Here is a 57,671-nt window from a genome sequence, read left to right as displayed (position 1 = left end):
GATGACGAAGCGACGCTGTCGATTACCAAAGAAGCCACAATGGATACGACGGATACGATACTCGTCGCGCAGCGCCTTGGCCCGCTTGCACAAGAGTTTGCCGACCACGGATCTGTCGCACTCGACGATCTGGCATTTGAGACGGGCTCATCGCAGCTCGGAGCTGGTCCGTTTGAAACACTGCAAGCTCTGGCTCGCTTTTTGTCACAGACACCCGATGCCCGAATTATTTTGGTTGGTCACACCGATGCTGTTGGCTCACTGGATAGCAACATCGCCTTATCTCGAAAACGCGCTAATTCTGTACACGATAGATTGGTAAACCGTCATGGTGTGAACCCGCGCCAAATTACTGCTCAAGGCATCGGATACCTCGCGCCCCGCACGAGCAACATCACACCACAAGGGCGCGAGACAAACAGAAGGGTCGAAGCCGTTTTGGCCTCAACCCCCTAAAGTTTCATAATCAGGTCTGACTTAACTCCAGTTTTCTGGACCTTTGTCAGCGAAGGCATGCGCCAAGAAATCGATGAATGCGCGCACCTTGGGCTGTGTAAAACGTCCCGGAGGGTACACAGCGTAGACACCTTGAACCTCTGCTGGCAATTCAGGAATGGCTTCTTCGATCAAGCCTTTTTCCAAAGCATCAGCATATAAGAACGACGGCAAGTACGCGATGCCAAGACCGGAAATACAAGCGTTCAGCAAAGATTGACCATCATTCACGGTCAGCCAACCAGCTGTGCGCACTTGGCGTTTTTCACCGGAGGGCGCTGTCAATTTCCACACCGCAGAATTTGACTGGTTCGAATAGTGCAAAAGCTTGTGATCGTTCAGATCGTCAATTTTTTCAGGGCGACCGTATTTGTCAAAATACGCTGGGCTGCCCACCATACGTTTTGTGGTTTCCGTCAATTTACGAGCGCGCAGAGTGCTGTCTTCCAGCTCCCCAATGCGAACGGCCATATCAAAGCCTTCAGAAATCAGTTCGACGTAGCGATTGTTCAACACCATATTGACCGTGATGTCAGGGAATTCTGTCAAGAACTCACCGAGCACTGGCGAGAGATGATTGACCCCAAAATCAGTTGCCACAGAGATGCGCAACAGGCCAGACGGCGCAGATTGCATCGATGTGACCAAAGCGTCTGCTTCGCCTGCATCGTTTAAAACACGGCGGGCGCGATCATAGTAAGCCAGACCAATTTCTGTTGGGCTTACACGGCGCGTTGTACGGTTGAGCAGGCGCGCACCCAATCGGGCCTCAAGCGATGAGACGTGTTTCGAGACGGCAGATTTTGAAATCCCCATCTTCTTTGCCGCATCCGTGAAACCGCCTTGGTCTACGACAGTGGCAAAGGCTTCCATTTCGGTCAATCGATCCATTGGTGTGCTACCTAAATACTTGTGCTCGTTGCAGACCTGTATGCTGGTCAAATTGGGCAACAATGGGTCCGCCGCGGGACAATAGCGTGTTGATCTAGGAATCGTTGGAGATTTGGAAACGCAGGAATGCCATCAAAAAGTAATGCAACGTCGCCGATTTCCCTCGTAATAAAAACGACAAACAGGTGCTCGATGCACCTATAGCGTCGCAGCCAATCGTGCACCTTGATCAATGGCGCGTTTCGCATCCAATTCGGCCGCAACATCTGCGCCGCCAATCACATGCACTATTCGCCCAGCGCATTGCAGCTCATCCGCCAAAGATCGATTTGGCAGCTGGCCCGCGCATACCACAATGGTATCCGCCTTGATAAATTCACGCGCGCCCGCCTTGGTAATCCAAATACCGTCCGGTGTGATTTCATCGTAAGACACGCCGCCCAACATCCGCACGCCTTTCATCTGCAACGTAGAGCGATGAATCCAACCTGTGGTTTTACCTAGTCGTTTTCCGGGCTTTTCAGCTTTGCGTTGCAGCATCGTCACCTGTCGTCCGGGAGCCTCTGGCTGAGGGCCGTTCACAGACAGCCCACCACGATCCACCTGCGGGTCCGTGATGCCCCATTCATGCTTCCACCTATTGATATCCAATGTAGCGCTTTTATCCGTCGTCAAAAACTCGGACACATCGAACCCGATGCCACCCGCGCCGATCACCACAACATTTGCCCCGATTGAGACGTTGCCACGCAGCACATCACTGTAGGCGACAACACTGGAATGCGTGGTCTGGCCCGTGATCTGTGGGTCACGCGGCATGATGCCTGTGGCGATCACCACCTCATTGAATTCTGCAAGGTCTTGTGATGTCGCCTCATGCCCAAGCTTAACCGTGATGGAGGAGCGCTCAATCATGGTCTCATACCATTCAACCAGCCCATGGAACTCTTCTTTTCCTGGCACTTGACGCGCCAAATTGAGCTGCCCGCCCAAGACTGAGGCCTTATCAAACAAGGTCACTTTGTGTCCGCGCGCACTTGCTGTCATGGCGGCAGACAGACCGGCGGGCCCCGCGCCAACAACTGCAATCGTTTTGACGACACTGACAGGCTCATAGATCAATTCAGTTTCATGGCATGCGCGTGGATTCACCAAACATGACGTCAACTTGCCGCCAAAAGTGTGATCCAAACAGGCTTGATTGCAGGCAATACAGGGCGCGATTTCATCCGCTTTGCCTGCCGCAGCTTTGGTCACAAAATCAGGGTCGGCCAAAAACGGACGGGCCATCGACACCATATCTGCGCAGCCTTCGGCCAAAACGGCTTCGGCCACGTCAGGCATGTTGATGCGGTTCGACGTGATGACGGGAATGGACACCTCTCCCATAATTTTTTTAGTCACCCAAGAAAATGCACGGCGCGGCACCGAAGTTGCGATAGTCGGCACGCGTGCTTCGTGCCAGCCAATGCCTGTGTTTAAAATGGTCGCCCCTGCTGCCTCGATGGCTTTGGCCAGTATCACAACCTCGGACCACGTCGATCCATTGGGAATGAGATCGATCATCGACAAGCGGTAGATCAAAATAAACTCCGGCCCAACTGCGGCACGCACGCGTTTGACAACCTCGATCGCAAAGCGCATCCGGTTTTCGTATGACCCGCCCCAATCATCGCTCCGTTTGTTGGTGTGGGTCACGAGGAACTGATTGATCAGATACCCTTCTGAACCCATGATTTCGACGCCGTCATATCCAGCATTCTGAGCGCGCTGTGCAGCTTTAGCGAAATCTGCGATCTGTTTTTCTATCCCAACTGCGTCCAATTCGATCGGCTTGAACGGCGATATCGGAGATTTAATAGGTGAGGGTGCCACACAATTAGGACCGTAAGCATAGCGCCCAGCGTGCAAAATTTGCATCGCTATTTTGCCACCCGCCGCATGAACACGATCTGTGACGATCCGGTGGTTTGCGATGTCTTGGTCTGAAAACAATCCGGCAGCACCGGGATAGACCCCGCCTTCAGAATTGGGTGCCATTCCGCCGGTGACAATCAAACCTACGCCGCCCGCTGCCCTTGTCGCGTAAAAAGCAGCGACCGCATTCCAATCTTTGCGTTCCTCCAACCCAGTGTGCATCGATCCCATAAGGGTACGATTGCGCAACGTGGTGAAGCCCAGATCAAGTGGTGCCAAAAGATGCGGATACTGTGTCATGATGCGTGTCTCCCTGAGGCCCAAGTTGCACGCATGCGTCCGAAATTGTCACGCACAACGCGACGTCAAAGTCTTAGTGATCACAGCGGGCTTGGTTTAGCTATTGCCAGTTTCCAAGCAATGCCGGCGAAAGGCGCGTTTGAGCATATCAAGCTCGGCACGCAGCAAACCTAGTTCTGCGCGCACATCATCATCCAGCGCCTCACCTGCGATGATGGTAAAGCTTGCCAGTTGATCTCCAGTGTCCAGATTGGAAATTAAGAAAACCTGCACCCCATCACTGATCAATTCAGCAGGGACGGCGACGCGGAAAAACCAAACGCCTGCGCGATCAGGGTCCTCGTCGAGCACATGATCCCCAACGGGTTGGTCTAAATAAGTCACTTCAAGTGTTGGCAGAACCTCAACGTCTTCAGGTACGTGCAATTCACCTTCCCAAATACCGCCATGCAGTCGCGTTTTGATCAATTCAATTTTGCTCATGATCGTGTCCTTATAACTCTGCGCGTGGGCGACGCGAAAGCGTGAGATCGCGCAACACGATCTGATTCATTTCGGGGTCTTCAAAAATGAAATCTATCCATACTTTTTCAACCCGCTTTTCATTCAGCTTTGTGTAAGCCAGATCAAATTCGGCGAACACATCGTCAGTGGTTAATGGGACTTCACGTACCACTTGTTCCAAATTTGGCCCGTGTTTGACGTTCAGACGCGCAAAAATTTCGATCGGAGTTTCCAGATCAACCGCACAATCAAGACGCAGGACATGCCGCTTGCTCAAGCCATCGCAAACATCGTTGGGCAAATCGATCGCCAAGGATAAAAAGCTGCCATCGAAGCGAAACACATCAAGGCGCAGCCCAAAGGGTGCAAGGTCCATGTCGGAAATATTGCGAACCTGCCTATAGGTCAGCTCGGACTCACGGCAATCGTGAAACAAAGTCCCCTCGTTGCCGATACGCGCTTTCGTTAAAACCGATGACGCCCCCAAAGGTGTAATGGGCCCGCGCCATATTTCAGGCCGATAAGACCAATCCGTATACAGCGGCAATTGCATCGCATTTGAACCGACAAAAGGCAGCGCTAGACGCCCCTCAGCTTCAAAAATAAATTTATCCAATTGCACCCGCAAATCACGCGCTTGGCCGCGCACTGAACGCAGCTCACCCAATCCAATGGATGCGACTTTGTTTGCCCGCTTGGACCACCGTTTCAAAGCAGCCGCATTCAACAGCCGTTCGATGTAATTTCCAATGCGCGAACTCATATGTCTAATAAGGCCTTATATTCGTGTTCTCGAAAAATCGTCATGCTCGTTCCGTAATCCTTGCGTCGTCATTGCTGTCACTGATGCTTAGGGTCGTTTCCGCCATAAAGCGCACCTAAGATTCAGATCAAACTGACACATAAAGGTTTCATCTCAACAAACGCGACAAAATACTAGGGTTTGGTTCGCATTTGGCAACAATCGCGCACTATTGCGCTAAATTTTCAACCTGCAAGAGGTGCGTAAGCTGGATCACAAGCGTTTTAGCGTTTGAATTTCTTGCGGTAACGCCCTCGAACGGCGCGGCTGACAGCGTCACCAAGCGGTTATTGATAACGGTAAAGGCGCGCCAATCTTCCTGCGCAAGCCCTTCAATGTTGGTCGGCGCCGAATCATAGATGTGTAAAATCAAGGTGTCATTGCCCACTTTTTCCATCGTCGCTGACACTGTGGCTGCGTCACTGTCGCGCGACAGAACAGTGCGGCCTTGCTCGGTGCCAAAGAACTGCTCCAACGCCCGTGGTGTCACGCTACCCGCACTTTCAAGCGGCGCCGAGATTGTCACGGTGAGCAAAACAGATCGCGATTGATCGACTTTGCGGTTTTTGCTGCTCAGCGCCGCACAATCTGCCATCAACACAAAACTCGCTTTAGAGGTATCTTTGAGCGAGGCTCCGTCGACGCAAAACCCGTCGGGAGCGGTGACGATAAAATTTGAAGACAGCAAGCGCCATGAAGATTGGCCCTTGGGTATGGTGTCGCCGAACTTCGATAGCGTCATCTGGCATCCGCTAAAAGCAATACATAGACACAAGGCCAAAGTTGTTCTTTTCATCACCATACAATGCCACTCTCTCACACACATTATTCAGATACAGATCACGCCACCCGCCTGCAAGAGGCATGAAACATTTGGACATCCAAGCCCTTTGCGCGGCGTAATACGGCTGCTATGTGCAAGCAAAAGTATGTCTAGGGGAGAGTGATGAGGTACAGCGCTTACGCAGATATGGTGGCATCAGCCCTTAAACAACGTGCTTACTGGCGTATCATAGTGGTACTTTTAGCTACGTTTTTTGTCGTTTCCCTACTCACACCTTTGTTGATGGGAATAATCGGCAAAATTGCTCCCGAATTGTCTGCGATAAGGACCACTCCGTCCGGAATCGCAATCGGCACTTCACCGGGGGGAATGTTTCTTGTACTGGCCAGCTTCGCGGTCCTGATTGTGGCAACGGTCGTATTTGCGAAAAAACTTTCCAAGCGTAGTCTGCGAGACCTCACAGGCCCCGCTTTGCTATTGCGCAGTCAATTTGCTACGACGTTCAAATGGATGCTCGGTCTGATGGCAGTAATGATGTTGGTGCCCGCGCCACATTCATCCTTTGAGTTACAAAACCAATTGGCGTTGGGTCTGTGGCTCGTTTGGCTGCCACTTGGCTTGATCGGGTTGGCCATACAAGTCACTGCCGAAGAATTGTTTTTTCGCGGATACTTACAAACACAATTGGTCGGCGCTACAGGATCCTATGCAAAAGGAATTACTCTGAGTGCTCTCGTTTTTGGCTTCGGACATTTATCAGGCGATGTTGAAGGGCTCTCTGCTCTATTTCCCGTCATCTGGGCCACATTTTTTGCGCTTGTTGCGGGCGACCTCACGGCGCGCAGTGGCACTCTTGGTCCAGCCATTGCTGTGCATTTCATTAATAATATGGCGGTGATATTTATTGCGCCGACTGCGGGGGCTTTATCTGGCTTTGGGCTGTGGACGCGTGACCTTGATCTCAGTGCGGCGTATTCAGATCCGGTTTTAATTTGCTTTGAAGGCCTGATTTTGCTGATTACTTGGCTCATGGCACGCATTGCGCTCAAGCGCTGATTGCAATTCCCATCATTGCCGCTTATTTGAGGGATAACACAGACTTCGGCCAAAGGCTCATGCATGAACTGGATTTCCAACTACGTCCGCCCGAAAATCAATTCTCTCTTTTCGCGCCAAGAGACGCCCGACAATCTTTGGACGAATTGCAAAGAGTGCGGGACCATGTTGTTTCACCGCGAGTTGGCTGACAATTTGAACGTCTGCACCAACTGCGACCACCATATGCACATCACCCCCCGCAAACGGTTTGGGGCCTTGTTTGATGGTGGTATTTTTACTGAAATCGCAGTCCCGGCCGTTGTCGAAGACCCCCTGAAGTTCCGCGATCAGAAGAAATATCCCGACCGCATAAAGGCCGCACAAAAATCAACGGGCGAAAAAGACGCAATGCTTGTGGCGGAAGGCGACATTGGTCGCACGCCCATCGTGGCTGCCGCGCAAGACTTTTCCTTTATGGGCGGCTCCATGGGCATGTATGTCGGCAACGCGTTCATAGCAGGTGTCGAGCGCGCGATTGAGCTCAAACGCCCCTTCGTGATGTTCTCGGCTGCAGGCGGCGCGCGCATGCAAGAAGGAATTTTGTCCCTGATGCAAATGCCACGCACAACCGTCGCGATTGAAATGCTTAAAGAGGCGAACCTGCCTTACATCGTTGTGTTGACGCACCCGACCACCGGCGGTGTGACTGCGTCTTACGCGATGCTTGGTGATGTACAAATTGCCGAACCAAACGCATTGATCTGTTTTGCTGGTCCGCGAGTGATCGAGCAAACTATCCACGAGAAACTGCCCGAAGGGTTCCAGCGTGCTGAATACCTTTTGGATCACGGCATGCTAGACCGCGTAACCCATCGCACCAAGATGAAAGAAGAGTTGGTCACCATTCTGCGTATGCTCGGCGGTCTGCCCCCTGCTGTTGTAGCGGATCTACCTCCTCCAACCGAAGTTTCGGAATTGGCGGCATCTGACGCGGGTGACGCAAAAGCTGACTAATTGAGAACGGGCGGCCATTAGGGGCCGCCCTTTTCATCAGCGACCAGTACGCTGCAATTGCAGAACATTCCCAACAGTTCAATCTTAGGTTCAACTATGCGTTCCGATATCATCCTCGACCGCCTGATGTCTTTACACCCCAAGGTGATCGACCTTGTACTGGATCGCGTTTGGCGCCTGCTTGAGGCACTTGATAATCCGCAGATCAAACTGCCGCCCGTCATTCACATCGCAGGCACCAATGGCAAAGGCTCGACACAAGCGATGATCCGTGCGGGGCTTGAGGGAGCGGGCAAATCGGTTCACGCCTACACCTCGCCCCATTTGGCACGGTTTCATGAACGCATTCGTCTTGCGGGGGACTTGATTTCCGAAAACGCGTTGCAAGACATCTTGGAAGAATGCGAGCGCGCAAATGGCGGCGAAGCGATCACCTATTTCGAAATTACAACAGTCGCGGGGCTTTTGGCCTTTTCGCGCACACCAGCCGATTACACTTTGCTTGAGGTCGGCCTTGGCGGGCGTTTGGACGCGACCAATGTCATCGACACGCCAGCGCTGACTGTTATCACGCCGATTTCCATCGATCACACCCAGTTTTTGGGGGACACGATTGAAGCGATCGCCAGCGAAAAAGCCGGCATCATCAAACGCGGCGTGCCTTGCGTCGTTGGCCCGCAACCAGAGGCCGCGATGGACGTTATTGAGCGTCAAGCCATGCGCCTTAGCGCGCCCTTGCTGGCGTATGGGCAACACTGGCACGTCTCTGAGGAACATGGCCGGCTGATTTTCCAAGACGAAACAGGCCTGCGCGATCTGCCTTTGCCAAACCTGATCGGCAAACACCAAGTCGAAAACGCAGGCATGGCCCTCGCCGCGCTGCGCTATCTTGAGATGGGCGATACAGCACTCGAGGCCGCCGTCACAGGCGCGCAGTGGCCTGCGCGGATGCAGCGCCTCAAAGCCGGTCCGCTGATTGACGCCGCAAAAGACGGAGAAATCTGGCTTGATGGCGGACATAACCCTGCCGCAGGCCTGGCCCTTGCCGAAGCCATGGATCGCTTGCAGCCTCGCACGACTTATTTGATCTGCGGCATGCTGAACACCAAAGACATCGGGGGTTACTTACGCCCGCTCGCACGCCATACTGAACAGCTTATCGCTGTGTCTATCCCGGGTGAAGCCGCAACACTAAGCGCTGAAGATACAGCAAAAGTCGCCCAAGATGTTGGCATGAAAACCGCACAAGGCAAAAGCGTTTTAGCCGCGGTTCAATCTATCGTGGCAACGGATTGCGATGCACGGATTTTGATCTGCGGGTCGCTTTATCTTGCGGGTGCGGTTTTGCGCGAAAACGCTTGAGGTAAGCAGCGCAACCTTAAACAACTTTTTCTGTCGCCCAGTCTTTGTCTTGCATTTCACGCAATCGCGAGGCCGTGCGCTCGAATTCAAACACGCCTGCGCCTTCGATATAAAGGCTTTCAGGCTCGTCCACCGCGCTGGCGACTACGCGCACTTTTGCCTCATAAAGCGCATCGATCAAGGTCACGAACCGCTTTACCTCGTTAAAGTTGCCACGCCCTAAACGCGGGATATCTTCAATGATCAACAGTTTCACAGCATCCGCAATCGCCAAGTAATCTGCGGGGCCGTACATTTGCCCACACAGATCCCAAAACGTCGCGCGCGCAATACCGTTATGGAACTTGGGCAGTTTCACGTCGCGACCTTTGACCTTAATCGTCAACCCTTCAGATGCGCCGCCAGTCAGGTCCGTCCAAATCTCATCAATCGTCGTGCGTGTGTCGTCATTGATCGGACTGAAGTAGACAGGCGTGCCGGTCAAACGACCTTGGCGATAATCGACGGGGGAATGCAGATGATGCACTTCCAATTTATCTTTGATGATGTCGATAAACGGTAAAAAGAGCTGTCGATTCAGGCCGTTTTTATACAGATCATCCGGCACACGATTTGACGTGGTCACCACAGTCACACCGCGCGCAAACAGCCCTTCAAACAGTCGCCCCACAATCATCGCATCGGCGATGTCGGTGATCTGCATTTCATCAAAACACAGCAAACGCACGTCTTCGGCAACTTTATCGACAACAGGCACAATCGTGTCCGCGATACCTTTTTTACGGGCTTCAAAAATCTGCGTCTGCACTTCTTGCATGAAGGCATGAAAATGCACGCGGCGTGACGGCACAGGGGAATGCTCGTGGAACAGATCCATCAACATCGACTTGCCACGTCCAACGCCGCCCCAAATGTACAGACCCTTTATGGGATCAGGTTTCTTTCTCCCGCCTATCAAAGACAGCAAACCACGTTTGCTAACCGGTGCCGCGGCCAGTTCTGATTGCAATCGATCAAACAGCGGCAAAATTGCTTCTTGTGCGGGATCAGCGCGCAGGGTGCCACCTGCAACGCGGGCTTTATATATTTGGGTCAAACTATCCATGGCACATCCATAAAGCCCGCAAACTCATATGAAAAGATGATGTACGTCATGCCGATCATTTGTTTGACCTTATCAACAGGAATGACGATAGATTGAGCTCAAAGGAGACATCCATGTCCAGCACGCGCGCCCCCCTGTTCACACCCGTTCTTTTGGCGGGCTGTGTTGTCATCCTGATCAGCTTTTCGATCCGCGCTTCATTTGGTGTTTTCCAAATCCCGATTGCCACTGAATTCAATTGGCCGCGCGCTGAATTTTCCTTGGCCATCGCGATTCAGAACCTGTTTTGGGGCATCGGCCAGCCATTGTTTGGGGCCTTGGCCGAGCGCATTGGCGACCGCAAAGCGATCATACTTGGTGCGATTGTCTATGCAGCCGGTTTGGTTTTGTCGTCTTTCGCGATTACGCCCGAAGCGCATCAACTGTTTGAAACCCTGATCGGTTTTGGCATTGCAGGCACTGGTTTCGGCGTGATTTTAGCCGTAGTCGGCCGCGCGTCCTCTGCCGAGAACCGGTCTATGTCATTGGCGATTGCCACTGCTGCAGGGTCTGCTGGCCAAGTTTTTGGCGCGCCGCTTGCGGATTGGCTCTTGAGCTTTATGGGCTGGCAAGATGTGTTTCTATTGTTTGCCGTTGCCATTCTGATCTCGCTCTTGGTACTGCCATTTATGCGCTCGCCGCAGATGGCCACCAAAACCGAACTGGACGATAGCCTTGGCCAAATTTTGAAGAAAGCCTTCAAAGACCCAAGCTATACGTTGATCTTTTTGGGCTTCTTTTCTTGTGGCTACCAACTGGCTTTTATCACAGCGCATTTTCCAGCGCTTGTGACTGAAATGTGTGGTGCGGTTGATCCCACAGGGTTGCTTGCCAGTATTGGCATTGGGTCGACATCCACGCTTGGGGCGATTTCTATTTCGGTCATTGGTGCTGCTAATATTGCGGGCACTTTGTTCGCGGGCTACTTGGGCAATCGCCTGCCTAAAAAATACCTACTGACGGGCATTTACACACTACGCGCGATTGCATCAATCATGTTTATCGCCTTGCCGATCACCCCTGCGTCTGTGCTGATTTTCTCACTCGCCATGGGGGCTTTGTGGTTGGCCACTGTGCCGCTAACATCAGGCTTGGTCGCGCACATTTACGGGCTGCGCTACATGGGAACGCTGTACGGCATCGTGTTTTTCTCGCATCAACTTGGCGCGTTTTTAGGCGTGTGGTTGGGCGGGCGGCTTTATGACATCTACGGCGATTACACCGCCGTTTGGTGGGTCGGCATCGGCGTCGGCGTATTTTCCGCTGTGATCCATTTGCCGATCAAAGAGGTGCCTTTGGGCCAACGCCTTGCCAAGATGGCGCGTTAAAGACCGGCCTCTTCCATCGTCAAAAGGCCTTCATCCACCAAGCGTTTTGCCCAACCTTGCGGGCCATTAAACAGATGGGTATGCCAACCACGGCGCGCGGCCATGTCGATGTTTTCTTGGCGATCATCCGCAAAGAGCAACTGATCAGGTTGGGCCTGTTCGCCCGCCTCTAGCATCTCATAAATAAGACGATGAGGCTTCACGCAGCCCATGCGACCAGACACATAGGTTTTGTCGAATTCAGTCAAAAACGGATATTTGGTTTCTGCAAATTCAAAACTTTCAATTCCGAAATTTGTCAGTGCGATGACGCGAATGTCCTTGGCGCGCAGGGCACACAACAAAGCCACCGAGTGCGGGATCGCAGGCGCTGCCATTTTGATCCAGTCGAAATACCACATCAGAATTTCGGTTTTAAACGCGGGGTAGTCATCTGCCGCTTTTTCAATGGTGGCACGAAATGGCGCGCCGCGATCAACGTCGTCGTTCATGACGTGCAAATCGACCGCTGCGAACATTTCTTTACGGCGCTCCGCCCCAATCACGCTGTCATAGTGGCGCTCTGGCTGCCATTCGATCAGCACGTTTCCAATGTCAAAAACAACGGTCTCAACAGTCATAGGATGTCCCTTTTTGCCGCCTGAACGGCGCGGTCTAAAGCGTCTAAAAATCGTGAGCGATCTGCTTTGGAAAACGGTTTGCCGCCGCCTTGGCGAAATGGATCCGCAGCCCGCAAATCGGCCATCAAGTCGCGTGTGGCCAGCACATTGCCGATGTTGGCTTTGGTCAGCGGCTCGCCATTGTGTTTGATCACGCGAGCGCCCGATTCAACGACTTTCGCGGCCAATGGAATATCACCGGTGACGACGACATCGCCAACACCCGCACGATCTGCGATCCACATGTCGGCCACATCAGGCCCATCGGGCACGAAAATCATTTCGACATAAGGATTTGGCGAGGGACGCAAGCCACCGTTGCAAACCAAAAGGCATTGAATTTTATGGCGAGTCGCCACCTTTTCCGCCTCGTCTTTCACAGGGCAGGCATCGGCATCAATGTAGATTTTGGACGTCTTTTGCACAGGGCTATCGGGCGTAACAGTCACAGAGTTCTCCTTTGCCCCGACTTTACCCGCCCCCGATCAAAGCACCAGCAGCAAAGACCAACCCGCCCCCCAAAACGACTTGAAAAACGGCCCGCATGAAGGGGGTTTCCATGTATTTATTTTGAATCCAAGCAATGGCCCACAGCTCGACAAACACAACGAAGAAGGCGGTGATCGTCGCAGTCCAAAAGTCTGGAATGAGATAAGGCAGCGTATGCCCCAACCCGCCTATGGTCGTCATCACGCCAGCCGCAATGCCGCGTTTGATCGGCGAGCCGCGTCCTGAAAGCTGACCATCATCAGAGGCGGCTTCGGTGAAGCCCATCGAAATGCCAGCCCCTACAGAGGCTGCCAAGCCAACAAGGAACGTCGTATGGGTGCTTTGCGTGGCAAAAGCGGTGGCAAAAATAGGCGCGAGCGTCGATACAGACCCGTCCATCAGCCCAGCCAAGCCAGGCTGCACCCAGGTCAAAACAAACTTGCGATGGGCATCACTATCTTCATTTGAACGTTTGTCACCGCCAAGATGCGCGGCCTCAAGTTCTGCCGCCTTTTCGTCATGGCCAGCCTCTGCTGCTGCCAAACGCCCCAAAAGATCACGCGTGGCTGCATCTTGGGTCATGGTAGCCGCTTTGCGGTAGAATGCTTCCGCGGCTTGCTCCATCCCGCGCGCCTCAGACCTGATACGATCCAAAGACAGGTTTTCGATCAGCCAAACAGGTTTGCGGGCATAAAAGCCGGACACATGTTCACGGCGGATCATGGGAATGACATCACCAAACCGTTTTTGATGTAGCTCGATCAGCGCGGATCTATGGCCATCTTCTTCAACAGCCATCTCGTCAAAAATCGCAGCGCTGCTTGGAAACTCATCACGCAGTTTGTGCGCATAAGTCCTGTAAATGCGAGCGTCATCTTCCTCAGATGAAATAGCAAGAGCAAGGATGTCTTGCTCTGACAGATCAGAAAACCGTTTTCGCTGTGCAAATCCTGGGATCATGTGATCGGACCTTTTTGAAACAATTCAAGCGCATGTATGTCGCAAATGATCTTGGCCACTTTTGGGCCGGTGGGTCCAGTGCGCGGTTTGCCGCTGGGCTTGATATCAAATTCAAATCATCGCGCGCCCTCTACCAATATCAGATTGGATCAGGGCGCGCGAATTGTAAAGCTTGCTAAAATCGGCGCCGTTTTTACATCCGATATTCTGAGTGACAACCTTTACAAGTGCCACCGACAGCGCCCAATGCAGCACCTACAGATGCGGCATCGGTGATGGTGATCGCGGCAGCCGCAGCGTTTAGGCCGTTCGCTTTAGAAACGAAGTCATCCCAGTTGGACCAAATTTCTGGTTTAGCTTCGCTCATTGGGTCAGTTTCTTGAGCTTCAAACAACACGGGAACTGCTGCAGCTTGTGCTTCGATTGTATCAACAGCAGCTTGAGCGACGGCTGCATCAAACTCAACAGCCCCTTTTGCCATAGTGCCGAGCGTTTTCATCGAACCGCTGATGGCTTTCATGGCATCCATGCGCGCGGCGACAGCTTCATTTTCAACGTCAGCATGTGCGATTGCGCCGATGGAAAGACTGATAAAAACGGCAGATGCCGTAAGGATTTTTTTCATAGTGGATCTCCTGTAAACTCTTTGAATTAGACTGGGGGATCATCCTGTGTGAATGAACCACAAATGGCATGGTTCAAACCCTACTCGAATTATTTTGAAAAAAAACTCACAAATGCGCTAGACACCAAAGTCGGTGGAGTTGGGCGTGAAATCGCTCGCCACAAACATTTGTAACGTGAATGTATGTGGGTCAGCATCGCTACTTCAGGGAAGCAGAAAAATGAAAAGCCGAAGCAGGATTGCCTGCCTCGACTTTACAATAACTTAGAGCGAGATCCCCGAGGTCGCGAACTGGGTGGGGGCTGTTAAACCGCGGCCCCGGGGTAAGCGTTCTCGCTCTGTGTTTAGTTTTGCCCTTAAAAGCAGGCTAAAAGAGGAAGCGAACAAGGAAAGCCACGGTTCTTTTTGTGGCAATACTGGGGCAACTATTTTGGTAAAATTACCCAAGCACTAGGCAATCCCTTGATTTGTTAGTCTTTTGCGCTCAATCTTGAACAATGACGATGCCAACCCCCTTTCCGAACTCAAAAAATACATACGATAAAGTTGCCTTCGACCGACATGAGCTCGGCGCGATTCTTGGCCTGTACGGACAAATGGTTGCTGCCGGAGAATGGCGCGATTACGGGATGTCCTTTTTAAAAGACGTCGCGGTGTTCTCTGTCTTTCGGCGTACCGCGGAACATCCGATGTATCGCATCGAAAAGCGACCCAAGCTACGCGGCCGCCAAGGCATGTATTCTGTCATTGGTATGGATGGGCAGATTTTGAAGCGCGGGCACGACCTGCGCAATGTGCTGCGCGTGTTTGATCGCAAGCTGATCCGTTCAGTGGATTGACAGCTTTAGGTTACAGGCGACGATGCGCCGTGACTGGCCCGTTTCCTTGTGCTTGAATGCGCGCAATCGCTTTCAAAATCGGTTCATAGGCGACTGCCATATAATGCTCGCTGGCATGGATAAGTGTCTCATCATCCACACAAAGCGCAACATGCCCGCTCCAAAACAAAAGATCGCCACGCTGGTAGGCGCCAGTGGCATCCTGCCCTAAGTCCATTTGCTGGTCGCTGTCGCCGGGACAGGACAAACCGCAGGCTGTAAAACCCGCTTGCACCAAACCGGAACAATCGATGCCAAAACTGGAATTGCCGCCCCATATATACGGTGTTCCGAAAAAGATCTGCGCCACGGTCACGGGGTCTGAAAAAGGTCGTTCAATGAGGCGTACATGCGCTTTGGGCACAAATCGTCCTGTATCCGTTTCAACAAACTTATGCCGCTCATCCACAACGCAAAGACGCGACCCAAAGGACAGACTTTCACACGCCTCGGTTTTAAAATTGGCGTCAGGATATAAATGAGTGGCCCGAGCAGAAATCCAATGTGTCGGCGTAAAAGGAAACCCGAGATCGCCTTCGGCCACATAGCCCACATATTCATCGCGTGCCGCACGCCCAAAAGCCCAACCGTTATGACGCTCAAGCACATCAAACTGCTCGCCCATCACCAGCTGACGGTCGCGCGCGCCATTTGGGGCATTGCGCAAATCTGCAACAGGCTTGGTGATTGATGTCGCCTCTGCCAAGACCTCTGTTTGACCATTCAGCGCGTAGCCCTTAAGCGCCACACGATCATTGGCGGGCGTTAGACGTCGATCAGTCATGATTCAAAAGATCTGGCAAAGCGGCCAAAAGCGCACGCGCGCCCATGCCGACGCCGCCTTTGGGCCGCCCCGGCAATGGCGAAGGGCACCAACCGTAGACATCGAAATGCATATAGCGCGGCGTTTTGGTCACAAAACGACGCAAGAACAATGCTGCTGTGATGCAGCCCGCCATACCACCCGCTGGCGCATTGTCGAGATCGGCAATGCCCGGCTCGATCATTTTCTCGTAGGGTTCCCAATAGGGCAATTGCCACACAGGATCGCTTGAAACCTCAGCCCCTTTCGCCACTGCCGCCGCGTCTTGTGCTTGTGTCGCAAAGAAGGGCGACAAATCAGGCCCGACAGCCACACGTGCGGCACCAGTCAGAGTGGCCATCGAAATAATCAAATCAGTGTCTTCTTCATCCGCCAAAGCCAAAGCGTCAGCTAGAACAAGACGGCCTTCGGCATCGGTGTTGTTGATTTCAACGGTCAAACCTTTGCGGGATGTCAAAATATCCTGCGGACGAAAGGCATTTCCAGATACAGAGTTTTCAACAGCGGGGATCAACACGCGCAACTGAATGGGCACATCAAGCGCCATGATCATATGCGCCAAACCCAAAACAGTGGCAGCACCACCCATGTCTTTTTTCATCAAACCCATGGATGATCCGGGCTTGAGATTAAGCCCGCCAGTGTCAAAGCACACGCCTTTGCCAACCAGCGTCAGTTTTGGCCCTTTACTGCCCCAACGCATATCAATCAAACGCGGCCCGCGCGGCGAAGCTCGGCCGACGGCGTGAATCATCGGAAAGTTTTGATCTAAGAGCGCATCGCTTTGAATGGTCGCGATTTGCGCACCAAAGTTTGTCGCCAGCGCGTTCGCAGCCTCTTCAAGTTCTGCTGGCCCCATATCAGACGCAGGTGTATTGATCAGATCACGCGTCAAAAACTCGCCTTGTGCGATGGCTTTTAGCCGCGCAGCATCTACACCTTTGGGGGCTACCAGTTGTGCGCTTGGGTGTGATTTTTTTGCATATCTGTCAAATACATAACCATCCAAAAGCCAACCTAAAACTTGTTCATCAAGTGCCGCGCCAGCAAGCGTTGTCGTCAATTGATACGTCGCCGTTGGCAGCTTGCCACGTATTGACGCGAGACCGAAACGTGTGCGTTTGAGATCAATTTCAGTCCCAAGTCCTGCAACAACCGCGGCGATACCATCGGCGGATGGAATAACGCAGACAGACCCCGCGGCCCCCGTGAATTCATTTGCCCTCAACCATAAAGCTTCTTGGTCGGGCCGCGTTGAAATGAATGCATCAGTCTCGCTACTGGCAACAAGATGCAGCGGAATTGAAGTGGATGTGGGTTCGGCAAAAAAAAGTGACATTGGACAAGCTCTTGTGAGTGTTTCAACTCAGCCTAGCCTATCCAACGCCACCTGCAAGCTTGATCGCCAACAGGCGATCCAAAACCTCGTTCAGCACGCCCGCCTAAACGGAAGCACCTTGTAAATCCCAGACGGCCAGAAGGGAGTTTTCCCCAATGCGCATCAGCCGATCAACGGTAGCAGCCAAAGCTGTTCCGTCATCCATCGCCGCCAGATTGTTCACATCCGCCGCGACATTAGCGAAAGTTTCCATTCCGATCTGTTCGGAGATAGCGATCATGGATCGCGCGGCCCTTTGCATGTCTTCCAACTGCCCCTTCTTATAGCAGTTGTCGACTTTGGCCAAACGCACGGCCAACTCTTCCATGGCACGCGATACGACGCCGTCGGCACTTGATGTACCCAACTGTGCGTAAAGCTGTTCTAGCCGCACTTTGTTTACATGCACGACCCCTTCAGGTCGCAGTTTTTTCACCACCATTATAACACCCCAATGTTATGCACGCCCCCACGCGCTATGTCCCTACACTGACGCAAAGGCCTCAAGAAAAGGTTTAACCCAAGTGGTTTTTCTCTCGAATTCCACTCAAAATCTCATTACATTTGAACGAAGACCAAGGCCCACCTTCAGGAGGACGCACGCCGATGCAGTATGTCAAACACCTACCAACTTATATGGTTCAGCGTTACCTTGGCTGGAAAGCCACGACATACACCGAGAACAAAGCTTGGTATCGCCGTCTGGCGGATGAGGGCCAACGCCCACGTGCGATGATCATTTCATGCTGCGACTCGCGGGTTCACGTGACATCCATTTTTGGCGCAGACCAGGGCGAATTTTTCATTCACCGGAATATCGCCAATCTAGTGCCCCCCTTCACGCAAGATGGCGATCATCATGGGACGTCGGCTGCAGTCGAGTATGCGGTGAGCGCGCTTAAGGTCGCTCATGTGGTTGTCTTGGGGCACTCCAACTGCGGCGGCATCAAAGGGTGCCACGACATGTGCGCCGGTCTTGCCCCTGAACTTGAAGAAAAGTCTTCTTTCGTCGGACGCTGGATGAACATCATGCGTCCTGGCTATGACCGTATTTCATCTTTGCCCGAAGCTGACCGGACGCGCGCTCTAGAAAAAGAGGCCGTGCTTGTATCGCTCGAAAATTTAATGAGCTTTCCGTTTGTACAAAGCGCAGTTGAAGACGGCAGCCTGACGCTGCACGGGCTTTGGAATGACATCGGCGACGGATCATTGCACCAGTATGACACTGCTACGAAGTCCTTTATCGCAATCTAACTCACTTACGCTGCAAGGCGCATGACTTCAGAAATTGCATACTCTTCCGTGAGCACAAAAACATCTTGAGGCGTTTTTGCCGTCGTGTCGTTGGCGACTATGTCTGAATGCGGCGCGAGGATTATAGCAGGGGTTTGAACGGCCTGCGAGCGCACAAACATTGGCCTAGACACATGTGTCACTGCGCGGCGTTGTGAGCCCGCGTGAGTATCTGGTGTCGCGTTTTCATCTTCTGGAAAGAACATCGAAGCCCCTTGCGTGCTGAGGCTTAAAGCGATGATGCGGTTTTTGCGAGCCTTGGTGATAAAATCAATCATATCGTTTCCTTTAACTTTCTGTCATGACCGTTGAGCCATAAATGTATCCGAGTGCTACGCGGCAATTGCTAGACGCGCGCCAAGGTCTGGGCGAAAATCGCCGCTGTCATGGTGACGACAAAGAACGACGACGTTCGCATTGCGTGCCTCAGAGGTCAGATTATGGTTGGCATGGCGTGACGCCGTTTTCTTCGCAAGAGCATCCCAAGCTAGGACGATTGCGCCACCGAAATCGTGAGCGTTCTTGATGGCCTGATTGGCGTTTGTGTTCGTATCGATCATGTTTCCATCCTCTATGTTCCGAGCCCCCGGAACCCTTGAATACATGTGACCACAAACACCGATAAACGCGTATTAAACCTTTGATCGAATTTGAAACAATCGTGAGTTTTCGGCATTTTAGAACTTTTGAAACAGGCATTAATAAAACAAAAACAATGATTTAAACGATACGTTTACGAAAGTTAAAATTTGGTACATTCGCTGAGACATGGTTAAATTTGATTCAGGGTCATGACCGACTGACGTCAGTAATGTGGCAGACCTGCGACGCAACAAAGGCGACCCGTAAAAAACACGAATCGGCGGCTCTCCAAAACTGAGTGCCGCCGAAAATTGTTGCTGAGATCACTGTGGTCGTTTGCAGACTAACGCAGGGTTTGCCCCTCAGGCCAACGCAAATTTTCTTCCACCGTGATACTTTTGGCCTCACCAACAAGCAGATCAAAGCGCCAGCTCAACACGCCACGACGATCATCCACACCCTGTTCCGTGGGCATAGGCGAGGCTTTCCAATCAACGACAAGATCTTCTTGTTCGGACACAGAAACGCGGTCCAGCACCTCGACCGGCCAAGCGCGACCAGTCAGGTTTTCAACATCAAGGCGCACACTGCTGCTGGTCTCATTGGATTTAGAGATAAAGCCACGGTCGCCTTCATTGCGATCCAACACAACGCGAGAGACTTTTACGCCATCAACGCGCCCAAATGGCATTTCAAATTCGGCACCGTCAACAACAGTCTTTAGATTATGCGTCCCGATATAGACGCCATCGCGAAACAGCTTGGCAGGCCCTTGCAGCAAGGCTTCTCCGCTGTCGTTGGTCAATTCGCCAACTAAGTAGCCCGCGTCATTATAGAGCGGAACAGCGCGAACGGTGAGATCAGGCATCAGCGCGATAGCATCCATAGCCAGTTCGGTATGCGCCTCATCTGAGGACAGCAACGTAACGTCGCGTGGGTAGCTATATGTCTGACTAAGACCATAGGATTGGAGCATCGCAGCCTCTTCGATCATAACGGGTGCGGGCTCAATCGCCGGAGCTGACAACGACATAGCCATATCTGCCTGCATTTCCATTTTTTGCACCGCGCGAGGCTGAACAAGGTCCATGATACGGCGAATGTATTCACGCAATTCATGCGACGCGACATCCTGAAATGGCGTATCAGTAGAAACACTCAAATCGACATCGTGCCAATGCTCACCGGTGTTCTGAAACACCGCCAAAGTCCGTTCCAAGTTCAAAGTGTTTTCGACAGTATCCAGCGCAGCGTCATAGGTGGGCTGCCAGCTGGCCATTTCAGTCAAGTAAGTCAGGGACACATCTACGTCGCCAGCAACTTCAAGCATCAGATCAAATGTCACTCGCAATCGATCACGATCATCGAAGGACACAATTTTTACCAACTCCGCTTCCGCGGCTTCTAAGTCCAATGCCAGTTCATCAACAATTTCAGATACAGCCCGAGAACGAATTTTGGCGTCTTGTGCTGCCAAGCGAGCCTCAAGCGATTGTGCCCGAACCATTTGAGAAAATTCGGCAACGTCTGCAGCAGTTACATTTTCAGGGGCTTTAAGCCCGCTGATGAACTGCAACGCGTCGCTCGCGGCTGTGACTTCTAGGTCTATAGCTTCTACGTCTTGCATGGCTTTCGCGAGTTTGTTTTTGATCTCAACCAAGACCGCATACTCTGGAAGGTCGCTGACGCTTGCTAAATAATCTCGTTCATCCAAAGTCTCAGTTTCGACCGACACAGAACCAAGTGCGCCGTTGCTCACCTGCGTTTGCAAGCTTTCGGATTCAAGCCTGCCATAGTTTACTGGAATATCGAGAAAGGTGATTTGGTGCTGGCCAGCTGGCAGCGTAAGCGTGGCCTCGCGGGTCACACTTGCCCCCTGCACATAGATGGTGGCCTCAGACACAGTGCTGTGTGCCTCGAACAAATCAGCGAATGCTGTCACAGGCAAAAGCACTGTTGCGGCAGTCAGTGTGAAAATCGTTGAAATGGACTTGGGGGTCATATTTTTCCTCCGATGGGTTGGAGGAACTCTTGTATGACAGTAACTTAATCACAAGTCATGAGATCGTTTGGCGTCGCTTAAGGGCGGTTCATTGCCGACCCTTTGGTGAGATAAAGCTTATGAAATGTGTTTGGTCTCGGGCCCAACACGCGCTGGGAATTTTTCTTGGAATGTCTTGCACAGGTCTTCACGGGTCATGCAGGCGTCCACGCGTTCTTGGTCCTCGGCCCAATTCCCCAACCGCGTTGTGTCCTCATCATCTGCTGATGCGCGGGTTGCGGCAGCGTTCGCCCATAAGTTCAATTTCACACGAAACATATCGCACCTTCTTTATTTGGTCCTAAGTCTTAACAGACCATACCACCGCTGCATTTTCGCCGCGCGGTTAGATAAAGTTTTAGGTTAATGCGAACTTCACCATCATTTTTAAATTTTATCGTTTTATAACAGTATGCTATGATTTAAAATTTAACACACTAGAAATCTGGTCGAAACACCTAGAAGCGTTGATAGCACTATCAGATTGATCAAAGCGCGCGAAACAAGGCCGAATCGGTACGAAAAAAGGGCGCAATCAAGCGCCCTTTTGTTAAGAGTTTAGTCATCACGATGGCCGTGATCAGCCTTTTTTGAGCACGCGACGTCCAAGCAACTCAGCGATTTGAACCGCGTTCAAAGCAGCCCCTTTGCGCAGGTTGTCAGAGACACACCATAGGTTCAGGCCGTTTTCAACTGTGACGTCTTGGCGGATACGCGAGATAAATGTGGCGTAATCGCCAACACACTCAACAGGCGTGACATAGCCACCAGGCTCACGCTTATCGACCACCAAAATACCTGGCGCCTCACGCAAGATATCGCGCGCTTCATCTTCGTCCAAGAACTCTTCAGTTTCGATGTTGATCGATTCAGAGTGACCAACGAACACAGGCACACGCACACAAGTCGCGGTGACTTTGATAGACGGATCGATGATCTTTTTCGTTTCGACGACCATTTTCCATTCTTCTTTGGTGTCGCCGGAATCCAAGAACACATCGATTTGCGGGATCACGTTGAAGGCGATTTGCTTTGGGTACACCCGCGCTGGTTTTTCTTGACCAGGAACGTACATGCCTTTGGTTTGATCCCACAGCTCGTCAATCGCGTCTTTGCCAGAGCCAGACACAGATTGGTATGTCGACACGACAACGCGCTTGATTTTCGCGCGGTCATGAAGTGGTTTCAACGCCACAACCATCTGCGCGGTCGAACAGTTCGGGTTCGCGATGATGTTTTTGTTGGAATACATTGTGATCGCGTCAGGGTTCACTTCGGGCACGATCAACGGAATTTCCGGATCGTAGCGATACAAAGATGAGTTATCGATCACAACACAACCAGCCGCAGCCGATTTTGGCGCGTATTCTTTGGTCGCTTCAGATCCCACAGCAAACAAAGCCATGTCCCAACCGGTAAAATCAAAGGTCGCAAGGTCCTTGGTCTTCAGGGTCTTGTCGCCGAAAGACACTTCCGTACCCATAGATTTACGGGACGCCAATACAGCGATCTCATCTACAGGAAACTGGCGTTCATCCAGAATGTTAAGCATTTCGCGACCCACATTGCCTGTGGCACCGACGACGACGACTTTATAACCCATCAGGGGTACTCCTTATGTCCAATGACAGCACTGGGAGATAGCAATTTGTACAGCTTTGTAAAGGCAGAATCCTTGATGACCCCTATTCCATAGAGTGAAGCGTGATCCTTGGGTCTGATTTGATCAAAGTGTGCACGAAATCGCTCTCTGACGTGAAATCGTGAGGCACGCTTGTCGCATCCCGCCGTCCTGATAAAGACAGGCTGGAAAAGAAATCAAAGCCAAAGAGATGGATTTCTGACGCATTTGACTGTGCCGCAAAGTCGATCAACATCGCGCCCGTTGTCGGTTGTGCGCCCAACTGAGTTTTCAAAGCCTCATAGCAGGTTCTGGGAAACAGGCTGAAACCCGCGGTCTGCCCCATCCAATACTTCAGCCGCTTACGCTTGTGGGACATCCAAATCAGCCGCGACGCCCCAAGGGCTTGAAATCGACCACGCGGCAAAGCCGTTGCCAGCGCCAACCAATCAGTGCGTACGCCGTGACTTTGGACGCTTGGCATAGGCGCGCGATTGATACGGATCACCAGATCACACTCATCGATTTGAGCGCCAAGACTGGCCTGCGCTAATGCACGCGCATTGCCGACAATCGCAATGCGTTTTCCATTCATATCCTGTGCAAGCTCACCAATAGACGATGCCGACTGTCCAAGCACAGCATCATCATTGCGCCACCCAGCAAGTCGGAACAGGCATTTATCTAAAAGCGTCATGACAACAGTCGTTTATAGATATCGATCAAAGACTGGGCTTCTCGCTCAATGGAAAAATGCTTTTCAACATGTTTCCGCGCGGACTGTGCTGCCGGTTTTGAGCTACCTTCTAGCCAGCGTCGGCACGCCTCCACCATGGGTAGAACCTCACCAATGGCGATAATTTCACCAGTCTCAGGGCCTACAATTTCCGAGAAAGCGCCAACATCCGTGGCCACAACAGGAACGCCGCAGGCCATCGCCTCAAGTGGCGTCAGCCCGAACCCTTCCCAGCGCTGAGGTGCAACATAGAGATCTAGCACTCGATACCAATCCGCGATTTGGTCCACAGGAACCTCGTCAGGAAACACCACTCGATGGGTCAAACCGGCGTCCGCGATCTTAGACTTTAGGCCTGCTAAAAAATCTTGGTCCTTTGGCAAAGCGCGCCCCAAAACCACGGCAACAAGCGTGTCGTTGGTTTTCGCAAGCTCCAAAAAGGCGTCGACAAAAACATCCGTTCCTTTTTGCGCGCGGATACGACCAAAGCAGCCCATGATCGCCACGTCAGGCAAGCCCAAATCAGCACGCAGCGCACTGCGGGCGTCATGATTAATGGGTGTAAAGTCCTTCAGATCAATTCCATGCAACACAACATCAGCAGGCCGCTCAAGATAAGAAGCCGTCTTAGCAGATGTCGCAACCACACCATCCATTTTCGAAATCAACCACTTGGTATAACCCGAATGCTGGCGCTGTGAAGCCGATGTAAACAAAAGCTTCAAAGGCTGACGAAGCACATATTTTAACGCCAGCCCCGCAAGCATTTCGACATTGCGGCGTGCATGCCAAACCCTTGGCTGACGTTTCAGAAAAGGAATACGCCACAACGAGATATACGGGAGTGTCTCTGGCAAACCCGGCCCTGTCGCAACTATCCCAATAAATTGCGCTTGCACAGGTACCAACCGCGCAATCGTGGCCGTCACTCCCGACAAGCGTTTTTTAAAATTCGGAGCAATCACCTGTATATCGGCGCCGCGATGTCTCATAACTGATCCTTAAGTGTCCGGTTCTTTGCTCATCAGGTATATCAGGCTGCCGACGGTCAATGATATGATAAAGAGGCCAAAAACCGTTTTATAGCCGACAAGGCTTTCGGCACTTCGCTGCATCGCGCCAGAGAACACACCAGCACTCACAATTTGAAAGACACCCGCACCGCCGATGGAAAATAAATTGATCAACGTCACGCCACGTCCGGTAAGGTGATCAGGCAATAGTGTACGTCCGTGATTCATGATTTGACCGTAAGCTGAACAGAAAAATCCGACACCAGCAAGCAAAGCAGAAATCTGCCAAACACTTTGCGATCCTGCGCCAGTCCAAAGCAAGACGAGACAAACTAACGCGGCCGAAGTTCCAATCAATACGATGCGTTTTCGACTGCGGATAATCCGATCCATCGGGCCAAAAGCTAGCGCACCAGCAATCATCGACAAAGCCATAAAAAGTGTTACCCGACCAATGCCCTCGGACGTTAGGCCATAAACATCGGACAAATAGCCTCCGGCCCAACTGCCGCGCAATCCAGCAGCCGGCGCATAAGCAACGGCTGCCATCACCAAAACGGGATACAGCGGCCAGATCGTTACGAGATCACGCAAGCTGCTTTGATTGGCGGCATTTGAATGATCAACGGCTGGGGGATCTTGTACGAACCGAGACAAAGCTAAGGATATGAGCACCGTGGCGCCAGCCAAGACCAAACATGTCACTCGCCACCCAATCAGTGACATCGACCATGACAGCGGCACCGTTGCGGCAAGATTGCCAAGCGAACCCAAACCGACCACGAGACCCGCTAAGGTACCAAAGCGGTTAGAGGGCGCGCTTCTCGCGAAAATATAGAAGGACAGCATAAGCACCGGCGAACACCCAACGCCTATCAGCCCCATTGCTGCGTAGATACCCCATGGTCCTTGGGCCATGGCAAAGAGTAAAGCGCCGCCTCCGCCTCCTAAGGCCAGCATTATTGATGCAGTCTTACGTGGTGAGCGATGGTCCAAAAGCCAACCGACAGGAATTTGCATGGCCGCAAAAATGAGAAACCAAATCCCTAATGCTGTTGACACTTGATCTGCTTCCAAGCCTATCTCAGCTTTCAAAACCGGCGCAAAAACAGCAAGACATGCGCGATAAAATTGGCTGAGACTATATGCGATTATGAGCCAGACCAGACCTTTGACCATTTTGGAATCCTTTGTTCTTCTCGTTCGGTTGCCTGAACCAAAGCATCCTGTCCACAGAGAATCTGTTTCGCTATCTGTGCTGGAATCTTGATCTGGGGTCCCGTATTTAGGGGGAAATTTTGGCGTTTAATATCAAATTAACCAAGTATGGGCGGCAAATGGCCAAAATTGTGCTATCTGTGCCACTACTGGCCCCTCACACAACGTTCCCAACAGCAGTTTGGGGTTTATATGTGCAAAAGAATATGCCACATCTTTGTGGAGCTTGACCAAGTGGTCTAGTGAATACCTCTTGATGGAGATTTGGTTATGAAAAAAGTTATCCTTGCAGCAACTATCGTTGCAGCTTCCGCGTCCGCTTCTTTGGCTGGCGCTTACTCCGATCCAGTTATCGAAGTAGCACCTGTTGTTGTTGAAGAGTCTTCTTCTTCTTCCATGGGTTCTCTCGGTGGCAGCGCTGCATTGCTTTTGCTCGGTGCAGCAGCAGTCGCAGTGGCTTTGAACTCTAACTAAGTTCAGGCACTCGCCTAAGAAATTTTAAAAACGGCGGCCTTTTGGGCTGCCGTTTTTTTGTTGTCTGAATTGCAGTTTCACTAACGAAGAAGGGCCCACAAACTGTGAGCCCTTATGTTCGATCATCACGCAAATTGACGTATTGATTTAGAAGCGCAGCTGCCGAAATACGATCTTGCCGACATCAGGCCCAGCCCACTGGATGGATTGAACCATGCGCCCAGAAGCATCAACCCAATATGTATTTGTAAACTCAGTGCCACCTTCAGATTTACAGGTTTCAGTCATCACACGCGTCGGCGCTGATATTTCGCCGGACGACACATGATCGGTAGCACCCGCAGCGACGTCACACGTTACGATAAAGCGTCCGGTTTGATCTAGACCGTTCAAAAATCGATACGTCTTTTGTACCTGTCCTGATCTACGACCCGACACAAGCCGATCTGCACCGCCTTGCTCAATGGACATCACATCGCCGCCAAAGCCGCGTGTCGCTGCCAGCAATCCGACCTTCAAAGTAATAGATTTTTTGTCAGGGGAAATCCAAGTCACATTCTGACCATTTATCCCTTGAACCGTCGATACCGCGAAGCCGCCACTTTTTTCCATCAAAATAAACTGCAAAGGCGCATCGGGAGCGGCCCGCAACGCATAGTCGATCATCGCGACTGGATCCGCGGCCTCGACCTGCTCGGGTTTTTCGCCCAGCAAGCGAGACTTCGCGAGAACGGCCAATTCCTTGACTGTATCCGCGCCACGGCGGGCCTGAGGGTCATTGCCGCAGGCCGTAAGAGACAGCAAGGTAATACAGGCAACCATCAGCTTGGTGACACTTTTCAATGGCATACTCATCTCCAAAATTTACCCCAACGCGATTCGATGTCTGCGCCCTGCATCCCGCGGACACGGTCATACAAACGACCGTCAACACTCACCTTAGCACCGCCATCACGGGTCAATGACTGGATAACGAAGTCATTTGTCTCAATCGTCGGCGTGCCCACAAACCAAGCAGAGGGCACTGTGATAAGAATGCCCTTATCGAAGGATCCTTCACCAAAGTCTTCGAATGGAACATCTGTGAGGGTCGCATAGGCGCCGACGCGCCAGCCATTGTTAAACTCACGATCGACGGAAAATGTCGCGCCCCAATCGCCAGCAAGATACCTTCCCACATCGAGTTGCCCATGAAAGCCCCCGTTGAAGGCGTAGTATGCCGACACATGACCCGTCACAACATCATAGTCGCGAAAGCCAAAGGTATCTTCATAATCGCGCTGGGCGGCGTAGTTGAGTTCTACCCCCAAAGCAAGGGGGCTGCTGGGCTTTTTCCAAAGCACTTCGCCTGAGACACCACCGTACATAGTTTCAAGATACCCAACAGTCAGGCGGCCAAACACATTTTTGGCAGGCCGGCTGTACCAATTGGCTGTCAGTTTTTCGAGTTGCACGCGGTTATCGTACTCACGCGCGCTTGTGCGTACATGTTCTATATTTGAGTCGTTAGTGTCATCGTCTTCATCTGAAATATTGCCAGATACCCGCACCGACACAGATGTATCCAGTGAAAAACCGGGTGCCATCTCATAATTAATTTGCCCCCGAAGCCCATAGTCAAGCCGTACAGGGCTGTACGGGTCGAAAACAGATACGGCTACATAAGGTGCTACGGACCAAAGTGTATTTGGAAAAGTGCCTTCATGTGCGACCAAGGGGGCACCCTCTAAGCTGAGGGGATCGGCAAATGTCGCAACATCCAGAATGTTGCGGGCAGGCGAAAACTCATATGCCTCCAATTTGGAGCGCGGCAAAACGGTTGAGTGAATAGGTACGCCATCAAGCGTTTCCGTTAGAACAAATGTTTCAACAGAAGGCGGGAACGCCCGCGTCATAATCCGTGCCAAGCGTCCCAAAGCTTGCGAATGCGCATCATAACGTTCGTTGCGAAACTGAACTTCTGTTCGCGTTGTTGTTAAAGACATCGCTTCAAGCACCAGACCCTCTTCAGCCATGGCTTTTGCCAAAGCGGACCGAATACCACTTGCGTCACCAACTTCTTCAACCCATGCGCCAGACCAACCAATAGGATCTGCTGAACGGCTTGGACGAGGGCGGATGGGCAGAGGCGCCGTTTCTAGCCCTCCCGAAACTTTCGGATTTTTTGGATTAAGCCCCGTTGAAAACTGCAGTCCAACCGCGTCGCCATGCAAGAAGAAAGCGGTGACCGAAGTGTTCTTGCCAAGCTTGTAATCAAGCCCAACGTTGATTGGAGAATTGTAAGTGAACACATCGTATTCGACCTCAGTGGTATAAGCATCCGAAGAATATTCGGCCAAGACTGTCAACTTATCGTTCAGCTGATAGCTCAGACCGCCGAAGACTGCGATATCACCCTGAAACCATTGACCAAAATTGAGCGTCCCGCCTGTATCCGTGAAGGACGTATCACGTTCGCCGAATGAGAACCCAAGCGGCTGATAGCTGGCCAAACGCCCCCAACCCAAGCCACCGGAGACACGCAGTTTGTCACCAAACGATTTGGTTGCGACGATATACTCGCCACTGAGCAATCCAGTCCCCATAAAATCTTGCAGACCAACGGAGACAGCCGGGCGGTACTTGCCTTCATTCGATAATAAGTAGCTGACGTCAAACGAGCGGTCCCAATAGGTGTCATAGTCATCATCATAATCTTTGATACCTGAATACCGAAAGCTGCCAGACAAGCGCGGCGTGACCTGAAAAGTCATCGTGGTGCGGCTTATATTGCCGAACTTCGAATAGCTAAGACTAAGCTGCCCATCCGGCGCCACCTCGGCAGACGGCATTTCAATGATACCTTGGCGACCCATCACATTTAAACGCGTCGTTGATAGGTCTTGCGCTGAGCTGGCAGATACAAAGCACATCGAGGCAGCGCCAAGGCCGATCACATTTTTTCGAAAATTCAAAGACACTGTTCCACCCGTTCCTTAAGTTGGCACCATCCTATCAAAATTCAGCCAAACACCCACTCGAATGTGCCGCACATGGCCACGAGGCGCTCCCTAGCCGTGAATCAATTTGCGTGCGTGTCTTTTGAGCAGCAATAAACCTAAAGCAATGCCACCCCAAGACACCCCGAAAACGTAAATCGGGGACAAATACGCCGCATCATAGGTCGCATAGAACCCAACGCGCATCATGCCTACGACGTGCAAAAATGGGTTAAACCACAAAATATTCTGGGCGACTTGGGGCAAGGTTTCAAACAAGAACAGCACGCCAGACGCCAAGAACAAAGGACGGGTTACGATGGCCCACACTTGTTCCCAAAGCCCGAAAGCATTGACAAGATAGCAGTTCAAAATACCGATGCCTGCACCAAGAGAAATAGCCATCGCCAACGACAAGCCGATGGCCTCAACCCGAAGCAACGAATGCAAATCAAAAACAATATGCAAAGCTATGAGAACGATGATTGATATGGTCAAATTCGTCACTAAGGACAAAATAATTCGCGCAACGATGGTATCAAAAATCGTAACCGCAGGGTAAAATAAGAGCGGCTTTGAAAAGTGAATTGAGCGCGTCACTTTCACTGAAATGTCGTTAGCCAATGTGAAAGGTAGAAATCCTGTGGCAAAGAAGAGTGGGAAGTTGGTGCCCAGCGACGGAGAGCGAAAGACCATTTGAAATGCGATAGACAACACGGCGATGGCGGCGACAGGCTCAGCGACTGCCCAGAAATATCCGCCTGGAGATTTTCCATATGTGCTCCCCATTTCTCGCAGCACAAGTGCAGCAATTGTACGCAAGCTTTTGTATTTTCGAGCTTTGAGCTGTTGCAAGCTTCGATCCTTAGGTGCCGCACAAAGGTGGACGAGATGATTTTGCGCTGGGTTTATAATCCAGTTCATACTAAAACTTAATCGATCCGTCTCCAAGAGCGGATCAGTCATTTAGCTTCACCAAGGCCGCTTTCACTTGGGATAGGGATAACATCGCGATGAACGATACCGAGAACGCTGGGCCTCGCAAGCCGCAGATGGCGACGATTCCCAAAAAACGTCTCGAGCATCTGCGCCGCATGGCTCAACAAGCAGCGACCGTCGAAATCAGACCCTCTGCCGATCTGTCTTTTCGCCGGCCAAGGCATGTCGGTCTCATTATCGTGTTTTGTGCCCTTGTTGCATTTCCGACAATCACATCAGCCCTTTATCTTTTTGCGATTGCAGATGATCAATATCATTCGACCGTAGGGTTCTCCATTCAGAAAAAAGACGAAACTTCGCCAGTTGAATTGCTGGGGGGCATAACAAGTCTTGCTGGATCTGCCACCTCTGACGCTGACATTTTGTACGAATACATTCGCAGCCAAGAAATGGTAGAGGCCATCGACGCGCGACTCGATCTGCGGTCGATTTACAGCAAGCCAACCTTCGATCCTGTTTTTGCTTTTGCACCTGAAAAGATGATCGAAGATCTTATAGATTACTGGCAACGAGTTGTTCGTATCTATTATGACAGCTCAACTGGACTAATTGAACTTGAAGTCTTGGCATTCACACCAGAGGACGCAACGGCGGTGACGCAAGCCATTTTTGAAGAGAGCAGTCGCCTGATCAATGAAATCTCGGATGTCGCGCGTGAAGACATAACGCGCTATGCGGATGAAGAGCTCGATATAGCCGTCGAACGATTGAAGGTCGCACGCCAAGCCCTGACTGAATTTCGCTCACGCACACAGATCGTCGACCCAAGCGCCGACATCCAAGGACAAATGGGCCTGTTGAACACTCTGCAGGCCCAGCTCGCTGAATCGCTCATAGACATGGACATACTGGCAGACAACACCAGAGTTGGAGACACCCGGCTGGACCAAGCCAAAACGCGCATTGAAGTGATCCGTGCGCGGATTGCTGAGGAGCGCAACAAGCTTGGCGTCGGTGATACGTCGGGGCGCGAAGGCAGCTATGCAACGCTTGTCTCCGAATATGAGCGATTGATTGTTGATCGCGAGTTCGCCGAAGCTTCATATACGGCAGCGCTTATGGGCTACGATGCAGCGGTATCCGACGCGCGTCAGCAAAATCGCTACCTCGCCGCCTACATCAAACCCACCAAAGCACAGTCATCTCAGTACCCTCGAAGGTATGCGATCGTGGCGCTTATTGGACTGTTCTCGTTCCTAATGTGGTCAATCGTAACACTCGTCTACTATTCAATTCGCGACCGCCGATAGTATGATCACGCTAGAGAACCTCACAAAAATATACAGCACAGACGGCAACAAGAAGTGTGTGGCGAACAACATCAACGCGGTATTTCCGACCGGTCGTTGTGTTGGCTTATTAGGGCGCAACGGTGCGGGTAAGTCTACACTGCTCAGGATGATTTCTGGTACTGCTGATCCGACATCAGGCCGCGTGCGCACACAAGGGTCGATGAGTTGGCCAGTTGGCTTCGCTGGCAGTTTTCATCCTGATATGACTGGATTTCAGAACACGCGGTTTTTGGCGCGTGTTTATGGCGTTGATACCGACATGCTTGTCGAATTTGTCGAAGACTTTGCTGAGCTAGGCGATCACTTTAATTTGCCTTGTAGAACTTATTCATCAGGCATGAGAAGCCGCCTCGCCTTTGGTGTATCCATGGGCATTCACTTTGACACGTATTTGGTGGATGAGGTTACCGCAGTCGGGGACAGCGCCTTTCGCAAGAAAAGTGAGGCGGTGTTCACCCATCGCCTGCAAAACAGTGGCGCCGTCGTGGTGGCACATGGCATAGGATTATTACGTCGTATTTGCGATATGGGGGCCGTGTTGGAAAACGGCAATCTGACACTTTATGACGATATCGAACAGGCTATTTCAGTTCACAAAGAGAATTCAGGAACTCTTGGCATCGATCACGTAGATGACGACGACTAAAGCAGCCCTGAATTAGATTTCATCTTCTTGATATTGTTGCTCTTCTAGACATTGCGGTTCGTGATATCCATCGACACGTTCACGCACAACTTTACGCATATGTGCGGCATTGGCTGTTTTGATAGCGACATTCAATTCACGTAACATGCCAGCGACCTCCGACGGCCCGAGCATAGCCTCTTCGGCCCGTAGAATTTTTGGATTGGGCGTCGCGCATAAATTGCCATGATCTAATAGAAGTTCTTCATAAAGCTTTTCGCCCGGACGCAAACCCGTCACCACAATTTCGATATCACCTACACAAGACCCCGGCTTCTTAACCATGCGTCCAGACAGTTCAATCATGCGATGCGCAATATCCATTATTTTCTGAGGCTTACCCATGTCGAGGACAAAAACATCGCCACCTTCGGCGTAAGCGCCAGCCAGCAAAACCAAACGCGCCGCTTCGGAAATCGTCATAAAGAATCGCGAGACCTCTTGGTGTGTGACGGTCACGGGACCACCGGCCTCTATCTGTGTTTGAAACAACGGGAGAACCGACCCGGATGACCCCAACACATTGCCAAAACGCACCATAGAAAACTTCATATCCGGTTCGCGCGATTGTTGATCCTGCACGACCAGTTCGGCCATTCGCTTTGTCGCGCCCATAATGTTTGTTGGCCGCACGGCTTTATCTGTCGAGACAAGAATAAACCGTTCAATCTTGGCTTCTGCTGCGGCTTCCGCGACGACCTTAGTGCCAATGACGTTGTTTTTCGCGCCCTCAAGTTCGTTTTCTTCAACGATTGGAACATGCTTATACGCGGCGGCATGGAAAATAATTTCGACATTTTCCTCTGCCAAGATATGTCGCACTCTCACAGGGTCTGTCACTGAGCCCAAGCGCGCCGTGAACTGAACGTTACGTTGCGCGGCGAGTTCACGCAGTTCAAAATCGATTTGATACAGGTTGAATTCACTCTGGTCGAAGAGCACTATTTTTGCAGGACGACAATTGAGAATTTGGCGGCACAGCTCAGAACCAATTGACCCGCCCGCACCCGTTACCATCACAACACGTCCAGCATATGTTTTAGCAATCTCAGGAGTTTCCAAGTCAACGGCATCGCGCCCTAAGATTTCAGCGGCACCCACAGTACGGAATAAGGCCTCATTGCCCCTCCCTGCCATCATGTCAACAAAAGGCGGCAGGACCCTAACCTTCACGCCGATACGCTCGAGCTGCTCAATAACCGCGGCGCGTCGTTCTTTGGCACTTTCAGGCAGCGCAATCAAAACCATTTCAACTTTATGATGCGCCAAGTTGGCTTTCATCCGCTTCTGGCTAAAAACGGGAATTCCGCCAATTGCCATGCCCTGAAGGTGCAAGTTGTCGTCAAAAAACAATACAGGTCGCATAAGGTGGGACTGGCGCAACGCCGAGGCCAATTGAATGCCCGAACCGCCCGCCCCATAAATGGCGACGGGTTGCCGGTTCGAAGTGCTGTCGCGCACATGGGACAAAACCGCAATTGCTGCGACACGCACGCCAACACTTCCGGCAAAAAATGCGCCTCCGAAAATGACTGTTTTTGCAAATAGCCCCGTGGCCCCTTGCTGGATAGCGCACACAAAAAAAATCGGGCACAAACAACATGCCGCAATCGCGATTTTGGACACGTCCTTGGAATTGAACATCACAAGCTTGATGCGATGAAGTCTTAATAACATCACCAACGTCGCGCCCATGAACGCTATTTCAGGAAAAAAAACGGCAGCAAAAGGCGGTGCTAAAAGCGTGGCAAGTTCACCTTGCAATCCAAACGTCAGAACGACAGCGATGATGATCAAAAGCGTGTCCGAGACCACCATTATGCGACGCACCACGTCCCTTGGTAACGTCGTTAAGCCCTGTATCAGCATAAACTCTCACACATCTTTCAAATCTTTGCCCATTTATAACATTTATATATGTGCAAAATATTTATCGTAGATGAAGCAAATCCAGACAAAACGCAAGTTTCGGCACAACTCATAGCCAATGGGTCGTTTTTTGATCACACAAGTTGAAGCTGCTTCACGAACATAACTGGTCCCCTCAAAGCTTTCGTAATTTTGGCCAAATGGTTTCAAGCATAATGCGCAAATCAAAACATATTGATTGGTGCTCTTGGTAGACCAAGTCCAAGCGTGCCTTGCGGGGGATACATGCCCGCGCATAGACCCTATCCGTTTCTGCGGCGGTTTCGCAGCGCGCCAGAAGCATTTCTTCGTGGGCGTGATACCGAACAGACGCCAGCCCCGTTATACCTGGCCGCGAGATCAATACCCGCGCGTAGACTTGTGGAAAGCGTTCTACATATTCACGCAAAGGCGGGCGCGGCCCCACAAACGAAATGTCTCCGCGTAGCACATTCCACAGTTGCGGCAGTTCATCCAAACGCGCTCTGCGCAAAAAGCCACCGAACGGAGTTACTCTAGCGGATTTGTCACCTCCAGACACGCCGCAATCGTACTCTACGACTTTCATCGTGCGAAATTTTATCAGCTTAAACCCTTGAGTTGGGGTCTTCATACGTTCCGAAAAGTAGAGAACGGGACGGCCTTCTTTTATCAAAAGAACAACAGCCAATCCAATAATCGCCCCACCAAGAATGATTGACAAAATCAACGCCAAGACAACATCAAATAGTCGTTTCGCAAGCGTCATAATGCCCCCAACGCGCTGCGCCACTGCGCAACAAGCGCGGTCGCGGTGCCATCTCGTACATTGATACCGGACAACGATGCAAGGCGCCCACAGTCTAACACAATGTCTTGCACAGGCGACGCGGGAACCGAACGTCGTTCCCAGTCAATTCGCGCCGCATCCAAAAGCGCATTCATCGACACAGCTATAGGCGCTGCAACATTGACTACTTGCGGCAATGGCTGAGGCTGCAATGCCAAACATCGCAGGACATCCGCCAAACTTTTGGGACCTATATATGACCGGCGGGGCCCATCACCGTCTGGATAGACATCAAGCCGCCTTGGCATGTCCCCTGATCGCCAACCTTCAGCCGACCCAAGCAAGGCATCCGCGCCAGCCACATTGCCGATACGCAATATGCAAACTTCGATACCATAATCCGCCGCGCGCGCGACAGCCATGGCTTCCATATCTCGCTTAACCTCGCCGTAGGCATTTACCGGATTTAGAGAGCTATTCTCATCAAATGGAACCCCTTGCCCAGCGCCATAGACAGCAGATGACGACGCTATGACAACCCGTGGGATTTTGGCAAGGACAGCGGCATGCAAAGCTTGATCCACCAACGACACGTTGGTCGCCAGATATTCCACATCAGCTTTGTTGCCGGCGCCAGTCCCGCCTAAGAAAACAAACAGCCCATCCACTCCACCGACAGATTTAGAATACTGTAAAAATGGCTCTAACTCAGCTAAATTGGGCCAAATGAGTGTATTTTGCATGGTGCGTTGTGGTGTTCGGAATTGCCAATCGATACACAGCTCTGTGTCTTTTGCGTCCGACCAAACGGCCCGTAAAAGCCGCCCAATGCGTCCAGAAGCCCCCAAGAACACAAATCGTTTGGAGTGATCGTTAGCTCGCGACATACTGCCAGACACCTGTTTAAACCTTGACTTCAATAGCCCGCGCGCACCAAGGGCCGCGCCATGACTATCAAACAGACTTAGACACAAAACCAGCGCAAGGCTAGGGTATATGGCGCATCAGCGTTCGCCCGGCGGATACCCAAGCACGACGCTGACACGCCTCAATCATGCAATTTTACCAAGCGTTATACTGTAGGTACTTGCCGGACATTTCAACTTTGACGCGGTCACCTTTTGGGTTTGCTTCACGCTTTACCGACATTTCAAAATCAATTGCGGACATAATGCCATCGCCGAACTCTTCGTGAATGAGTGCTTTGAGTGTGGGCCCGTAGACGCCAACAATTTCGTAAAAGCGGTAGATGCAGGGGTCGGTCGGAATGGCTTGTTCCCAGATTTTTGTTGGGCTCTCTTCCAAAACGGACGCCGCGTCTTCCGTGAGCCCCAAAAACTTGACCAATTCAGCGGCTTTATCAGCAGGAAATGCGTTCATACCCATGCAAGCGGAATGTGTGAACACAGGGCTCATACCGATGGCATCGGCGATGCCGTCCCAAGTGAGGCCCGCTTTCTTTTTGGCTTCGATAATTTGTACTGTTACGTCTTCTTTCATCAGCATGAGATGCTCCTTTGTGATGGGCCTATTGAAAGGCCAGAGTGGCGAGGACAAGGCATAACAAGGCCAAGCCTCCAGATAGGGTTTTCCAAAATCGCTCGGGATTGCGCTCGGCCAATGGGATATGGCGACGCGCAGTATAGCGTAACGAAGGCGAACGCAGATTGGCGGCAAATTCAGACAACGCATCGTGGCGGCGCGCAGGATCGGGGTGAACCGCCTTAGCCAAGGCATCATCCAACCACGCTGGCATCGGATGGGCGTCATCGCGGGCATTGCGGTATCGCAGCCGCGTTCTATCACGTGGGCTTCGCACTTTGCCAACTTGCGTGCCGTAAGGCAAAACACCGGTCAGCATTTCGTAGGCAATCACTCCCAAAGAAAACAAATCCGACCGCCAGCTTACTTGTTCACCAGAGAAGTATTCAGGCGCTGTGTATTGCAGGGTGCCCAAGATGCCATCTTCTTCGCGCATCGGCGCGGCCTCTTGCACGCCAGCAACATAGGTCGACCCGAAATCAATGATCTTGGCCACACCATCCGTATCAAGCATGATATTTTCAGGACGCAAATCTTGATGCAACATTTCGCGCCGGTGAAAGGCGCGCAATCCACGGATCACTTGTTCCAAGATGTCGCGTACTTGCTCGAAACTGGGCTTAGGGTTGTCTTGCATCCATTGACGCAATGTCTGACCTTCGATGAAGTCAGTCACCACATATAGACCCGAACGCGGTCCAAGTGATGCGGGCGCACCTAAAACATGGACGTTGTCTAAACGGCGTGCAATCCAGTCTTCCATCAAAAAACGACGCAACCCATCAGCATCGTCTTTCAAATCCGACGCTGGAATTTTCAAGGCAACAGTTTCGCCGTCGGGCGCTTTGGCTAGAAAAATATGGGACCGATGATTTGCGTGCAACTCGCGTAAAATTTTGTAACCATCCAGCATGCTGCCTTCGCGCGGCAAAGCCGGAATGGGCAAGGTTCGAGCCTGTTGATCGAACTGGGTTTCATCTGACGTGGGCACGGCATCAATCCGCACGATTTGAACCGTCAGATTGTCTGTGCTGCCTGCCTCCAAGGCGTCGTTCAGGATATGTTGTGCGGCATCATCCAATGTCGGAGCCTCAGCAATACGCTGTGCGACTGTGCGTGCGATCCAGTGTTCGTGCACCCCGTCGGTGGTCAAAAGAAACACATCTCCACGCGATACTGGCTCTGCGCGATACTCAATATCAACGCTGCTTGCAGCACCAATCGCGCGCGACAGCACCGTTTCACCAGCCCCCAAGGACACATGGTGATCATTGGTAAGGGGCTCTAGACTCAGACCCGAAAGTCGCCAAATGCGGCTATCTCCAACATGAAACAGATGCGCGGTTCTGGCTTTGAGCACCAGCGCCGCAAGGGTACAAACGTGGCCGCGATCCGCATCGACCAAACCCGCGAAACTGCTTTGGGCATACAGCCACGCATTGGCCGCCGAAATCACTCGTGACGCAGCGGTTTTGACAGTCCAAGCGTCAGGCGTGCTGTAGTAATCTGCCAGTAGGCTTTTGACGATTGTCTCGGAAGCCACAGCAGACACTTCAGATGTCGATATGCCGTCAGCCAGCGCAATCGTGATGCCTTTAAATGAAAGCGCGCGCTCGTCTGGAACGAGCGCGCCGTAAAAGTCTTGGTTGTGCGCTTTGTGTCCGGCCGAAGTTGCCTGACCAATACTGACAGAAAGGGAAGAGGCAGTTGTTTGTGTATCGCGCACGAAAACCAGCTTTCAAGAAATGAACCCAGCCCGTTTGGGCTGGGTTGGTATCTATAATTCAGCAGGTGTGCCGACAGACCCCGTTACAGAACGCTTAGGAGACGTCTTGAAGTGCGTCGCATAGATCACGCCACCAACAAAGGTCAGGCCACCCACGAGGTTGCCAAGAACCACTGGGATCTCATTGTAGATGAAGTAGTCAGCCCAAGTGAATTGCCCGCCGAGCATGATGCCTGATGGGAACAAGAACATGTTTACGATTGAGTGCTCAAAACCAAGGTAGAAGAATACGATGATCGGCATCCACATTGCCATGATTTTACCTGAAACACTGCTGGACATCATCGCTGCTACAACGCCTGTAGAAACCATCCAGTTACACATCACGGCACGAATAAAAACCGTCAACAAACCGGCACCGCCAGCAGCCGCATAGCCCAAAGTCCGCGCTTCACCGATTTGACCGATCCGTTGGCCAACGGCGTTTGGTTCTTGGCTAAAGCCCATGGTAAAAATGATCGCCATAAACACAGCAGTGGTCAATGCGCCCGCAAAGTTGCCGCAGAACACAAGCCCCCAATTGCGAAATACGCCTTTCCAAGTCATCCCTGGACGTTTGGCAATCACAGCCAAAGGCGCGAGGGTGAAAACACCGGTCAAAAGATCGAAACCCAAAAGGTAGAGCATGCAGAACCCAACAGGGAACAGTAGGGAGGCGACAAGAAAGTTGCCCGTGTTAACGGCGATAGTCACCGCGAAAGCTGCGGCAAGCGCTAGGATCGCGCCCGCCATATAAGATCGGATCAACGTGTCTTTGGTGGACATCAAAATTTTAGATTCGCCGGCTTCGATCATCTTCGCCGCGAACTCGGCTGGTTGTACATATGCCATGAGGTTCTTCCTTCGGTTGGATTAAGCGTTTTGAAGTTGTTTTTCTTGGAGACAGAGGGAGATATTCCCCCCTTCAACTTTCACTGGGAACACACTCGTCTTGCCTGTGTCTGCGCCCTGAGCTTCTCCTGTTTCCAAAGAGATGACCCAGTTTGTCAGCGGGCAAGACACCGTGGTGCCATGAACGATACCCGCGCTGAGCGGACCGTCTTTAAACGGGCAACGATCCTCAAGCGCGTAGACTGCGTCTTGTGAGGTGCGAAACACCGCGATGGTTTTTGAGTTTGTGATCACTCGGCGCGCGCCTTGGCGCGGAATATCGTCGAGCGTGCCGATAGCGATCCATTGGTTGTCCTGAACAGTCATTATTCTGCTGCCTCCAGTGAAGAAAGGTCTGCCAATGGTGAGAACTCGTGCGCTTCTGCGCCCTGAACACGTTCAGCCCATGGGTCAATTTGCGCGAATGTTTGAGAGTACAAGAAGCGCTCGTAATAGGTTTTGCGTTGCTCTGCATCATCGTAGATCACAGATTTCACGTGGTCGTAGCTTAGGCGATCGGCCCATTTGTAGATGCGTTCAAGGTAGAAACCTGTTTCGCGGTAGTACTGTGTCAGCGCCCCGCAATATTCGAGAACTTCTTCTTCTGTCTCAACATTGCCAAGCTTGGTGGTGCCTTGAATATGCAAACCAGCCGCACCGCCGTAGAGAATTTCATAGCCACTGTCGACACAGACGATACCGATGTCTTTACAGGTGCTCTCGGAACAGTTGCGCGGACAACCAGACACAGCAAGTTTCAGTTTCGCAGGAGACCAAGAGCCCCAAAGCAGACGCTCAAGCTTGATACCAAGGCCAGTGGAATCTTGCGTGCCAAAGCGACACCAATCCGTGCCCACACAGGTTTTCACGGTCCGCAGACCCTTGGCATAGGCCGCCCCAGAAACCATGCCCGCGTCGTTGAGATCTTTCCAAACGGGGATCAAATCGTCTTTTTTGACGCCCAAAAGGTCGATCCGCTGACCGCCTGTGACCTTAACAGTTGGGATGCTGAATTTATCAGCCACGTCAGCAATCGCACGCAGCTCGTCTGGCGTAGTGATCCCGCCAAACATACGGGGCACAACGGAATAAGTGCCGTCTTTTTGGATGTTCGCGTGCACACGCTCGTTGATAAAACGCGACTGTTGGTCGTCGACATATTCACCTGGCCAATCGGACACGAGATAGTAATTCAGCGCAGGGCGACATTTGGCGCAGCCTTCTGGCGTGTTCCATTCAAGCTCTTGCATCACAGCGGGAATAGACTTCAATTCTTTGGCTTTTATCATACGACGCACGGTGCCGTGGTCATGCGTTGTGCAGCTACACATGGTTTCAACGTCAGGCAATTTGAATTCATCACCCAAAGTCAGCGCCATCACGTTTTCAACAAGACCCGTACATGTGCCGCAAGAGGCCGACGCTTTCGTGTGTGCGCGGACTTCTGCCAAAGTGGTCAGGCCCATGGCGTTGATTTTTGAGACAATCGTGCCCTTGGTGATACCGTTACAGCCACAGATTTCCGCGTCATCAGACATGTTCGCAACCATGGCCAGTGGATCAACCGCGCCACCCCCTTGGAAGGCTTGACCAAAGATCAATGTGTCGCGCATCTCAGAGATGTCTTCGCCAGACTTGAGCATCTCATTGTACCAACCACCATCATCAACAGCACCGTAAAGCACCGCACCGATGATCTTGTTGTCTTGGATGATAACACGTTTGTACGTACCGCTTTTCGCATCGCGCAACACGATGTCTTCGCGATCGTCGCCTTCGGCAAAATCACCAACAGAGTAGAGATCACACCCCGTGACTTTTAGTTTTGTTGGCGTTTCTGTGTGCACGAAGGCCGCATCAGATGGGCCAGTCAGATGCGCGGCCGCAACTTTCGCCATTTGGTAAAGTGGTGCTACAAGACCGTAAACCATGCCGCCCACTTCGACACATTCGCCAACAGACAAAATGTCAGGATCAGACGTTTGCATGCCGTTTGTTGTGACAATGCCGCGATTCACTTCGAGGCCTGCGTCTTTGGCAAGCTGAACACTCGGGCGAATGCCAACAGCCATAACAACGATGTCGCACTTGATCAGCGTGCCGTCATCCAGCTCAACACCGGAGACTTTGCCGTCTTCGCCGATGATCTGTTTGGTGTTGGATTTGCAGCGAATATCGATCCCGCGGCTTTCCAGCTCTTTTTCAAGCAAGTAACCCGCAGCCGTATCAAGCTGACGTTCCATCAGAGTCGGCATCAAGTGCAAAACCGTCACGTCCATGCCCAAAATGTTCAGACCTGCTGCTGCCTCAAGGCCCAAAAGACCGCCGCCAATGACAACAGCACTGCCACCTTTGCCAGCAGCATCGCGCATGGCATTCGTGTCATCCAGATCGCGGTAGGCAAGCACTCCGTCAAGTTTATGACCGGGGCACGGGATGATGAACGGATCAGAACCGGTTGCCACGACCAATTTGTCGTAGCTTTCAGTGATACCATTCTCGGACGTGACCGTTTTCGCCTCACGATCAATCTTGGAAACTTTGGCACCCATATGCAATGTGATGCCGTTGTCTTTGTACCAAGCTTCATCGTGAATGATGATATCATCAAAGGATTTTTCGCCAGACAAAACCGGCGACAGCATAATGCGGTCATAGTTCACACGTGGTTCTGCATTGAAAATAGTAACGTCATAGGCATCGCCCGCGTCAAAAAGATGCTCGAGCATCCGGCCAGGTGCCATGCCGTTTCCGACCACTACAAGTTTGAGTTTTTGTGTCATGTACCTATGTCCTGTTTCGGCTTTTGCACGTTAGGACACGAGGTGTTTGATAAGCTCGGCACCGCATCCCTGACCTTTTAAAAAGATCACGTGCAGCGCCGTTGCTGCGCTCTCAAGGAGAGCAAAAATATGATTGTCTGCCACATCATTGTGGCGGGGCATCTTTACCCGACTTAACTCAGCAATGCGCCGAGACGCCGCTCGGTTCAAGGGCACCGCTTTATACAGGCACAAATTTCATGTGACTTTTAGGTCAAGTTTCGCCAATGCTCAAAAAAAGCGCGGAAATTACCCTCACTGTCTAAAACAATGACGCAAATTTGACAGTTCATTTACGAAAATGGAGTGATCAGCCTCAGGTGATTCCCGCTTATACCGTGTCAAAGACGCTTGCTGGCCTCAACCACAAGTTCATCAAGCCCCGCGCCGCCACCGGTCACAAACGCGACCAATTGCGCCTTCATCCGAGGTTCCCAAAAATCAGAAATGTGATCAGCCACGCCCTGAGCCTGATCGATTTTGGGCTGCGTCTTGAAAAATGCGGCAATCTGATTGGCCATACGAACCATACTATCTGGTGACATCTTTGGGTCCTGCTTCAATGCGATCTGGATGTGAGAAAATTTCGAACGTTTGCGCGCGGGCGAATGCAATCAAGGTCACGCCTGCAGCCTCAGCGACATCCACAGCCAAAGCCGTTGGAGCCGATACAGCAATCAAAGCGGGGCATCCGACCATGGTCGTTTTTTGCACCATATCTACAGACGCGCGACTGGTGATCACAAACGCGCCGCCTGCAGGATCGACACCAGCGCGGTTCAGACCACCAATCAGCTTATCAAGCGCGTTGTGCCGACCGACATCCTCACGCGCCATCAAGATGCCTTTGCCCGCGATCAAAAAGCCAGCGGCATGGACCGCACGCGTTTGGTCATGCAGCGGCTGTTGCTTGCGCAACTGATCGGTGGCTTGCTTAACATCAAAGGTGGTCAAAAGACCTCGCGTCTGCGGTATTGTCGGCAAAGCCCGCAGCGCCTCGTTCAGGCTATCGATGCCACACAGGCCGCAGCCCACTGGCCCCGACATATATCTGCGGCGCGCGTTTACCACTTCAGCTTGTTGCGCGTTCAGCCAAAGCTGCGCCTCAAGCCCCGTTGGGTGTTCAACGACTTCAATGCGCTCGACATCTGATATCTTAGCGACAAATCCCTCGCTCAAGGCAAAGCCGTAAGCGAAGTCTTCCACATCTTGCGGGCTCGCCATCATAACGGCCTGCGTTGTGCCATTGAAACTGATCGCGATAGCGGTCTCTTCCGCCAAGCTATGCCCAGATATATGCCGCGCAGGCTCTCGCACCTGTTACTCAGCCGCAGGGGTGATACGACGCGATTGTGCCGCTTGTGATGCATAGTCTTCTTGCCACTCACTTGGACCGTTCGACAGGCTGACCTGCACCGCTGTCACTTTGTATTCAGGGCAATTGGTCGCCCAATCTGAATAGTCAGTGGTGATCACATTGGCTTGCGTGTCTGGGTGATGGAAGGTGGTGTAGACAACCCCAGTAGACACCCGATCCGTCAGCGTCACACGCAGCGAGGTCTCTCCCGCCCGCGACGTAAGGCGCACCCAATCCCCATCAGAAATACCGCGTACTTCGGCGTCATGCGGATGCACTTCCAGCACATCCTCATCATGCCAAGCGACATTTTCTGTCCGTCGCGTTTGCGCGCCGACATTGTATTGCGACAAGATCCGCCCCGTAGTGAGCAACAACGGGAAGCGCGGACCAGTACGTTCGTCCGTGGCGATGTATTCGGTGATCATCAAACGGCCTTTGCCACGCACAAACCCGTCGACATGCATCAAAGGCATCCCGTCAGGATGCTCTTCGTTGCAGGGCCATTGCACAGACCCTTTGTCTTCAAGCAGCTGATACGTCACATCAGAAAACGACGGCGTCGTCGCTGCGATCTCGTCCATGATTTCGCTCGGGTGGGTGTAAGTCCACCCCGCGCCCATGGCATTCGCCAGCATTTGGGTCACTTCCCAGTCGCCGTATCCATTGCGCGGTGCCATAACTTTACGCACGCGGTTGATGCGGCGCTCTGCGTTGGTGAAAGTGCCGTCTTTTTCCAAGAACGTAGACCCCGGCAAGAACACATGTGCGTAGTTCGCTGTCTCATTCAAAAACAGATCGTGCACAATCACGCATTCCATCGCCGCAAGTCCAGCCGCCACGTGTTTGGTGTCTGGATCAGATTGCAAAATGTCTTCGCCCTGACAGTATAGACCTTTGAAGGTGCCATCGACGGCCGCGTCCAACATATTAGGAATACGCAGCCCTGCTTCAGGGTCGATTTTCACACCCCAAAGGCTTTCAAACACATCGCGCGCATCGGTGTTTTTCACGTGACGGTAACCAGGCAATTCATGTGGGAACGACCCCATATCACAAGCGCCCTGCACGTTGTTTTGACCACGCAGCGGGTTCACGCCCACGCCCTTGCGACCGATATTGCCCGTCAGCATCGCAAGGTTGGCGATGCCCATCACAGTGGTCGACCCTTGGCTGTGCTCTGTCACCCCAAGACCATAGTAAATCGCGCCATTGCCGCCTGTCGCAAACAGACGTGCCGCCGCGCGCAGCTCTTGCGCATTAACGCCTGTCAAAAGCGCTGTGGCCTCTGGGCTGTTCTTGGGATCAGATACAAAAGTCGCGTAATCAAGGAATTCATCCCAATCGCAACGGGTGCGAATGTAGTCTTCATCCATCAGGCCCTCGGTCACGATCACATGCGCGATGGCCGTTACAACAGCGACGTTTGTACCGGGTCGCAGTGGCAGATGATGCGCGGCTGAAATATGCGGTGACTTCACCAAATCAATGCGCCGCGGATCGATAACAATCAACTTGGCCCCTTGGCGCAGACGCTTTTTCAAACGCGAAGCAAACACAGGGTGGCCATCGGTTGGGTTGGCGCCGATCACGATCACAACATCGCTGTGCTCAACACTGTCAAAGTCTTGCGTGCCCGCCGAAGTCCCAAAGGTTTGACCCAAGCCGTAGCCTGTTGGCGAATGACACACCCGCGCACAGGTGTCTGTGTTGTTATTGCCAAACACAGCCCGCGCGAGCTTTTGCACCAAATAGGTTTCCTCGTTGGTGCAGCGACTTGATGTGATAACGCCGATGGATTTTTGACCATAGGTCTCTTGCAATCCACGCATTTTTTGCGCGGCAAAGCCCAAGGCTTCGTCCCACGACACTTCGCGCCAAGGGTCTTCGATCTTATCGCGGATCATTGGCGACAAGATGCGGTCGCTGTGATTGGCATAGCCATAGGCAAAGCGACCTTTGACACAGGAATGACCACGGTTCGCTTTACCATTTTTGTAAGGCACCATGCGCACCAAAGTGTCGCCATTCATCTCGGCTTTGAACGAACATCCAACCCCGCAATAAGCGCAGGTGGTGACGACAGATTTAGTCGGCGTCCCAAGATCGATCACAGATTTTTCTTGCAGCGTCGCTGTTGGGCAGGCTTGGACGCAAGCGCCACAACTGACACAATCTGACGTCATGAAATCATCAAGCTTGGTGCCAGCAGAAATGCGACTGTCAAATCCGCGGCCTTCCATCGTCAACGCGAAAGTCCCCTGAACTTCTTCACAAGCGCGCACACAACGCGAACAGGCGATGCACTTAGAAGGCTCGTAGGTGAAATACGGATTGCTCTCGTCTTTGGGCATGTATTTTGGATTTGGACCTGACGCGTTGCGTGTCGCGAAATGCGTCTCGACAGCTTCATAACGCACATCGCGCAAGCCCACGACACCAGCCATGTCTTGCAATTCACAATCGCCGTTGGCCGCACAGGTCAGACAATCAAGCGGGTGATCAGAGATGTACAACTCCATCACGCCTTTGCGCAGTTTTTGCACTTTTACCGTTTGGGTTTTAACGATCATCCCGTCAGACACAGGCGTTGTACAAGACGCAGGCATGCCACGGCGGCCTTCGATTTCGACCGCACAAAGGCGGCACGATCCGAAGGCTTCCAAATTGTCAGAGGCGCAAAGCTTGGGCACGGTGATGCCTGCTTCGGCTGCCGCACGCATAACGGATGTGCCTGTTGGCACTGTGATGTCAAATCCATCAATGTTCAGCGTCACAGGCGCGCCAGTTTGTACGGGCGTGCCCATGTCGCGGTCATCTTGAATGCCGTTGCCGTCAACGCCGTCCCAAGGAATTACAAAATCTTTCATTCTGCGGCCTCCGCTTTGCGGTCAAAATCATCTGGAAAATGCGTCAGGGCTGACATGACCGGATAAGGCGTGAAGCCCCCCAGCGCACAAAGTGATCCGTCTCGCATGGTATCACAAAGATCGACCAAAAGCTCTTTTGCTGCACCATCACCGGCGGCAATACGATCAATCGTCTCGACTCCGCGCACAGATCCGATCCGGCACGGGGTGCATTTGCCACAACTTTCAACAGCACAAAATTCCATCGCAAAGCGCGCCATCGACAGCATGTCTGTGGTCTCGTCGAACACCACAACGCCTGCGTGACCGATCAAACTGCCAGCGGCATCGAATTCCTCATAGCCAATCAACGTGTCGAAATCCGAGGGCGGCATATAGGCCCCCAAAGGCCCGCCGACCTGTACGGCTTTCACCGGCTTGCCTGAGGCTGTGCCGCCACAAACATCATTGACCAACTCGCCCAAAGGAATACCAAAGGGCGCCTCGAACAATCCGCCGCGTGCGACATTGCCAGCGATCTGCAAAGGTGTCGTCCCACGTGAGCGCCCGATGCCGAAGTCTTTGTAAAAGGCAGCACCTCTCTCGAAAATCACGGGAACCGTCGCCAAGGACAGCACGTTGTTCACAACAGTGGGTTTTCCAAACAGACCTTCAAGCGCTGGCAACGGTGGTTTGGCGCGCACGACGCCGCGCTTGCCCTCCAGCGAATTCAACAAAGACGTCTCTTCGCCGCAGACATATGCGCCCGCGCCAACCCGCACTTCCAATTCAAAAGTGCGATCCGAGCCCAGCAGATTTTGACCCAAAACGCCCGCGTTCTGCGCAATCACGATGGCCTTGTTCATCACCTCGATCGCATCCGGGTATTCTGCGCGTAGATAGATGTAACCTTTGGTGGCATTCACCGCGAGACCGGCAATGATCATGCCTTCGATCAAGCAAAAGGGATCACCCTCCATCAACATGCGGTCCGCGAAAGTACCACTGTCGCCTTCGTCTGCATTACAAACGATGTACTTTTGATCGGCCTCAGCACCCAGAACAGTGTTCCACTTGATGCCCGTCGGAAAACCAGCCCCGCCGCGTCCGCGCAGACCAGAGTCTGTAACCTCAGCAACGATGTCTTTGCCCGTCATTGACAAGGCGCGTGTGAGGCCCGAAAGCCCGCCATTCGCCTTGTAGTCATCCAAGTTCAAAGGATCGATCAAGCCGCAACGCGCAAAGGTCAAACGCGTTTGTTTGGCAAAAAATGGAATGTCCTCAACAGCGCCAAGGGATGGGAATGTATCATCCAACACCGCGACAGCGTCTTGGGGCTGAACTGGCCCGTAGGCTTTGCGGCCCGCGCCTCGATCAATCTCAACCAAGGGCTCAAGCCAGACCATGCCACGTGATCCATTGCGGATCAACTCAACCTCTAACCCACGATTTTTGGCCTCAAGCACGATGGCCGCGGCAACCGCATCTGCACCAAGAGATTTGGCTGCGCTGTCTGCAGGAACGTAAATTTTCATGCGCCAGCCTCGCTCAAGATTTGATCCATTTTGGAAGCATCAACGCGCCCCACCACTTTGCCGTCAACCATGGCCGCAGGCCCGCAGGCACAAAGCCCAAGACAATAGACGGGTTCAATCGTCACAGCACCGTTTGCTGTGGTGCCATGCCAAGCGACACCGAGCTTTTCAAGCGTCGCATCGGCAAGATCATTGGCCCCCACGGCTTGGCACGCTTCAGCGCGGCAAATTTTCACAACGTGGCGACCCAATGGGGCCTCTTTAAAGTCGTGATAAAACGACACAACGCCATGCACTTCTGCGGCACTGATGTTTAGCGTTTGCGCAAGAAGAGGGACAGCGGATTGCGGCACATGATCAAACGTTTCCTGCAATGCGTGAAGCATCGGCAAGAGTGGGCCTTCGAGCGATATCTGTGTCATGATGACATCAAGGATCGAAGCATCGCTGGGCGTTTCATGTGGATGGCGCATCGCATGTCCTTTGTGCAGTTGCGCAAACAGACCATGATCGCGGACCTAAATTCAATAAGCAATTTTGTGACCCTACGCACGCCCAGCTGTGCATTTATTGAAAGGCGTGTTGCCGATCCTGCGCACATCAAAACATGTTAGTGCTGCGATGTGCTCTATTTTGAATTGCTGCGACGCAAGAAGGGCGAAATTCGAAAAGACGACGCGGAAGACGCTCGGGACCGTGTGCGCAACACCGGCGTATTTTGCGACGTACCGCCTTGCGATTCACGGAACACGATGTAGAGGCCTGACATAATGATGATACCAGCGCCAATAACTGTGCCCAGATCGATGGACTCGCCAAAGAACAGGGACCCGAAAAGGGTCGCCCAGATGATTTGAGAATATTGCATCGGCGCAACGATGGCGGCCTCGGACGCCTTATATGCAATGATCAAAAACACGCCACCAGTGAAGCCAAGGACAGACAAAGCGCCAATGCCACCCAGATCATTGATCGGCAAAGGCTTATACGTAAACACCATCAACGTGCCCATGATGATGAAATTCGCGACCATCGGATACAGCATCAACACAACGGTGCGCTCTTCGCGCCCAACTTTACGTACAATGATCGACGCCAACCCACCAAGACAGGCACAGGTCAAAGCGGCAGCATGCCCCAATGTTAAATCTGTGGAACCGGGGCGCAATACAACGAAAACGCCGATAAGACCAACGACAACAGCGCCCCAACGATGCGGGCCCACGCGCTCTCCCAAAACAGGAATGGACAAGACTGTGATCAACAACGGCGTGGCAAAAAGAATGGCGTAGACTTGCGCCAGTGGCAAAACAGTAAACGCATAAAACGCGCACATGACGTTGATGGTCGTACAAAAGGTTCTCAGAGCCGTCCACCACGGGTGCACAGGGCGCAAATGGCCTGATGTTTTGTCCCGAATCAACATGAAAGTGACTAGCGGAAAGGAAAACAGCGTTGAGAAAAAGATCATCTGAAAAGGGGAATAGGACACCCCCAAATACTTGATCACAGCATCATGGGTCGCAAAAACTGCGAATGCAAACAAAGCGTAAAATGCGCCAGAGATATTCATGAGCAGTCTTTCCGTTTTTTGTTAGCGATAACCGATGAAGTCATAAGTTTCGTACCTGTAGTTTAGACACTTGTCGAGGCAGCTATAGCGCCCCAAATATAAGATATGACAAACGCCCACAAATCCGCCACTTGCTGCTATTGCGGCGCGCATAGCATCTTAACGCTTTCAGGAAAAACTCGGCACGAGCTGCAATGCACATCATGTGGCGCGCCATTGCGACGGATGAAATCGTTGCGCACAGATCACGTGATCGATTCGTTTACGGTGCAAGGCACGCACAAATCCAAACCAAAGCGCAGCAAGGAAAAGTCTAAGGATCGATATAAGTCGCGCAACAAAAAGAAATCTATCGCGCACCGGTTGATTGATGTCGCAGAAGACATTTTTGATATTTTTGACTGACATCAAAAAAACCGAGGCATCGTTTCCAATGCCTCGGCCTAAAGTACTATCGGAAACCTTACAGGCTGGCTGTAAGTGCCTCGATGATTTTGTCGCCCATTTCTGTGGTGGACACGGCGGTTACGCCGTCTTCGCCCAGCAAGTCAGCAGTCCGTGCGCCGCCTGCCAAAACAGTTTCAATCGCTGTTTCCAAACGTGTCGCTTCATCGCCTTGATCAAACGAGTAGCGCAATGCCATCGCGAATGAGAGCACACATGCGATTGGGTTGGCTTTGCCTTGACCCGCGATATCTGGGGCTGAGCCGTGTACCGGTTCGTACATGGCTTTCGGACGACCATTGGCCATCGGCAGACCCAAAGACGCGGATGGCAACATGCCCAGAGACCCAGTGAGCATTGCCGCACAATCGGACAAGATATCGCCGAACAGGTTGTCGGTTACGATGACGTCGAACTGCTTAGGCGCACGCACCAATTGCATCGCGCCGTTGTCGGCGTACATGTGAGACACTGCAACTTCTGGGTAATCAGCAGCAACCTCGTTGACGACATCGCGCCACAAAATACCGGATTCCATCACGTTGGCTTTTTCCATGGAACACAAACGTTTGTCGCGCTTCATGGCCAATTCGAACGCGGCACGGGCCGCACGCTCGATTTCGCTTTCGGTATAACGTTGAGTGTTGATACCAACGCGTTCGTTGTTTTCAACAAAAATACCGCGTGGTTCACCGAAGTAGATGCCAGAGGTCAATTCGCGTACGATCATGATATCGAGACCGGCGACGATGTCTTTTTTCAGTGACGAAAAATCGGCCAAAGCATCGAAACACTGGGCAGGACGCAAGTTTGCAAACAGGTCCATTTCTTTACGCAGGCGCAAAAGGCCGCGCTCAGGTTTGACGGAAAAATCAAGATCGTCGTATTTTGGACCACCAACAGCACCAAGCAAAACAGCATCAACGCTTTGCGCTTTTTCCATAGTCTCATCGGAAATTGGGGCACCATGTGCGTCGTAAGCAGCACCACCGACAAGGTCGTGAGACACATCAAATTTTAGACCGCGTTTGTCACCAAACCAATCGATGACTTTGACGACCTCGGCCATCACTTCGGGGCCAATACCGTCACCGGGCAGAATAAGAAGAGATGGCGTGCTCATATCGCATTTTCCTTGTGTTTAAGCGTTGGTTTCGCCTACCCGACGACGCGGTGAAGGTCAAGGAAAGGCCTTTTTATACGCTCAAACTTGATGCCAGAAGACCCCAAACAGCCGCGACGCGGCCAAGGACACTGGTGCCACTGTCATCATTCCAGCAAATGTTTATAATTTCGGAAATGCGGCCGGAACTTGGGATGAAACAACGCCTCACCGACCGAGCACGCGCAAAGGACAAATCAGAGAAGGCTTTGAGCGCAGCTATGAAGCATCAGGCGTTCAAACCATTTTGCTGCGCGCAGGTGATTTTATTGATCCAACAGACGTCGCGGACGATGTGATGCGGATGGTGTTGCTGCGCCATATCAACCAAAGCAAACTCTTATTACCGAGTAAAAGCAACAACATGCACGCCTTTTGCTATTTGCCAGACTGGGCACGTGCCGCCGTGTTGTTGACCGAGACGCGAAACACATTGGCCCAATTTGAGGATATCCCCTTTGGAGGTTACACCTTTACGTTAAAAGAATTGCAGATAGAGCTTGAACACGCTTTGGGATGTGCCACACGCCTTAGGCACCGCCAAATGTGATCGCCTTGTGCCCGATTTTGAACGCACCGACATGAGCACCGTTATGCGTGCGTCATTGCCGCGCGATATCTATCCACACAAGGCCGTGCCGAAATAAGGCCCCCTCACTGTTTGAGGCCAATGACCATGACACCCCGGCGTCGATCACCTTGAGATCGGCGGAGGGCAATACATAATCGACACGTAGATTTCCAGGGACAGGATCATCCCAATCAGCCGTGTCCAAGGCGGCATCGCCGGTATGCGCATCGTTGGAGATGCCTTTCGCATGTGCTGAATGTGGCTGCGGATCTTGCAATCTTGAGTCGGCCAAAAGGGCCTGCACGTCTTCAATGCGGCCATCGCCATCATGCGGGTCCAAGTTAGCATCGCCGATCACTATGAACGGCGTAGTCGGCGCAGGTGCGCCAAGCCGCCCATCCAAATAGTACCGCCAAAGCGCAATTTCATCAGCGTTGCGCAACCCATTGCGATCCTCGTCGCCGTCGAACACAGGCGTCGTGGCATAGAAGGCCAGCATGTGTATGGGCGTCTCGTCCCACAAAACAGGCACGTCCCAGTGGTTTGTGGACGACAGACGCAAGACGTCCAGATCGCCCGCGTCATAATAGTCGACAGGCACGCGCGCTTGCGGCAGGTCACGCCACAACAAGGTCGAAAAATCTGTGATTTTGTTGGCCTCAATCGGCAAGCGCGATAAAACCGCAAGCCCCCCTTGCCCATGAAATTCACCGTAAGATTGCGCATCTCGGGCTTGGCCCAAACGACCGTCTTTGTCCAAGTCACGTCCCGTGGATTGGCCCGCATTGCTGATACGAGAAAACACATGCGGATAGGCCGCCCCAGCTTGGGTCAGCGCCGACGCAAATGCGCGGACCGTATGCCCGTCAAAGTCGGTATCTATCCCAGTGAGCACCAAAACATCAGGCGTTGTTTTCAAAATGTGATCAATTGCGGATAGAATTTCGTTATCCTCGCCTGACAAAATATCGCGCAATAAAACACCCGGCCCTTTGCGCGATAGCTCGGCGTTCCAAGTCGCTACGCGCAACACATCTTGTGCGCCGGCGACAAAAGGACAAAGGCAAGAAAGACTTATTAGCCCAGCGCGAATCACGCTGGCATGGGGTCAAGGTCAGCCGCAGCATAGGTTTGGCGACGCTTGCCCTCGACCATATTGGCCACGCGACCCATCGCGATGCCGCGCATAAACAAAGAGGACGGCAAAAAGGCCCATGCTGCCACCAGCCAAATCATCGATTGGTAGTTCCCCACAGCCATTGCCCCAAACAGATTAGAGGCCGAATGAACGACCGCAGGAATAACAAACGGCAAAGCAAAGCCAAGAATGATATTCACCCGTGCGTCACGTTTCAGCCGCGACACCACATCGCCACCCGCCGTCGGATCAAAGGTCGGAAGGTTAATCCAAACATTGAAGGACCCCGATTTCGAGGGCCAGCGGCGACGTTGTAAAAGAAGTAAGAAAATCATCAGCGACACAAGCGACGTCAAATATGACACGCCAGCACAGACGCGCATCAAAGTGATATGATGCTCTGCGGTGCCTTCGGGCAAAGCCTGCACCATCAAACGCACGGGAGAATAATGAAAATCAAGGACATAGCCAATCAGCGCGCCGACAACTGTTACGAATTCACTGAAAATTGTCGGCGATGAGATACCGCTACAAATCGTCGTCAGCAAAAAAATCGTCACGAAAAGCGACAAGAACCGCACGCGATTGAACGGCGGTGCATCGCGGAATTCGACCAAACCTGGGTAGGGAGACGTATATTCGAAAAAAGTCAGGGCTGCGCCGAAGAGGGCAACAAGTGCAACAACTTGAGCTGAATCAGCAGACACGTTTGGAAGCAAAAACGACGGCATAGCGATCAACGCCACGACGAAAATAGAGCGCACGAATGCGCCAACCACACGGTTAAACACTGCCCATTTCCCTTCAAACTGGCCATGCGTGATACGATGCCACACACTTTTTCCATTTTGATTTTGCCAATAATGGCGAACTGCCTCAATATTGCCCAATTTTTGCCTTCTTTCATCTTTGCCAGCAAGTGATCATTAAGGTTAACGCGGAAATTAAGGCCGTTTCATGGACAAAACGGTGCGATTTTGCATCATTATCAACGGTATCTGGTCAAATCAGCCGACCTAAATCCTTGTGAATCGCAAGACTGAGGTGGCCGCGCAGCGTCAAAAAAGGACCATCGCTCAAATTTTCATAAAAAAATTCCAGTTTTTGAACGCTGTCAGGATCGGCAAATCACCGCCCAATGCTCCAAAGTCACTTCAACACATGGAAAAAAGCATAAACACGCCGAAGGGCAGTGCGTAACACCGCCGATTTGGCCAAGTTTTCGCTTTTTTCAAATCAAGACCTCCTGACCAATTTGCGAACTCTTGCTGGCAATAGGCAATTATCTGCATCGGCAATAAATCTCTTTTATTATTTATATTCAATGGGTTGAACGAATCATCCACTTGGAGCACCTCTATCAACAGCGGCACAATGTCGTTCAGTACTGTGAACCGCGCCAGTTCGGCGCATACCTAATATAAGGATAAACGAAATGAAAAAGATCGCACTCACCATCGGTATGACATCTCTTCTCGCAGCCCCTCTTTTTGCACAAGCTGCAATCGAAGATACAGACGGAAGCGGCGCTTACTCCTTTACAGAAGTCGCTGCAGCTTACCCTGACGTGACAGAAGAGACGTTCCTCGCCATTGATACGGATGCCAGCGGCGAAGTGTCTGACATTGAACTCAGCGTTGCCTTGGGCGAAGAAATGACCACGGAATAAGGGGCAAGCCCTTTTGGTCGACTATTTTATCGCCAAACGCACAACGGCGGCCCTAGGGCCGCCGTTGTCGTGTCTCACATGCCCGTTAGGGGCAATATTAAGAAGCAATGTGTTACACCCAAGGACGGTCTTTTTGCATCGACGCTTCAAAGGTATCGATAGAAGCCTTTTTCGCCAATGTCAGACCAATGTCGTCGAGGCCTTCCAGCAAACAATGCTTTTTGTGCGCATCGACGTCGAACGCAAATTCTTGGCCGTCTGAGGTCGTGACTGTTTGCGTTTCAAGATCGACAGTCATGCGTGCATTAGAGCCTTTTTCAGCATCATCCATCAACACATCGACCACATCCTGCGGCAAGACGATTGGCAAGATGCCGTTCTTGAAGCAGTTGCTGAAGAAGATGTCAGCGAAAGATGTGGAGATCACACATTTGATGCCAAAGTCAGCGATCGCCCAAGGCGCGTGCTCGCGTGATGAGCCACAACCGAAGTTGTCGCCCGCCACAAGAATTTCCGCGCTGCGGTACTGAGGTTTGTTGAGAACGAAGTCCGCAATCTCAGTGCCGTCACGGTTAAAGCGCATCTCATCAAAGAGGTTCGCGCCAAAGCCTGTGCGTTTGATCGACTTCAAGAACATCTTTGGGATGATCATGTCGGTGTCGATGTTGACAAGTGGCATAGGTGCCGCAACACCATTGAGTGTTTGAAATTTTTCCATGGTGCCTCTCCTTACATCAATTCACGAACATCGGTCAGGCGACCGGTGAGCGCTGCGGCTGCGGCCATGCCTGGGCTGACAAGGTGCGTACGACCTTTGTAGCCTTGGCGACCCTCAAAATTGCGGTTCGATGTGGATGCACACCGCTCGCCTTCGGCCAATTGATCAGGGTTCATCGCGAGACACATAGAACAGCCCGCCATGCGCCATTCAAAACCAGCGTCTTTGAAAATCTGAGCAAGGCCTTCTTCTTCGGCTTGCGCACGCACAAGACCAGACCCAGGCACGATCATCGCGCGCATGCCGTCTTTGATCTTTTTGCCTTTGAGGATCTCAGCGGCAGCGCGCAAATCTTCGATACGGCCGTTTGTGCAAGATCCGATAAAGACGGTATCGATTTCGATGTCTGTCAATTTCTGACCCACTTCGAGACCCATGTAAGCGATGGAGCGACGCACCGCGTCCACTTTACCGCCTTCAAAGCTTTCGGGCGTAGGCACAACGCCAGTGATTGGCAGAACGTCCTCAGGAGAGGTGCCCCAAGTCACAACAGGCGAGATGTCTTCGCCTTTGAGCGTCACAACTTTGTCGAACACAGCGCCTTCGTCAGTGAATAGTGTTTTCCACCACGCCAAAGCTGCATCCCACTGTTCGCCTTTTGGCGCATGTGGGCGACCTTTTACGTAAGCATATGTGGTCTCGTCAGGTGCAATCAGACCAGCGCGCGCGCCGCCTTCAATCGCCATGTTACAAACCGTCATGCGGCCTTCCATGGACAGATTGCGGATCGCTTCGCCCGTGTATTCGATCACATAGCCAGTACCGCCACCGGTGCCAGTTTCGCCGATCACAGCCAAAGTGATGTCTTTCGCGGTCACACCGGGCTTCAACTTGCCAGTGATTTCCACTTTCATGTTCTTGCCTTTACGCTGGATCAGCGTTTGAGTTGCAAGAACGTGCTCGACTTCGGATGTGCCGATGCCGTGGGCCAGCGCGCCGAATGCGCCGTGTGTCGCTGTGTGGCTGTCACCACAAACAACAGTCATGCCGGGCAAAGTCCACCCTTGCTCAGGTCCAACAATGTGCACGATACCTTGGCGAACGTCAGACACGGGGTAGTAGTGAATGCCGAATTCTTTCGCGTTGGTGTCGAGCGCACCAACTTGGATGCGGCTCTCTTCGGTCATTGTCGCGGGGTCTGCGCGGTCCAGTGTTGTTGGAACGTTGTGATCTGGAACCGCGATTGTTTTATCGGGTGCATGCACCGTGCGGTTCGTCATGCGCAGGCCTTCAAAGGCTTGCGCTGAGGTCACTTCGTGAACGAGGTGACGATCGATGTACAACAAAGTGGTGCCATCTTCGGCTTCGTGGGCTACGTGCGCATCCCAGATTTTATCATAGAGTGTCTTCGGGGCGGTCATATCGCTCTCCGTTGATGGGTCAGAAGGAAAATTTGAACGTGTTTGTGGCATGCCGATCAGGCACGCGACAGCGTGGCTTAGCCCCGTAGTTGGGCCAGCACCGAGAGCGACGCACCATGGAACCGCCAAGGCAGCCGCGCGCGATCATCCATATCAAAAACACGTTTCATGTGGTGTGACATAGAGGGTTGCGCTGAGTCTCGCAAGGGTTTGCGATGCGGACCGCACAGATCAAGCTGCCTCGCGGGTTGCTCGCAAGGTATGTGCTGTGCCAAGCTGACAAAAAAGGACCGCACTTTTGGAACCGAGCCAGTTTAGCGATATTCTATTAACCACCAGTGGAGAAGCGCTGACGTTTCTCAAAGGGTTGAGCCGCAAATGGCAACTCTATCAAGTCATCATCTTGATCGTCTCACTGGGCACAACTTGGTTGGTTTCCAATGTTTTGCGCTCCAAAATGCGCGACTGGATGCGCACGCTGGCTGGGCGGCCAAAATGGCAGTTGCGCTGGCTTTTGCAAATCGAAAAACGGCTTTGGCTGATCCTGAGCGTACTATTGCTATGGGCGATTTTCAAAGTGATGCAAGAGATGACATGGCCGTCTCGATCCTATTTGATCGGCATTGCGGCCCGCATGGGCACGGCTTGGCTGATGATAGGGCTTACTGGACGTTTGGTTAAAAACCGATCTTTGCGCCGCGTGGTCACGTGGTCGCTTTGTGTCTATTTCGCGCTTTATTACCTGAATCTACATATGCGTGCCGCTGATTTTTTGGACTCTCTTGCGATCACGTTTGGCGACTTTAGTGTCTCATTGCTCGACATCACAAAGGCTTTGATTGTCACAAGCCTGCTGTTCACTTTGGCGCGCACCACGTCCGTTCAGGCCTCGAATAGTATTCGCAAAAATGACGACATTTCACCCTCGATGCGGGTGCTGATGGTTAAGATGTTGCAGGTTACCCTTTACGCCTCTGCCGCCTTTATCGGACTCAAAGCCGTGGGGTTTGATCTGACAGGTCTGGCTGTCTTGTCTGGGGCGATTGGGGTCGGTCTTGGATTTGGCTTGCAAAAAGTCGTGTCGAACCTTGTGTCTGGCATCATCATTTTGCTCGATAAGTCGATCAAACCGGGTGATGTGATCTCGCTTGGGGAAACCTTTGGGTGGATCAATACTTTGGGCGCACGCTATGCCTCTGTTGTCACCCGTGATG

At 52.1% G+C, this 57,671-nt stretch carries 55 protein-coding genes (2 of these 55 cut by a window edge); 12 read left to right on the top strand and 43 right to left on the bottom strand.

Annotated elements, in window-relative coordinates; all coding sequences use genetic code 11:
- Positions 1-456, top strand: partial view of an OmpA family protein gene (locus WNY38_RS07360; protein WP_342856690.1) — the 3' portion only. The gene continues 522 nt to the left of window position 1, outside the view; the window shows 456 of its 978 coding nt (coding positions 523-978); its start codon lies off the left edge, out of view; the stop codon is at positions 454-456.
- Between the two features lie 21 nt (positions 457-477).
- Here WNY38_RS07360 and WNY38_RS07355 read toward each other — a convergent pair whose 3' ends face one another.
- From WNY38_RS07355 to WNY38_RS07335, 5 genes are all read right to left on the bottom strand, one after another.
- The gene (locus tag WNY38_RS07355) at positions 478-1,386 is read right to left on the bottom strand and encodes a LysR family transcriptional regulator (RefSeq protein ID WP_342856689.1); all 909 of its coding nucleotides are present in this window, start codon (positions 1,384-1,386) and stop codon (positions 478-480) included.
- A 198-nt stretch (positions 1,387-1,584) separates the two neighbouring features.
- A complete protein-coding gene (locus tag WNY38_RS07350; RefSeq protein ID WP_342856688.1) occupies positions 1,585-3,603 on the bottom strand; it encodes an NADPH-dependent 2,4-dienoyl-CoA reductase in 2,019 nt (672 codons plus the stop codon).
- A 96-nt stretch (positions 3,604-3,699) separates the two neighbouring features.
- Positions 3,700-4,086 (bottom strand): hypothetical protein, encoded by a 387-nt coding sequence (locus WNY38_RS07345; protein WP_342856687.1) that lies wholly within the window; start codon positions 4,084-4,086, stop codon positions 3,700-3,702.
- A gap of 10 nt (positions 4,087-4,096) precedes the next feature.
- Positions 4,097-4,870 (bottom strand): DUF6478 family protein, encoded by a 774-nt coding sequence (locus tag WNY38_RS07340; RefSeq protein WP_342856686.1) that lies wholly within the window; start codon positions 4,868-4,870, stop codon positions 4,097-4,099.
- 208 nt (positions 4,871-5,078) lie between these two features.
- Positions 5,079-5,651, bottom strand: coding sequence for a hypothetical protein (locus WNY38_RS07335; RefSeq protein ID WP_342856685.1), 573 nt, complete (start codon positions 5,649-5,651; stop codon positions 5,079-5,081).
- A 228-nt stretch (positions 5,652-5,879) separates the two neighbouring features.
- On the opposite strand from WNY38_RS07335, the gene WNY38_RS07330 reads away from it, so the two are divergent.
- The 3 genes from WNY38_RS07330 (at position 5,880) to WNY38_RS07320 (ending at position 9,107) form a co-directional block, all read left to right on the top strand.
- Positions 5,880-6,749, top strand: a complete 870-nt coding sequence (locus WNY38_RS07330) for a CPBP family intramembrane glutamic endopeptidase (RefSeq protein ID WP_342856684.1) — start codon at positions 5,880-5,882, stop codon at positions 6,747-6,749.
- Between the two features lie 63 nt (positions 6,750-6,812).
- Entirely contained in the window at positions 6,813-7,745 is a 933-nt protein-coding gene (gene accD, locus WNY38_RS07325) for an acetyl-CoA carboxylase, carboxyltransferase subunit beta (RefSeq protein WP_342856683.1), read from the top strand.
- A 96-nt stretch (positions 7,746-7,841) separates the two neighbouring features.
- Complete coding sequence (locus tag WNY38_RS07320) at positions 7,842-9,107, top strand: folylpolyglutamate synthase/dihydrofolate synthase family protein (protein ID WP_342856682.1); 1,266 nt, start codon at positions 7,842-7,844, stop codon at positions 9,105-9,107.
- Positions 9,108-9,123: 16 nt separating this feature from the next.
- On the opposite strand, the gene zapE is transcribed toward WNY38_RS07320, so the two are convergent.
- The gene (zapE, locus tag WNY38_RS07315; RefSeq protein ID WP_342856681.1) at positions 9,124-10,212 is read right to left on the bottom strand and encodes a cell division protein ZapE; all 1,089 of its coding nucleotides are present in this window, start codon (positions 10,210-10,212) and stop codon (positions 9,124-9,126) included.
- A gap of 113 nt (positions 10,213-10,325) precedes the next feature.
- Between zapE and WNY38_RS07310 the strand changes: the two genes are divergently transcribed.
- The gene (locus WNY38_RS07310) at positions 10,326-11,579 is read left to right on the top strand and encodes an MFS transporter (RefSeq protein WP_342856680.1); all 1,254 of its coding nucleotides are present in this window, start codon (positions 10,326-10,328) and stop codon (positions 11,577-11,579) included.
- On the opposite strand, the gene WNY38_RS07305 is transcribed toward WNY38_RS07310, so the two are convergent.
- From WNY38_RS07305 to WNY38_RS07290, 4 genes are all read right to left on the bottom strand, one after another.
- Positions 11,576-12,199 carry an HAD family phosphatase gene (locus WNY38_RS07305; RefSeq protein WP_342856679.1) on the bottom strand — a complete coding sequence of 208 codons (624 nt, stop codon included), beginning with the start codon at positions 12,197-12,199 and terminating at the stop codon, positions 11,576-11,578. The genes WNY38_RS07310 and WNY38_RS07305 overlap by 4 nt on opposite strands.
- A complete protein-coding gene (locus tag WNY38_RS07300) occupies positions 12,196-12,687 on the bottom strand; it encodes a YaiI/YqxD family protein (RefSeq protein WP_342856678.1) in 492 nt (163 codons plus the stop codon). Before WNY38_RS07300 ends, WNY38_RS07305 begins: the two co-directional genes overlap by 4 nt.
- 22 nt (positions 12,688-12,709) lie before the next feature.
- Positions 12,710-13,687, bottom strand: a complete 978-nt coding sequence (mbfA, locus tag WNY38_RS07295; protein ID WP_342856677.1) for an iron exporter MbfA — start codon at positions 13,685-13,687, stop codon at positions 12,710-12,712.
- Between the two features lie 193 nt (positions 13,688-13,880).
- On the bottom strand, positions 13,881-14,312 hold the full coding sequence (locus WNY38_RS07290; RefSeq protein ID WP_342856676.1) for a cytochrome c: 432 nt from the start codon (positions 14,310-14,312) through the stop codon (positions 13,881-13,883).
- Between the two features lie 497 nt (positions 14,313-14,809).
- On the opposite strand from WNY38_RS07290, the gene WNY38_RS07285 reads away from it, so the two are divergent.
- Complete coding sequence (locus tag WNY38_RS07285; RefSeq protein WP_342856675.1) at positions 14,810-15,151, top strand: DUF2794 domain-containing protein; 342 nt, start codon at positions 14,810-14,812, stop codon at positions 15,149-15,151.
- 10 nt (positions 15,152-15,161) lie between these two features.
- On the opposite strand, the gene WNY38_RS07280 is transcribed toward WNY38_RS07285, so the two are convergent.
- The 3 genes from WNY38_RS07280 to WNY38_RS07270 form a co-directional block, all read right to left on the bottom strand.
- Positions 15,162-15,974 carry an NlpC/P60 family protein gene (locus WNY38_RS07280; protein ID WP_342856674.1) on the bottom strand — a complete coding sequence of 271 codons (813 nt, stop codon included), beginning with the start codon at positions 15,972-15,974 and terminating at the stop codon, positions 15,162-15,164.
- Entirely contained in the window at positions 15,967-17,352 is a 1,386-nt protein-coding gene (locus WNY38_RS07275; protein ID WP_342856673.1) for a leucyl aminopeptidase family protein, read from the bottom strand. Before WNY38_RS07275 ends, WNY38_RS07280 begins: the two co-directional genes overlap by 8 nt.
- 103 nt (positions 17,353-17,455) lie before the next feature.
- Positions 17,456-17,833 carry a hypothetical protein gene (locus WNY38_RS07270; protein WP_342856672.1) on the bottom strand — a complete coding sequence of 126 codons (378 nt, stop codon included), beginning with the start codon at positions 17,831-17,833 and terminating at the stop codon, positions 17,456-17,458.
- Positions 17,834-17,997: 164 nt separating this feature from the next.
- On the opposite strand from WNY38_RS07270, the gene WNY38_RS07265 reads away from it, so the two are divergent.
- Entirely contained in the window at positions 17,998-18,645 is a 648-nt protein-coding gene (locus tag WNY38_RS07265) for a carbonic anhydrase (RefSeq protein WP_342856671.1), read from the top strand.
- 5 nt (positions 18,646-18,650) lie between these two features.
- Here the strand turns inward: WNY38_RS07265 and WNY38_RS07260 are convergent, their stop codons facing one another.
- The 8 genes from WNY38_RS07260 to WNY38_RS07225 all read right to left on the bottom strand — a co-directional run bounded on the left by WNY38_RS07260 (position 18,651) and on the right by WNY38_RS07225 (position 25,856).
- Positions 18,651-18,962 (bottom strand): hypothetical protein, encoded by a 312-nt coding sequence (locus WNY38_RS07260; RefSeq protein WP_342856670.1) that lies wholly within the window; start codon positions 18,960-18,962, stop codon positions 18,651-18,653.
- 54 nt (positions 18,963-19,016) lie between these two features.
- The gene (locus WNY38_RS07255; RefSeq protein WP_342856669.1) at positions 19,017-19,244 is read right to left on the bottom strand and encodes a hypothetical protein; all 228 of its coding nucleotides are present in this window, start codon (positions 19,242-19,244) and stop codon (positions 19,017-19,019) included.
- A gap of 365 nt (positions 19,245-19,609) precedes the next feature.
- On the bottom strand, positions 19,610-21,268 hold the full coding sequence (locus WNY38_RS07250) for a DUF4139 domain-containing protein (protein ID WP_342856668.1): 1,659 nt from the start codon (positions 21,266-21,268) through the stop codon (positions 19,610-19,612).
- Positions 21,269-21,385: 117 nt separating this feature from the next.
- Positions 21,386-21,586: a hypothetical protein gene (locus tag WNY38_RS07245; protein WP_342856667.1), complete on the bottom strand. Its 201-nt coding sequence runs from the start codon at positions 21,584-21,586 to the stop codon at positions 21,386-21,388.
- A 301-nt stretch (positions 21,587-21,887) separates the two neighbouring features.
- Positions 21,888-22,910, bottom strand: a complete 1,023-nt coding sequence (locus WNY38_RS07240) for an aspartate-semialdehyde dehydrogenase (RefSeq protein WP_342856666.1) — start codon at positions 22,908-22,910, stop codon at positions 21,888-21,890.
- Between the two features lie 82 nt (positions 22,911-22,992).
- The gene (locus tag WNY38_RS07235) at positions 22,993-23,625 is read right to left on the bottom strand and encodes a glycosyltransferase family 29 protein (RefSeq protein WP_342856665.1); all 633 of its coding nucleotides are present in this window, start codon (positions 23,623-23,625) and stop codon (positions 22,993-22,995) included.
- Positions 23,622-24,656, bottom strand: coding sequence for a glycosyltransferase family 4 protein (locus tag WNY38_RS07230; RefSeq protein WP_342856664.1), 1,035 nt, complete (start codon positions 24,654-24,656; stop codon positions 23,622-23,624). Before WNY38_RS07230 ends, WNY38_RS07235 begins: the two co-directional genes overlap by 4 nt.
- A 9-nt stretch (positions 24,657-24,665) precedes the next feature.
- A complete protein-coding gene (locus WNY38_RS07225; protein WP_342856663.1) occupies positions 24,666-25,856 on the bottom strand; it encodes an MFS transporter in 1,191 nt (396 codons plus the stop codon).
- Between the two features lie 309 nt (positions 25,857-26,165).
- On the opposite strand from WNY38_RS07225, the gene WNY38_RS07220 reads away from it, so the two are divergent.
- Complete coding sequence (locus WNY38_RS07220) at positions 26,166-26,369, top strand: hypothetical protein (protein ID WP_342856662.1); 204 nt, start codon at positions 26,166-26,168, stop codon at positions 26,367-26,369.
- A gap of 147 nt (positions 26,370-26,516) precedes the next feature.
- On the opposite strand, the gene WNY38_RS07215 is transcribed toward WNY38_RS07220, so the two are convergent.
- The 3 genes from WNY38_RS07215 to WNY38_RS07205 form a co-directional block, all read right to left on the bottom strand.
- Positions 26,517-27,218 (bottom strand): YjbF family lipoprotein, encoded by a 702-nt coding sequence (locus WNY38_RS07215; protein ID WP_342856661.1) that lies wholly within the window; start codon positions 27,216-27,218, stop codon positions 26,517-26,519.
- A gap of 2 nt (positions 27,219-27,220) precedes the next feature.
- On the bottom strand, positions 27,221-29,323 hold the full coding sequence (locus WNY38_RS07210; RefSeq protein WP_342856660.1) for a YjbH domain-containing protein: 2,103 nt from the start codon (positions 29,321-29,323) through the stop codon (positions 27,221-27,223).
- Positions 29,324-29,419: 96 nt separating this feature from the next.
- Positions 29,420-30,202, bottom strand: a complete 783-nt coding sequence (locus WNY38_RS07205) for an ABC transporter permease (RefSeq protein ID WP_342856659.1) — start codon at positions 30,200-30,202, stop codon at positions 29,420-29,422.
- Between the two features lie 158 nt (positions 30,203-30,360).
- On the opposite strand from WNY38_RS07205, the gene WNY38_RS07200 reads away from it, so the two are divergent.
- Complete coding sequence (locus WNY38_RS07200; protein WP_342856658.1) at positions 30,361-31,596, top strand: sugar transporter; 1,236 nt, start codon at positions 30,361-30,363, stop codon at positions 31,594-31,596.
- A gap of 1 nt (position 31,597) precedes the next feature.
- Positions 31,598-32,284 (top strand): ABC transporter ATP-binding protein, encoded by a 687-nt coding sequence (locus WNY38_RS07195; RefSeq protein ID WP_342856657.1) that lies wholly within the window; start codon positions 31,598-31,600, stop codon positions 32,282-32,284.
- Between the two features lie 12 nt (positions 32,285-32,296).
- Here WNY38_RS07195 and WNY38_RS07190 read toward each other — a convergent pair whose 3' ends face one another.
- From WNY38_RS07190 to WNY38_RS07110, 17 genes are all read right to left on the bottom strand, one after another.
- On the bottom strand, positions 32,297-34,153 hold the full coding sequence (locus tag WNY38_RS07190; RefSeq protein WP_342856656.1) for a nucleoside-diphosphate sugar epimerase/dehydratase: 1,857 nt from the start codon (positions 34,151-34,153) through the stop codon (positions 32,297-32,299).
- A 214-nt stretch (positions 34,154-34,367) separates the two neighbouring features.
- The gene (locus tag WNY38_RS07185; RefSeq protein ID WP_342856655.1) at positions 34,368-34,979 is read right to left on the bottom strand and encodes a sugar transferase; all 612 of its coding nucleotides are present in this window, start codon (positions 34,977-34,979) and stop codon (positions 34,368-34,370) included.
- Positions 34,976-35,887: an SDR family oxidoreductase gene (locus WNY38_RS07180; protein WP_342856654.1), complete on the bottom strand. Its 912-nt coding sequence runs from the start codon at positions 35,885-35,887 to the stop codon at positions 34,976-34,978. The genes WNY38_RS07185 and WNY38_RS07180 overlap by 4 nt, the downstream gene beginning before the upstream one ends.
- 175 nt (positions 35,888-36,062) lie before the next feature.
- Positions 36,063-36,506, bottom strand: a complete 444-nt coding sequence (gene cynS / locus WNY38_RS07175; RefSeq protein WP_342856653.1) for a cyanase — start codon at positions 36,504-36,506, stop codon at positions 36,063-36,065.
- Positions 36,507-36,528: 22 nt separating this feature from the next.
- Positions 36,529-38,268 (bottom strand): bifunctional protein-serine/threonine kinase/phosphatase, encoded by a 1,740-nt coding sequence (locus WNY38_RS07170; RefSeq protein ID WP_342856652.1) that lies wholly within the window; start codon positions 38,266-38,268, stop codon positions 36,529-36,531.
- 51 nt (positions 38,269-38,319) lie between these two features.
- Positions 38,320-39,159, bottom strand: coding sequence for a formate/nitrite transporter family protein (locus WNY38_RS07165; protein ID WP_342856651.1), 840 nt, complete (start codon positions 39,157-39,159; stop codon positions 38,320-38,322).
- A 21-nt stretch (positions 39,160-39,180) separates the two neighbouring features.
- Positions 39,181-39,525: a nitrite reductase small subunit NirD gene (gene nirD / locus WNY38_RS07160; protein WP_342856650.1), complete on the bottom strand. Its 345-nt coding sequence runs from the start codon at positions 39,523-39,525 to the stop codon at positions 39,181-39,183.
- Positions 39,525-41,981, bottom strand: a complete 2,457-nt coding sequence (gene nirB / locus WNY38_RS07155; protein ID WP_342856649.1) for a nitrite reductase large subunit NirB — start codon at positions 41,979-41,981, stop codon at positions 39,525-39,527. The genes nirD and nirB overlap by 1 nt, the downstream gene beginning before the upstream one ends.
- Positions 41,982-42,361: 380 nt before the next feature.
- Positions 42,362-42,565, bottom strand: coding sequence for a formate dehydrogenase subunit delta (locus WNY38_RS07150; RefSeq protein ID WP_342856648.1), 204 nt, complete (start codon positions 42,563-42,565; stop codon positions 42,362-42,364).
- On the bottom strand, positions 42,552-43,301 hold the full coding sequence (gene fdhD / locus WNY38_RS07145) for a formate dehydrogenase accessory sulfurtransferase FdhD (RefSeq protein WP_342856647.1): 750 nt from the start codon (positions 43,299-43,301) through the stop codon (positions 42,552-42,554). The genes WNY38_RS07150 and fdhD overlap by 14 nt, the downstream gene beginning before the upstream one ends.
- A 39-nt stretch (positions 43,302-43,340) precedes the next feature.
- Complete coding sequence (fdhF, locus tag WNY38_RS07140) at positions 43,341-46,247, bottom strand: formate dehydrogenase subunit alpha (protein ID WP_342856646.1); 2,907 nt, start codon at positions 46,245-46,247, stop codon at positions 43,341-43,343.
- Complete coding sequence (locus tag WNY38_RS07135; RefSeq protein ID WP_342856645.1) at positions 46,244-47,761, bottom strand: NADH-quinone oxidoreductase subunit NuoF; 1,518 nt, start codon at positions 47,759-47,761, stop codon at positions 46,244-46,246. The genes fdhF and WNY38_RS07135 overlap by 4 nt, the downstream gene beginning before the upstream one ends.
- Positions 47,758-48,234 (bottom strand): formate dehydrogenase subunit gamma, encoded by a 477-nt coding sequence (locus WNY38_RS07130; protein ID WP_342856644.1) that lies wholly within the window; start codon positions 48,232-48,234, stop codon positions 47,758-47,760. The genes WNY38_RS07135 and WNY38_RS07130 overlap by 4 nt, the downstream gene beginning before the upstream one ends.
- A 155-nt stretch (positions 48,235-48,389) precedes the next feature.
- Positions 48,390-49,334: a DMT family transporter gene (locus tag WNY38_RS07125; protein ID WP_342856643.1), complete on the bottom strand. Its 945-nt coding sequence runs from the start codon at positions 49,332-49,334 to the stop codon at positions 48,390-48,392.
- Between the two features lie 463 nt (positions 49,335-49,797).
- The gene (gene leuB, locus WNY38_RS07120; protein WP_342856642.1) at positions 49,798-50,901 is read right to left on the bottom strand and encodes a 3-isopropylmalate dehydrogenase; all 1,104 of its coding nucleotides are present in this window, start codon (positions 50,899-50,901) and stop codon (positions 49,798-49,800) included.
- Between the two features lie 641 nt (positions 50,902-51,542).
- On the bottom strand, positions 51,543-52,544 hold the full coding sequence (locus tag WNY38_RS07115) for an endonuclease/exonuclease/phosphatase family protein (RefSeq protein ID WP_342856641.1): 1,002 nt from the start codon (positions 52,542-52,544) through the stop codon (positions 51,543-51,545).
- A gap of 59 nt (positions 52,545-52,603) precedes the next feature.
- Complete coding sequence (locus WNY38_RS07110; protein ID WP_342856640.1) at positions 52,604-53,485, bottom strand: hypothetical protein; 882 nt, start codon at positions 53,483-53,485, stop codon at positions 52,604-52,606.
- Between the two features lie 599 nt (positions 53,486-54,084).
- Between WNY38_RS07110 and WNY38_RS07105 the strand changes: the two genes are divergently transcribed.
- Entirely contained in the window at positions 54,085-54,318 is a 234-nt protein-coding gene (locus WNY38_RS07105) for an EF-hand domain-containing protein (protein WP_342856639.1), read from the top strand.
- A gap of 112 nt (positions 54,319-54,430) precedes the next feature.
- Here the strand turns inward: WNY38_RS07105 and leuD are convergent, their stop codons facing one another.
- Complete coding sequence (leuD, locus tag WNY38_RS07100) at positions 54,431-55,036, bottom strand: 3-isopropylmalate dehydratase small subunit (RefSeq protein WP_342856638.1); 606 nt, start codon at positions 55,034-55,036, stop codon at positions 54,431-54,433.
- Positions 55,037-55,047: 11 nt separating this feature from the next.
- Positions 55,048-56,457 carry a 3-isopropylmalate dehydratase large subunit gene (leuC, locus tag WNY38_RS07095; protein WP_342856637.1) on the bottom strand — a complete coding sequence of 470 codons (1,410 nt, stop codon included), beginning with the start codon at positions 56,455-56,457 and terminating at the stop codon, positions 55,048-55,050.
- 298 nt (positions 56,458-56,755) lie between these two features.
- Between leuC and WNY38_RS07090 the strand changes: the two genes are divergently transcribed.
- Positions 56,756-57,671, top strand: the 5' portion of a protein-coding gene (locus tag WNY38_RS07090) for a mechanosensitive ion channel domain-containing protein (protein ID WP_342856636.1). The gene runs 395 nt beyond the window's last position; the window shows 916 of its 1,311 coding nt (coding positions 1-916); its start codon is at positions 56,756-56,758; its stop codon lies off the right edge, out of view.

This window comes from Pacificibacter sp. AS14 (assembly GCF_038899935.1).
Lineage (GTDB): Bacteria > Pseudomonadota > Alphaproteobacteria > Rhodobacterales > Rhodobacteraceae > Celeribacter.
Note: the sequence above shows the minus strand (reverse complement) of the source record. Positions and strands in the feature narration are given on the sequence as shown.

Excerpts from the sequence above, each read along its gene's own strand:
- WNY38_RS07355 (WP_342856689.1), bottom strand. The coding sequence starts at position 1,386 with ATGGATCGATTGACCGAAATGGAAGCCTTTGCCACTGTCGTAGACCAA.
- WNY38_RS07350 (WP_342856688.1), bottom strand. The coding sequence starts at position 3,603 with ATGACACAGTATCCGCATCTTTTGGCACCACTTGATCTGGGCTTCACC.
- WNY38_RS07345 (WP_342856687.1), bottom strand. The coding sequence starts at position 4,086 with ATGAGCAAAATTGAATTGATCAAAACGCGACTGCATGGCGGTATTTGG.
- WNY38_RS07340 (WP_342856686.1), bottom strand. The coding sequence starts at position 4,870 with ATGAGTTCGCGCATTGGAAATTACATCGAACGGCTGTTGAATGCGGCT.
- WNY38_RS07335 (WP_342856685.1), bottom strand. The coding sequence starts at position 5,651 with ATGACGCTATCGAAGTTCGGCGACACCATACCCAAGGGCCAATCTTCA.
- WNY38_RS07330 (WP_342856684.1), top strand. The coding sequence starts at position 5,880 with ATGGTGGCATCAGCCCTTAAACAACGTGCTTACTGGCGTATCATAGTG.
- accD (WP_342856683.1), top strand. The coding sequence starts at position 6,813 with ATGAACTGGATTTCCAACTACGTCCGCCCGAAAATCAATTCTCTCTTT.
- WNY38_RS07320 (WP_342856682.1), top strand. The coding sequence starts at position 7,842 with ATGCGTTCCGATATCATCCTCGACCGCCTGATGTCTTTACACCCCAAG.
- zapE (WP_342856681.1), bottom strand. The coding sequence starts at position 10,212 with ATGGATAGTTTGACCCAAATATATAAAGCCCGCGTTGCAGGTGGCACC.
- WNY38_RS07310 (WP_342856680.1), top strand. The coding sequence starts at position 10,326 with ATGTCCAGCACGCGCGCCCCCCTGTTCACACCCGTTCTTTTGGCGGGC.
- WNY38_RS07305 (WP_342856679.1), bottom strand. The coding sequence starts at position 12,199 with ATGACTGTTGAGACCGTTGTTTTTGACATTGGAAACGTGCTGATCGAA.
- mbfA (WP_342856677.1), bottom strand. The coding sequence starts at position 13,687 with ATGATCCCAGGATTTGCACAGCGAAAACGGTTTTCTGATCTGTCAGAG.
- WNY38_RS07290 (WP_342856676.1), bottom strand. The coding sequence starts at position 14,312 with ATGAAAAAAATCCTTACGGCATCTGCCGTTTTTATCAGTCTTTCCATC.
- WNY38_RS07285 (WP_342856675.1), top strand. The coding sequence starts at position 14,810 with ATGACGATGCCAACCCCCTTTCCGAACTCAAAAAATACATACGATAAA.
- WNY38_RS07280 (WP_342856674.1), bottom strand. The coding sequence starts at position 15,974 with ATGACTGATCGACGTCTAACGCCCGCCAATGATCGTGTGGCGCTTAAG.
- WNY38_RS07275 (WP_342856673.1), bottom strand. The coding sequence starts at position 17,352 with ATGTCACTTTTTTTTGCCGAACCCACATCCACTTCAATTCCGCTGCAT.
- WNY38_RS07270 (WP_342856672.1), bottom strand. The coding sequence starts at position 17,833 with ATGGTGGTGAAAAAACTGCGACCTGAAGGGGTCGTGCATGTAAACAAA.
- WNY38_RS07265 (WP_342856671.1), top strand. The coding sequence starts at position 17,998 with ATGCAGTATGTCAAACACCTACCAACTTATATGGTTCAGCGTTACCTT.
- WNY38_RS07260 (WP_342856670.1), bottom strand. The coding sequence starts at position 18,962 with ATGATTGATTTTATCACCAAGGCTCGCAAAAACCGCATCATCGCTTTA.
- WNY38_RS07255 (WP_342856669.1), bottom strand. The coding sequence starts at position 19,244 with ATGATCGATACGAACACAAACGCCAATCAGGCCATCAAGAACGCTCAC.
- WNY38_RS07250 (WP_342856668.1), bottom strand. The coding sequence starts at position 21,268 with ATGACCCCCAAGTCCATTTCAACGATTTTCACACTGACTGCCGCAACA.
- WNY38_RS07245 (WP_342856667.1), bottom strand. The coding sequence starts at position 21,586 with ATGTTTCGTGTGAAATTGAACTTATGGGCGAACGCTGCCGCAACCCGC.
- WNY38_RS07240 (WP_342856666.1), bottom strand. The coding sequence starts at position 22,910 with ATGGGTTATAAAGTCGTCGTCGTCGGTGCCACAGGCAATGTGGGTCGC.
- WNY38_RS07235 (WP_342856665.1), bottom strand. The coding sequence starts at position 23,625 with ATGACGCTTTTAGATAAATGCCTGTTCCGACTTGCTGGGTGGCGCAAT.
- WNY38_RS07230 (WP_342856664.1), bottom strand. The coding sequence starts at position 24,656 with ATGAGACATCGCGGCGCCGATATACAGGTGATTGCTCCGAATTTTAAA.
- WNY38_RS07225 (WP_342856663.1), bottom strand. The coding sequence starts at position 25,856 with ATGGTCAAAGGTCTGGTCTGGCTCATAATCGCATATAGTCTCAGCCAA.
- WNY38_RS07220 (WP_342856662.1), top strand. The coding sequence starts at position 26,166 with ATGAAAAAAGTTATCCTTGCAGCAACTATCGTTGCAGCTTCCGCGTCC.
- WNY38_RS07215 (WP_342856661.1), bottom strand. The coding sequence starts at position 27,218 with ATGCCATTGAAAAGTGTCACCAAGCTGATGGTTGCCTGTATTACCTTG.
- WNY38_RS07200 (WP_342856658.1), top strand. The coding sequence starts at position 30,361 with ATGAACGATACCGAGAACGCTGGGCCTCGCAAGCCGCAGATGGCGACG.
- WNY38_RS07195 (WP_342856657.1), top strand. The coding sequence starts at position 31,598 with ATGATCACGCTAGAGAACCTCACAAAAATATACAGCACAGACGGCAAC.
- WNY38_RS07185 (WP_342856655.1), bottom strand. The coding sequence starts at position 34,979 with ATGACGCTTGCGAAACGACTATTTGATGTTGTCTTGGCGTTGATTTTG.
- WNY38_RS07180 (WP_342856654.1), bottom strand. The coding sequence starts at position 35,887 with ATGTCGCGAGCTAACGATCACTCCAAACGATTTGTGTTCTTGGGGGCT.
- cynS (WP_342856653.1), bottom strand. The coding sequence starts at position 36,506 with ATGCTGATGAAAGAAGACGTAACAGTACAAATTATCGAAGCCAAAAAG.
- WNY38_RS07165 (WP_342856651.1), bottom strand. The coding sequence starts at position 39,159 with ATGGCATATGTACAACCAGCCGAGTTCGCGGCGAAGATGATCGAAGCC.
- nirD (WP_342856650.1), bottom strand. The coding sequence starts at position 39,525 with ATGACTGTTCAGGACAACCAATGGATCGCTATCGGCACGCTCGACGAT.
- nirB (WP_342856649.1), bottom strand. The coding sequence starts at position 41,981 with ATGACACAAAAACTCAAACTTGTAGTGGTCGGAAACGGCATGGCACCT.
- WNY38_RS07150 (WP_342856648.1), bottom strand. The coding sequence starts at position 42,565 with ATGTCACCAGATAGTATGGTTCGTATGGCCAATCAGATTGCCGCATTT.
- fdhF (WP_342856646.1), bottom strand. The coding sequence starts at position 46,247 with ATGAAAGATTTTGTAATTCCTTGGGACGGCGTTGACGGCAACGGCATT.
- WNY38_RS07135 (WP_342856645.1), bottom strand. The coding sequence starts at position 47,761 with ATGAAAATTTACGTTCCTGCAGACAGCGCAGCCAAATCTCTTGGTGCA.
- WNY38_RS07130 (WP_342856644.1), bottom strand. The coding sequence starts at position 48,234 with ATGCGCCATCCACATGAAACGCCCAGCGATGCTTCGATCCTTGATGTC.
- WNY38_RS07125 (WP_342856643.1), bottom strand. The coding sequence starts at position 49,334 with ATGAATATCTCTGGCGCATTTTACGCTTTGTTTGCATTCGCAGTTTTT.
- leuB (WP_342856642.1), bottom strand. The coding sequence starts at position 50,901 with ATGAGCACGCCATCTCTTCTTATTCTGCCCGGTGACGGTATTGGCCCC.
- WNY38_RS07105 (WP_342856639.1), top strand. The coding sequence starts at position 54,085 with ATGAAAAAGATCGCACTCACCATCGGTATGACATCTCTTCTCGCAGCC.
- leuD (WP_342856638.1), bottom strand. The coding sequence starts at position 55,036 with ATGGAAAAATTTCAAACACTCAATGGTGTTGCGGCACCTATGCCACTT.
- leuC (WP_342856637.1), bottom strand. The coding sequence starts at position 56,457 with ATGACCGCCCCGAAGACACTCTATGATAAAATCTGGGATGCGCACGTA.